The organism is Methylobacterium sp. BI1, assembly GCF_056680125.1.
Genome location: NZ_CM155267.1, coordinates 2,802,435 through 2,855,000, shown reverse-complemented (window position 1 = coordinate 2,855,000; position 52,566 = coordinate 2,802,435). Strand labels below are relative to the sequence as shown.

The 52,566-nt window shown below is 72.0% G+C and carries 56 protein-coding genes (1 of these 56 cut by a window edge); 30 read left to right on the top strand and 26 right to left on the bottom strand.

The window, feature by feature from the left end:
• The 10 genes in view from AC1MGR_RS13455 to AC1MGR_RS13410 are tightly spaced (at most 11 nt apart) and all read left to right on the top strand, a layout consistent with a single transcriptional unit that may run on beyond the window.
• Nucleotides 1-352: the 3' portion of a cytochrome c3 family protein gene (locus tag AC1MGR_RS13455; protein ID WP_108040396.1), read on the top strand. It extends 308 nt beyond the left edge of the window; 352 of the gene's 660 nt are visible here — the last part of the coding sequence; the start codon falls outside the window, past its left edge; its stop codon occupies nt 350-352.
• Nucleotides 352-3,381 (top strand): TAT-variant-translocated molybdopterin oxidoreductase, encoded by a 3,030-nt coding sequence (locus AC1MGR_RS13450; protein ID WP_480231915.1) that lies wholly within the window; start codon nt 352-354, stop codon nt 3,379-3,381. Before AC1MGR_RS13455 ends, AC1MGR_RS13450 begins: the two co-directional genes overlap by 1 nt.
• Before the next feature lie 6 nt (nt 3,382-3,387).
• Nucleotides 3,388-5,394, top strand: coding sequence for a quinol:electron acceptor oxidoreductase subunit ActD (locus AC1MGR_RS13445; protein ID WP_480231914.1), 2,007 nt, complete (start codon nt 3,388-3,390; stop codon nt 5,392-5,394).
• Complete coding sequence (locus AC1MGR_RS13440) at nt 5,391-5,945, top strand: c-type cytochrome (RefSeq protein WP_108040390.1); 555 nt, start codon at nt 5,391-5,393, stop codon at nt 5,943-5,945. The genes AC1MGR_RS13445 and AC1MGR_RS13440 overlap by 4 nt, the downstream gene beginning before the upstream one ends.
• Nucleotides 5,942-6,949 (top strand): hypothetical protein, encoded by a 1,008-nt coding sequence (locus tag AC1MGR_RS13435; protein ID WP_480231913.1) that lies wholly within the window; start codon nt 5,942-5,944, stop codon nt 6,947-6,949. The genes AC1MGR_RS13440 and AC1MGR_RS13435 overlap by 4 nt, the downstream gene beginning before the upstream one ends.
• An 11-nt stretch (nt 6,950-6,960) precedes the next feature.
• Nucleotides 6,961-7,476 (top strand): hypothetical protein, encoded by a 516-nt coding sequence (locus AC1MGR_RS13430; RefSeq protein WP_480231912.1) that lies wholly within the window; start codon nt 6,961-6,963, stop codon nt 7,474-7,476.
• On the top strand, nt 7,473-8,435 hold the full coding sequence (coxB, locus tag AC1MGR_RS13425) for a cytochrome c oxidase subunit II (protein ID WP_480231911.1): 963 nt from the start codon (nt 7,473-7,475) through the stop codon (nt 8,433-8,435). The genes AC1MGR_RS13430 and coxB overlap by 4 nt, the downstream gene beginning before the upstream one ends.
• Nucleotides 8,432-10,111 carry a cbb3-type cytochrome c oxidase subunit I gene (locus AC1MGR_RS13420; protein WP_108040386.1) on the top strand — a complete coding sequence of 560 codons (1,680 nt, stop codon included), beginning with the start codon at nt 8,432-8,434 and terminating at the stop codon, nt 10,109-10,111. The genes coxB and AC1MGR_RS13420 overlap by 4 nt, the downstream gene beginning before the upstream one ends.
• The gene (locus tag AC1MGR_RS13415) at nt 10,108-10,785 is read left to right on the top strand and encodes a cytochrome c oxidase subunit 3 (protein ID WP_480231910.1); all 678 of its coding nucleotides are present in this window, start codon (nt 10,108-10,110) and stop codon (nt 10,783-10,785) included. Before AC1MGR_RS13420 ends, AC1MGR_RS13415 begins: the two co-directional genes overlap by 4 nt.
• Nucleotides 10,786-10,794: 9 nt before the next feature.
• Complete coding sequence (locus tag AC1MGR_RS13410; protein WP_108040382.1) at nt 10,795-11,106, top strand: cytochrome C oxidase subunit IV family protein; 312 nt, start codon at nt 10,795-10,797, stop codon at nt 11,104-11,106.
• 108 nt (nt 11,107-11,214) lie between these two features.
• Here the strand turns inward: AC1MGR_RS13410 and AC1MGR_RS13405 are convergent, their stop codons facing one another.
• The 4 genes from AC1MGR_RS13405 to madL all read right to left on the bottom strand — a co-directional run bounded on the left by AC1MGR_RS13405 (nt 11,215) and on the right by madL (nt 13,650).
• Nucleotides 11,215-11,481: a hypothetical protein gene (locus AC1MGR_RS13405; RefSeq protein WP_108040381.1), complete on the bottom strand. Its 267-nt coding sequence runs from the start codon at nt 11,479-11,481 to the stop codon at nt 11,215-11,217.
• Between the two features lie 198 nt (nt 11,482-11,679).
• The gene (locus tag AC1MGR_RS13400) at nt 11,680-12,363 is read right to left on the bottom strand and encodes a GntR family transcriptional regulator (RefSeq protein ID WP_480234794.1); all 684 of its coding nucleotides are present in this window, start codon (nt 12,361-12,363) and stop codon (nt 11,680-11,682) included.
• A 53-nt stretch (nt 12,364-12,416) separates the two neighbouring features.
• Nucleotides 12,417-13,181, bottom strand: a complete 765-nt coding sequence (gene madM, locus AC1MGR_RS13395) for a malonate transporter subunit MadM (protein ID WP_108040377.1) — start codon at nt 13,179-13,181, stop codon at nt 12,417-12,419.
• 4 nt (nt 13,182-13,185) lie between these two features.
• Nucleotides 13,186-13,650 (bottom strand): malonate transporter subunit MadL, encoded by a 465-nt coding sequence (gene madL / locus AC1MGR_RS13390; RefSeq protein ID WP_480231909.1) that lies wholly within the window; start codon nt 13,648-13,650, stop codon nt 13,186-13,188.
• Nucleotides 13,651-13,873: 223 nt separating this feature from the next.
• Between madL and mdcA the strand changes: the two genes are divergently transcribed.
• Genes mdcA through AC1MGR_RS13350 form a run of 8 tightly spaced genes read left to right on the top strand, consistent with a single transcriptional unit; the run spans nt 13,874 to nt 20,976 of the window.
• Entirely contained in the window at nt 13,874-15,520 is a 1,647-nt protein-coding gene (gene mdcA, locus AC1MGR_RS13385; protein WP_480231908.1) for a malonate decarboxylase subunit alpha, read from the top strand.
• 13 nt (nt 15,521-15,533) lie between these two features.
• On the top strand, nt 15,534-15,845 hold the full coding sequence (mdcC, locus tag AC1MGR_RS13380; protein ID WP_108040371.1) for a malonate decarboxylase acyl carrier protein: 312 nt from the start codon (nt 15,534-15,536) through the stop codon (nt 15,843-15,845).
• Nucleotides 15,845-16,777, top strand: a complete 933-nt coding sequence (locus tag AC1MGR_RS13375; protein WP_480231907.1) for a biotin-independent malonate decarboxylase subunit beta — start codon at nt 15,845-15,847, stop codon at nt 16,775-16,777. Before mdcC ends, AC1MGR_RS13375 begins: the two co-directional genes overlap by 1 nt.
• 1 nt (nt 16,778) lies before the next feature.
• The gene (gene mdcE / locus AC1MGR_RS13370; RefSeq protein WP_480234793.1) at nt 16,779-17,495 is read left to right on the top strand and encodes a biotin-independent malonate decarboxylase subunit gamma; all 717 of its coding nucleotides are present in this window, start codon (nt 16,779-16,781) and stop codon (nt 17,493-17,495) included.
• Nucleotides 17,488-18,144 (top strand): malonate decarboxylase holo-[acyl-carrier-protein] synthase, encoded by a 657-nt coding sequence (gene mdcG / locus AC1MGR_RS13365; RefSeq protein WP_480231906.1) that lies wholly within the window; start codon nt 17,488-17,490, stop codon nt 18,142-18,144. Before mdcE ends, mdcG begins: the two co-directional genes overlap by 8 nt.
• A gap of 27 nt (nt 18,145-18,171) precedes the next feature.
• Complete coding sequence (gene mdcB / locus AC1MGR_RS13360) at nt 18,172-19,026, top strand: triphosphoribosyl-dephospho-CoA synthase MdcB (protein ID WP_480234792.1); 855 nt, start codon at nt 18,172-18,174, stop codon at nt 19,024-19,026.
• Nucleotides 19,023-19,946, top strand: a complete 924-nt coding sequence (locus tag AC1MGR_RS13355) for an acyltransferase domain-containing protein (RefSeq protein WP_480231905.1) — start codon at nt 19,023-19,025, stop codon at nt 19,944-19,946. The genes mdcB and AC1MGR_RS13355 overlap by 4 nt, the downstream gene beginning before the upstream one ends.
• Before the next feature lie 25 nt (nt 19,947-19,971).
• Nucleotides 19,972-20,976, top strand: a complete 1,005-nt coding sequence (locus AC1MGR_RS13350) for an aldo/keto reductase (RefSeq protein WP_108040359.1) — start codon at nt 19,972-19,974, stop codon at nt 20,974-20,976.
• Nucleotides 20,977-21,159: 183 nt separating this feature from the next.
• On the opposite strand, the gene denD is transcribed toward AC1MGR_RS13350, so the two are convergent.
• From denD to AC1MGR_RS13325, 5 genes are all read right to left on the bottom strand, one after another.
• Nucleotides 21,160-22,119: a D-erythronate dehydrogenase gene (denD, locus tag AC1MGR_RS13345; protein WP_480231904.1), complete on the bottom strand. Its 960-nt coding sequence runs from the start codon at nt 22,117-22,119 to the stop codon at nt 21,160-21,162.
• 25 nt (nt 22,120-22,144) lie between these two features.
• A complete protein-coding gene (gene otnK, locus AC1MGR_RS13340) occupies nt 22,145-23,434 on the bottom strand; it encodes a 3-oxo-tetronate kinase (RefSeq protein WP_480231903.1) in 1,290 nt (429 codons plus the stop codon).
• Nucleotides 23,431-24,228 carry a 2-oxo-tetronate isomerase gene (gene otnI, locus AC1MGR_RS13335; RefSeq protein WP_480231902.1) on the bottom strand — a complete coding sequence of 266 codons (798 nt, stop codon included), beginning with the start codon at nt 24,226-24,228 and terminating at the stop codon, nt 23,431-23,433. Before otnI ends, otnK begins: the two co-directional genes overlap by 4 nt.
• A 15-nt stretch (nt 24,229-24,243) precedes the next feature.
• Nucleotides 24,244-25,161 (bottom strand): L-threonate dehydrogenase, encoded by a 918-nt coding sequence (ltnD, locus tag AC1MGR_RS13330; RefSeq protein ID WP_480231901.1) that lies wholly within the window; start codon nt 25,159-25,161, stop codon nt 24,244-24,246.
• A gap of 134 nt (nt 25,162-25,295) precedes the next feature.
• Entirely contained in the window at nt 25,296-26,612 is a 1,317-nt protein-coding gene (locus AC1MGR_RS13325) for an MFS transporter (RefSeq protein ID WP_480231900.1), read from the bottom strand.
• A 203-nt stretch (nt 26,613-26,815) separates the two neighbouring features.
• Here AC1MGR_RS13325 and AC1MGR_RS13320 point away from each other — a divergent pair, with 203 nt between their 5' ends.
• Nucleotides 26,816-27,826: a LacI family DNA-binding transcriptional regulator gene (locus AC1MGR_RS13320; protein ID WP_480234791.1), complete on the top strand. Its 1,011-nt coding sequence runs from the start codon at nt 26,816-26,818 to the stop codon at nt 27,824-27,826.
• Nucleotides 27,827-27,860: 34 nt separating this feature from the next.
• Nucleotides 27,861-28,550: a 3-oxo-tetronate 4-phosphate decarboxylase gene (gene otnC, locus AC1MGR_RS13315; RefSeq protein WP_480231899.1), complete on the top strand. Its 690-nt coding sequence runs from the start codon at nt 27,861-27,863 to the stop codon at nt 28,548-28,550.
• Nucleotides 28,551-28,592: 42 nt separating this feature from the next.
• Here otnC and AC1MGR_RS13310 read toward each other — a convergent pair whose 3' ends face one another.
• Nucleotides 28,593-29,687, bottom strand: coding sequence for an apurinic/apyrimidinic endonuclease family protein (locus AC1MGR_RS13310; protein WP_108040343.1), 1,095 nt, complete (start codon nt 29,685-29,687; stop codon nt 28,593-28,595).
• A gap of 104 nt (nt 29,688-29,791) precedes the next feature.
• On the opposite strand from AC1MGR_RS13310, the gene AC1MGR_RS13305 reads away from it, so the two are divergent.
• The 4 genes from AC1MGR_RS13305 to AC1MGR_RS13290 all read left to right on the top strand — a co-directional run bounded on the left by AC1MGR_RS13305 (nt 29,792) and on the right by AC1MGR_RS13290 (nt 31,993).
• Nucleotides 29,792-30,226 (top strand): hypothetical protein, encoded by a 435-nt coding sequence (locus tag AC1MGR_RS13305; protein WP_480231898.1) that lies wholly within the window; start codon nt 29,792-29,794, stop codon nt 30,224-30,226.
• Between the two features lie 124 nt (nt 30,227-30,350).
• Nucleotides 30,351-30,482, top strand: coding sequence for a hypothetical protein (locus tag AC1MGR_RS13300; RefSeq protein ID WP_480231897.1), 132 nt, complete (start codon nt 30,351-30,353; stop codon nt 30,480-30,482).
• Nucleotides 30,482-30,694 carry a hypothetical protein gene (locus AC1MGR_RS13295; protein WP_108040341.1) on the top strand — a complete coding sequence of 71 codons (213 nt, stop codon included), beginning with the start codon at nt 30,482-30,484 and terminating at the stop codon, nt 30,692-30,694. The genes AC1MGR_RS13300 and AC1MGR_RS13295 overlap by 1 nt, the downstream gene beginning before the upstream one ends.
• A 105-nt stretch (nt 30,695-30,799) precedes the next feature.
• Nucleotides 30,800-31,993, top strand: coding sequence for an MFS transporter (locus tag AC1MGR_RS13290; RefSeq protein ID WP_480231896.1), 1,194 nt, complete (start codon nt 30,800-30,802; stop codon nt 31,991-31,993).
• Between the two features lie 7 nt (nt 31,994-32,000).
• Here the strand turns inward: AC1MGR_RS13290 and AC1MGR_RS13285 are convergent, their stop codons facing one another.
• Nucleotides 32,001-32,654, bottom strand: a complete 654-nt coding sequence (locus AC1MGR_RS13285) for a TetR/AcrR family transcriptional regulator (protein WP_480231895.1) — start codon at nt 32,652-32,654, stop codon at nt 32,001-32,003.
• Nucleotides 32,655-32,761: 107 nt separating this feature from the next.
• The gene (locus AC1MGR_RS13280) at nt 32,762-33,991 is read right to left on the bottom strand and encodes an acyl-CoA dehydrogenase (protein ID WP_108040335.1); all 1,230 of its coding nucleotides are present in this window, start codon (nt 33,989-33,991) and stop codon (nt 32,762-32,764) included.
• A gap of 177 nt (nt 33,992-34,168) precedes the next feature.
• Here AC1MGR_RS13280 and AC1MGR_RS13275 point away from each other — a divergent pair, with 177 nt between their 5' ends.
• On the top strand, nt 34,169-35,419 hold the full coding sequence (locus AC1MGR_RS13275) for a CaiB/BaiF CoA transferase family protein (RefSeq protein WP_480231894.1): 1,251 nt from the start codon (nt 34,169-34,171) through the stop codon (nt 35,417-35,419).
• On the opposite strand, the gene AC1MGR_RS13270 is transcribed toward AC1MGR_RS13275, so the two are convergent.
• Nucleotides 35,400-36,200, bottom strand: coding sequence for a 2-keto-4-pentenoate hydratase (locus AC1MGR_RS13270; protein ID WP_480231893.1), 801 nt, complete (start codon nt 36,198-36,200; stop codon nt 35,400-35,402). The two genes, AC1MGR_RS13275 and AC1MGR_RS13270, sit on opposite strands and share 20 nt — an antisense overlap.
• Nucleotides 36,201-36,631: 431 nt before the next feature.
• Here AC1MGR_RS13270 and AC1MGR_RS13265 point away from each other — a divergent pair, with 431 nt between their 5' ends.
• The gene (locus tag AC1MGR_RS13265; protein ID WP_108040328.1) at nt 36,632-37,030 is read left to right on the top strand and encodes an exopolysaccharide production protein YjbE; all 399 of its coding nucleotides are present in this window, start codon (nt 36,632-36,634) and stop codon (nt 37,028-37,030) included.
• A 108-nt stretch (nt 37,031-37,138) separates the two neighbouring features.
• Here the strand turns inward: AC1MGR_RS13265 and AC1MGR_RS13260 are convergent, their stop codons facing one another.
• Nucleotides 37,139-37,894, bottom strand: coding sequence for an AraC family transcriptional regulator (locus AC1MGR_RS13260; protein ID WP_108040402.1), 756 nt, complete (start codon nt 37,892-37,894; stop codon nt 37,139-37,141).
• Between the two features lie 149 nt (nt 37,895-38,043).
• Between AC1MGR_RS13260 and AC1MGR_RS13255 the strand changes: the two genes are divergently transcribed.
• Nucleotides 38,044-39,240: an MFS transporter gene (locus AC1MGR_RS13255; RefSeq protein ID WP_480231892.1), complete on the top strand. Its 1,197-nt coding sequence runs from the start codon at nt 38,044-38,046 to the stop codon at nt 39,238-39,240.
• A gap of 17 nt (nt 39,241-39,257) precedes the next feature.
• Here the strand turns inward: AC1MGR_RS13255 and AC1MGR_RS13250 are convergent, their stop codons facing one another.
• The 6 genes from AC1MGR_RS13250 to AC1MGR_RS13225 form a co-directional block, all read right to left on the bottom strand.
• Complete coding sequence (locus AC1MGR_RS13250) at nt 39,258-40,976, bottom strand: IlvD/Edd family dehydratase (protein ID WP_480231891.1); 1,719 nt, start codon at nt 40,974-40,976, stop codon at nt 39,258-39,260.
• A 22-nt stretch (nt 40,977-40,998) separates the two neighbouring features.
• Nucleotides 40,999-41,934, bottom strand: a complete 936-nt coding sequence (locus AC1MGR_RS13245) for a dihydrodipicolinate synthase family protein (protein ID WP_480231890.1) — start codon at nt 41,932-41,934, stop codon at nt 40,999-41,001.
• 59 nt (nt 41,935-41,993) lie between these two features.
• Nucleotides 41,994-42,779 (bottom strand): SDR family oxidoreductase, encoded by a 786-nt coding sequence (locus AC1MGR_RS13240; RefSeq protein WP_480231889.1) that lies wholly within the window; start codon nt 42,777-42,779, stop codon nt 41,994-41,996.
• A 196-nt stretch (nt 42,780-42,975) separates the two neighbouring features.
• A complete protein-coding gene (locus tag AC1MGR_RS13235; protein WP_480231888.1) occupies nt 42,976-43,110 on the bottom strand; it encodes a hypothetical protein in 135 nt (44 codons plus the stop codon).
• Between the two features lie 176 nt (nt 43,111-43,286).
• Nucleotides 43,287-44,282, bottom strand: coding sequence for an NAD(P)-dependent oxidoreductase (locus AC1MGR_RS13230; RefSeq protein WP_480231887.1), 996 nt, complete (start codon nt 44,280-44,282; stop codon nt 43,287-43,289).
• 61 nt (nt 44,283-44,343) lie between these two features.
• Nucleotides 44,344-45,282: a 3-hydroxyacyl-CoA dehydrogenase NAD-binding domain-containing protein gene (locus tag AC1MGR_RS13225; RefSeq protein ID WP_480231886.1), complete on the bottom strand. Its 939-nt coding sequence runs from the start codon at nt 45,280-45,282 to the stop codon at nt 44,344-44,346.
• Between the two features lie 114 nt (nt 45,283-45,396).
• Between AC1MGR_RS13225 and AC1MGR_RS13220 the strand changes: the two genes are divergently transcribed.
• Genes AC1MGR_RS13220 through AC1MGR_RS13210 form a run of 3 tightly spaced genes read left to right on the top strand, consistent with a single transcriptional unit; the run spans nt 45,397 to nt 48,012 of the window.
• Nucleotides 45,397-46,389: an ABC transporter substrate-binding protein gene (locus AC1MGR_RS13220; protein ID WP_108040312.1), complete on the top strand. Its 993-nt coding sequence runs from the start codon at nt 45,397-45,399 to the stop codon at nt 46,387-46,389.
• Nucleotides 46,390-46,397: 8 nt separating this feature from the next.
• Nucleotides 46,398-47,201: an ABC transporter permease gene (locus tag AC1MGR_RS13215; protein WP_108040310.1), complete on the top strand. Its 804-nt coding sequence runs from the start codon at nt 46,398-46,400 to the stop codon at nt 47,199-47,201.
• A 16-nt stretch (nt 47,202-47,217) separates the two neighbouring features.
• Nucleotides 47,218-48,012, top strand: coding sequence for an ABC transporter ATP-binding protein (locus AC1MGR_RS13210; protein WP_480231885.1), 795 nt, complete (start codon nt 47,218-47,220; stop codon nt 48,010-48,012).
• A gap of 197 nt (nt 48,013-48,209) precedes the next feature.
• Here the strand turns inward: AC1MGR_RS13210 and AC1MGR_RS13205 are convergent, their stop codons facing one another.
• From AC1MGR_RS13205 to AC1MGR_RS13180, 6 genes are all read right to left on the bottom strand, one after another.
• A complete protein-coding gene (locus AC1MGR_RS13205) occupies nt 48,210-48,494 on the bottom strand; it encodes a hypothetical protein (RefSeq protein WP_056349449.1) in 285 nt (94 codons plus the stop codon).
• 78 nt (nt 48,495-48,572) lie between these two features.
• Complete coding sequence (locus AC1MGR_RS13200) at nt 48,573-48,806, bottom strand: DUF2171 domain-containing protein (protein WP_480234790.1); 234 nt, start codon at nt 48,804-48,806, stop codon at nt 48,573-48,575.
• Between the two features lie 55 nt (nt 48,807-48,861).
• Entirely contained in the window at nt 48,862-49,146 is a 285-nt protein-coding gene (locus tag AC1MGR_RS13195) for a hypothetical protein (RefSeq protein WP_108040304.1), read from the bottom strand.
• Between the two features lie 103 nt (nt 49,147-49,249).
• Nucleotides 49,250-49,492, bottom strand: a complete 243-nt coding sequence (locus AC1MGR_RS13190) for a helix-turn-helix domain-containing protein (RefSeq protein WP_480231884.1) — start codon at nt 49,490-49,492, stop codon at nt 49,250-49,252.
• Nucleotides 49,493-50,240: 748 nt separating this feature from the next.
• Nucleotides 50,241-50,537 (bottom strand): hypothetical protein, encoded by a 297-nt coding sequence (locus tag AC1MGR_RS13185; RefSeq protein WP_108040300.1) that lies wholly within the window; start codon nt 50,535-50,537, stop codon nt 50,241-50,243.
• 188 nt (nt 50,538-50,725) lie between these two features.
• Nucleotides 50,726-51,406, bottom strand: a complete 681-nt coding sequence (locus AC1MGR_RS13180; protein ID WP_480231883.1) for a sugar transferase — start codon at nt 51,404-51,406, stop codon at nt 50,726-50,728.
• Between the last annotated feature and the right edge of the window lie 1,160 nt (nt 51,407-52,566).

Genomic DNA, 52,566 nt, shown 5'->3' with positions numbered 1-52,566 from the left:
CGTGCGCGACAGCTACGCCAGCGGCGAGCCCCTGCGCTGGGTTCGCCTGAACAAGCTGCCGCAATACGTCTACTACAACCACTCCGTTCACGTGACGAAGGGGATCGGCTGCTCCACCTGCCACGGGGACGTCACCACCATGCAGATGACCTACCGGGCCAACGCCTTCGAGATGCAGTTCTGCCTCGACTGCCACCAGGCGCCCGAGCGCTGGGTGCGCACGCCGGACCAGGTCTGGAACATGAACTGGAGCCCGCCGGCCGACCAGGCGACCCTCGGGCCGCAGCTCGTGGCCAAGAACCACATCCACGGGGGCGACCGGCTCCTCGAATGCGGGATCTGCCACCGCTGATGGATCAGGACCTCGATCTCGCGCAGCTGCGCCGGCGCCTCGCCTCCGGCGATGGCCCTGCCTTCTGGCGCAGCCTCGACGCGCTGGCCGGGACGGCGGCGTTCCAGGCCTATCTGCGGTCCGAGTTTCCCGGGGCGCTGCCCCTGGCGCAGGGGGCGGAGCGGCGCGGCTTCCTCAAGCTGATGGCGGCCTCCTTCGCGCTGGCCGGCCTCTCGGCCTGCGATGCCTTCGACGGGCGCGGGCGCGAGGTGCCCTACGTGGTGCAGCCCGAGCGCATCGTGGCCGGCGCCCCCCTCGCCTACGCCACCTCGACCCTCTTCGACGGCTTCGCCAACGGCATCCTGGTCACCACGCGCAACGGCCGTCCCCTGAAGATCGAGGGCAACCCGGAGCATCCCTGGAGCCGGGGCGGCACCGACGTCCTGGGCCAGGCCTCGGTGCTCGGGCTCTACGACCCCTTCCGCAGCCAGGCGGTGCAGCATCTCGGGCGACCCGCCGCCTGGTCGGCCTTCCGCGGGGCTCTGCCGGGGCGCCTCGCGGCCCTGCGCGAGACGGGCGGCGCGGGCTTCCACCTCCTCACCGGGCCGGTCACGTCGCCGTCGCTCGCCGCCGAGATCGACCGGTTGCGGGCGGTCTATCCCGGCCTGCGCTGGCACGTCTCGGAGACGGTGCCGCGGGAGGGGCTCTATGACGGCGCGCGGCAGGCCTATGGCCGGCCCCTGGAGACGCAGGTCCGGTTCGCGGCCGCCCGCACCCTCGTCAGCCTCGACGGCGACTTCCTCGATGTCGGGCCGGGCCAGGTCGGGCTGTCGCGTCGCTGGATCGACGCGCGCCGGGCCGCGCAGGCGGAAGGCCGCCTCCTTACCCTGCACGCGGCGTCGCCGACCCCGGGGCTGACCAGCGTCAAGGCCGACCACACCGTGGCGGCCGGCTCGGACGATCTGGCGCGCCTGGCCGCGGATCTCCTGCGGATCGCCGAGGGCGGGCAGCCCGAGATCCCGGACGGGCCGATGGCGGCCTGGCTCCGGCGGGCCGGCGCGGCGCTCCTGGCCGACAGGGGGCGGAGCCTCGTCACCGCCGGCATCGGCCAGCCGGCAGCGGTGCAGGCCCTCGTCCACCGCATCAACGGCGCATTGGGAAACACCGGCATCACCGTGGTCCATACGGCTCCGGTCCCGGTGCTCGGCGCCGAGAGCCTGTCCGCCCTCACCGAGGCGATGGCCGGCGGGCGCGTCGGCACCCTGCTGATGCTCGGGGTCAACCCGGTCTACGAGGGCTCGGGCGAACTCGCCTTCGCCGAGCACCTGGCGCGGGTGCCGTTCAAGATCCACGCGGGCACGTATTTCGACGAGACCGCCGCCCATGCCGACTGGCACCTGCCGCTGGCGCACCCGCTGGAGAGCTGGGGCGATGCCCGCTCCCTCGACGGCACCGTGGGGCTGATCCAGCCGACCGTCGCCCCCCTCTATGGCGGGCGCTCGGCCCAGGAGATCCTGACCCTGTTCGGAGCCGAGATCCCCGTGCAGGAGGGGCCCGAGCAGGGCCTCGCCCTGCTGAAGCGCCAGTGGCGCGGCCCCGGCGAGGATGCCGCCGCCTTCGAGGCCCGGTTCGCCGAGGCCCTGCGCCTCGGCTTCCTGCCCGACACCGCCCTGCCGGTGGAGACCGTGGCGCCGGGCGGCCAAGTCGCCACCTCTTCCTCGGCGCCTTCGCCGACCCCCGCGACGGAGGACCGGATCGAGGCGGTGTTCCGGCCCGACCCCTGCGTCTGGGACGGGGCCTCGGCCGATCTCGGCTGGCTGCAGGAACTGCCCAAGCCCCTGACCAAAGTGGTCTGGGAGAACGTCGTCGCGGTGAGCCCGCGGCTGGCCGAGCGCCTGCATCTCGCCACCGGCGACGTCGTGGCGGTTGAGGCGAACGGCCGGCGGCTCGAGGGCGCGGCCTGGATCCTGCCCGGCCAGGCCGAGCGCACCGTGACCCTCACCCTCGGCTACGGCCGCCGGGTGCCGGACCACCTCGCGCAGGGGCTCGGCTACGACGCCCAGGCCCTGCGCCCCGCCGGCACGCCCTATCGCCTCCCCGACGTCACCCTGACGAAGACCGGACGGCACGCCGAACCGGTGACGACCCAGGACTTCGGCACGCTGCAAACCCTCGGCACGACGCAAGGGCACGACTTCGTTCGCGTCCAGGCCCTGGGGGCTCCGAGCGTCGGCGACCCGCCGGGCGCGACGGTGCCGTCGTTCTATCCCGAGCCGCCCTCGGCGGGGCGGGGGGCGGACTCCGCGGGCGCCGGCGCGGGCGCGGGCGCCGGTCGGGCCTGGGGCATGGTCATCGACCTCGACGCCTGCATCGGCTGCAATGCCTGCCTCACCGCCTGCCAGTCCGAGAACAACATCCCGGTGGTGGGGCGCGCGGAGGTGGAGCGCGGACGCTGGATGAACTGGCTGCGGGTGGACCGCTACTATGCCGGCGACCTCGACGCGCCGGAGACGCATTTCCAGCCCGTGCCCTGCATGCATTGCGAGGCGGCCCCCTGCGAGCTCGGCTGCCCCGTGGAGGCGACCGTGCACGACAGCGAGGGCCTGAACCTGCAGGTCTACAACCGCTGCATCGGCACCCGCACCTGCCAGAGCTACTGCCCCTACAAGGTCCGGCGCTTCAACTACCTCGACTACACCGGCGGCCTGACACCCGTGGCGCAGCAGCAGCGCAACCCCGACGTCACCGTGCGGGCGCGCGGCGTGATGGAGAAGTGCACCTACTGCCTCCAGCGCATCGCCGGCGCGCGCATCGACGCGGCCAAGGACGCCCATGCGCCGATCCCGGACGGGACGGTGGAGACCGCCTGCCAGGGAGCCTGCCCGACCCGCGCCATCGTGTTCGGCGACCTCTCGGATCCGGGCAGCAAGGTCGCGGCGGCGCGCCGCGACCCGCGCAACTACGCCCTGCTCGGCGAACTCAACACCCGGCCGCGCACCACCTACCTCGCGAGCCTGGCGCCCGGCGCCGGGCCGGGCCGGGAGGGCTGACGCGCCATGGCCGGAGCCGTGCTCACCCCCGACCTTCCGACCCGCCCCGGCGGCCTCGGGCGCGCCGTCGCCGACGCGGCCCTGCACGACCCCCTGGGCCGGCGCTGGTGGATCGCCTTCGCGGCGGCCTCCGGCCTGCTCGCCCTGTTCTTCGGGGTGATCCTGTACCTGCTCGTCACCGGCGTCGGCATCTGGAACAACAACAACGCCGTCGTCTGGGCCCTCGACATCGCCTCCTACGACTGGTGGATCGGCATCGCCTGCGGCAGCCTCGCCCTGGCCGGCATCCTGCGCCTCACGGGCGCCTCGTCGGGGGGCGCGCTCGGGCGCGGGGCGATCGGCCGTCTCGCCGAAGCCAATGCCCTCCTGTGCACGATCGCGGCCGGGCTCTACCCGATCATCCATCTCGGGCGGCCGTGGTTCTTCTACTGGAACCTGCCCTACCCCAACACCCTCGGCCTGTGGCCGCAGTTCCGCTCGCCCCTGGTCTGGGACGCCATCGACATCGTCAGCTTCCTCGTGGTCACGGTGAGCCTCTGGTACATCGGCCTCCTGCCCGACCTCGCCACCCTGCGCGACCGGGCCTTCGCGGAGGCGCAGGCGGCATCCGAGCGCGCCGGGCGGCCGCAGCGCCGGCCGATGCTCAAGGCGCAGGCCTACGGCGTCGCCGCCGCCGGCTGGCGCGGCTCCGCCTCGCACTGGCAGCTCTGGGCGCAGGCCTACCGCATCATCGCCCTGCTCGGCATCCTGCTCGTGGTCTCGCTCCAGACCGGGGCCTCGGTGATGCTGGCGGGCTCCGTGCTGCCGGGCTGGCACGACACCATCCTGCCCGTCTCCTTCCTGGTGAACGCGGTGTTCTCCGGGGTCGCCGTCACCGCCGCCCTGGCGATGCTGGTCCGCACCGTCTACCGCCTCGAGGCGGTCGTCACCCTGCGCCATGCCGAGATCCTGGCCCGGCTCCTCCTCGGCCTCGGGCTCGCCAGCCTCTACGGCTACGGGGCCGAGCTGCTCTCGGGCTTCCTGCACGGGGACGCCTACGCGCGCGCCACCCTGGTGCGCCGGTTCACCGGCCCCCATGCCTGGGCGGCCTGGACCGTGCTGACCTGCGCCCTGCTGCCCGTCCACCTGTTCTGGTGGGCGCGGCTCCGGCGCGCGCCCCTGGTGCTGGCCCTCGTCGGTGGCCTCGTGGCGGTGGGCGCCTATGCCGACCACGTCATGGTGCTGGTGGTGACGCTGTCCCACGACTTCCTGCCCTCCTCCGCCCTCGACTACCGGGTCGGGCTCTGGGGCATCGCCACCTTCGCCGGCTCGGTGGGGATGTTCCTCGTCCTGCTGCTCCTGTTCCTGCGCGTGCTGCCGGTGGCCTCGCTCAGCGACCTGCGCCGAGAGGCAGGACCCGGCGACGGTCCGGCTCGGGCCCAGGACAGGGCGGACGCCCCCCCGCCCGATGCCGGCACGCCGGTCTGGGCGGTCAGCGCGGAATTCACGACGCAGGACCAGCTCGCCGCCGCGATGCGGGCCCTGGCCCGGCGCCATCCCCGCCACGGCGGGATCGTCCGTCTCGACGCCTTCGGCCCGGTGCCGATGCCCGATGCCTTGAAGGCCCTCGGCCGCCACGACCGCTCGATCCTGCCCTACGCCCTCGGCGCGGCCCTCGCCGGCGGGGCCGCCTTCTACGGGATGTGCGTCTACGCCACCGCTTACGGCTACGTCTTCGACGTCGGTGGACGCCCGCGCTTCTCCTGGCCCTCCTTCGTGGTGCCGAGCGTCTCCGTCGCGATGATGAGCGGGACGCTCGCCGTGCACGCGGTGCTCCTGTTCGTGAACCGCCTGCCGCGCCTCAATCATCCGGCCTTCAACATCCCGGGATTCGGGCGTGCGACGCAGGACCGCTACTTCCTCGCTGCCGAAGCGCGTGGCCCGGGTTTCGACGCCGAGCGGCTCGCGCGCCAGCTCGCCGCCCTGCCCGAGGGCGCCGGCCGGCCCCTCGCCATCGCGCGGGTGCCGCGATGAGAGGCCGACCCGGACTCGGCCTGGCTCTGGCCGTCGCCTCCGCCCTCGCCGGCTGCGGCGAGGCGAACATGCGCGACCAGGCCAAGGCCAAGAGCTGGGACGCCAACCGCTTCTTCCCCCAGGGCATGACCATGCGCCCGCCCGTGGCCGGCACCGTGCCCCGCACCGACCCGGCGCGCGTCGTGCCCCGCCCGGCCGTCATCGACGCGTCCCTGCTGGACCGGGGCCGGGAGCGCTACGGTATCGCCTGCACGCCCTGCCACGGGCGCAGCGGCGACGGCCGGGGCATGATCGTGGCGCGCGGCTTTCCCGCCGCGCCGTCCTTCGCGAGCGCGCGCCTGGTATCCGCGAGCTCGGACCGGCTCTACGCGGCGATCACCGAAGGCCACGGGGCGATGTTGCCCATGGGCGCCCAGGTGGCGCCGGCCGACCGCTGGGCCATCGTCGCCTATCTGCGCGCCCTGCAGCTGAGCCAGGGCGCCGACGTGGCGAGCCTGCCGGCGGAGGATCGGGCCCGGCTCGAGGGCCGTGCGATGCGAGCGGCCCGATGAGCGCCCCACGCCCCCCGCTCCTGCGCGCCGCCGGTCTTGCGATCGGTCTTGCCACCCTCGGCCTCGCGGTCCTCCTCGGCGATTGGCAGGCCGGCTACCTCGCCGCCTGGCTCGCGCTCCTGGCCCTGCCCCTCGGCGCCCTTCCGCTGGTCGTCGGGCTCGACGCCCTGGCGCCGGAGCGGTTCGCAACCCTGCGCCCGGCCCTCGTCGGCGGCCTGCGCCTGATGCCGGTGGCGGCCCTCCTGGCCCTGCCCCTGGTGGCGGTGGTGCCGGCCCTCGATCCCTTCGCGCGGGGGACGCCCGCCGCGACCCCGCTGGCGGCGATCTGGTCGACGCTGCCGTTCCTCGCCGGCCGCCTCGTGGCGGCCCTCGCCCTCTGGCTCTGGCTTTGCCGCCGGGTCGCGGCGGGCCGCGGACCCGCTGTCCTCGCCCTCGGACTCCACGCGGTGCTGGCGACGCTGGTGAGCTTCGATCTGATCACCGCCCTCGACCCGCGCCTCGGCTCCAGCCTGATCGGGCTCCTGATGATGGCGGCCTGGAGCGGCGCGGCCCTCGCCGCCGCGCTCCTCGTGACGCGCCGGCCGGAATCGGGGCTGCTGCCGCTGGCCCTGCTGACGGCCGCCTGGGCCTTCCTGCACTTCGTGCAGTTCCTCGTGGTCTGGTCGGCCAACCTGCCCGCCGAGGTCTCGTGGTACCTCGCCCGCGGCGGCCTGCTCGGGCGGGGCTTGAGTCTCGCGGGCGGGGTGGCCGCCCTGCTCGCCGCCGCCCTCACCCTGCGCCCCGGCCCCTGGACGACGTTGGTCGCGGCGGCCCTGGTCCTGGCGGTCCACGCCGCCGAGATGGCCTGGTTCGTGACGCCGGCCGGGCGCGGCGCCTTCGTGGTCACGGGGCCGGACGTCCTGGCCGGGCTCGGCGTCGCCGCCCTCGCCGCTGGCCTCGCGTCGATCCTGGCGCCGCTGCTGGCGCGTGGCGCCTCGATCCCGGACGCGAGGGTCGCCGCATGATGGATCGCCGCATGAGCCCGCCCGATGCCCCGCGCCGCTCCAGCCTCGCCCTCGTCCCGGCGATCCTGGCCGGCCTGATCCTGCGCCGAACGGGCGCGGTGCCGCCGTCCGCCGAGGCCTCGCCGCGGGATCCGCACGGGGACGCCTGGGATTACGAGCGCAGCGACGCCGAGGCCGGCAAGACCGCCTGGGTGATGCTCGGGCTCGCCGGGGCGGTGATCGTCACCATCGGGGCGGTGCTCGCCCTCAACCACGTGGTGCTCGGGCGCCAGCGCGCCGCCCTGCCGCCCCTGACCGCCCAGCAGACCGCCGCGATTCGGCCGCCGCCGCCGAACCTGCAGGCGGACCCCTACGCGGATATCGACGCCAAGCAAGCCGACGAGGCCGGGCGCCTCTCCGGCTACGCCTATCTCGACCCGGACCGCACCCGGGCGCGCATCCCCATCGCGCGGGCCATGGCGCTCATGGCCGGCCGGCCCTTCGACCCGGAGCCGGCCCCGGAAGCCGGGAGGGCGACGGCCCCATGAAGGCCCAGTCCGCCCTCGCCCTGTGGCCGCCCGCGGCCTCCGCCACGGCCGTCGAGACCGACCACATCATCCTCGGCTTCACGGTGCTGACCCTGCTCCTCACGGTGCCGGTCTTCCTCGCCATCACCTACTTCGCCCTGCGCTACCGCCAGGGTGAGCAGGCCGACCGCAGCACCGACGAGCGCCGCAGCTTCCTCATCGAGATCAGCTGGATGCTGATCCCCTACGTGCTGACGCTGTTCTTCTTCGGCTGGGGCGCGAAGCTGTTCATCGCCTCCCGCCATCCGCCGCCGGACGCCATGGTGGTGGAGGCCGTGGGCCGGCAGTGGATGTGGAAGTTCCAGCACCCCACCGGACAGTCCGAGATCAACGACCTCCACCTGCCCATCGACCAGCCGGTCCGCATCCGCATCACCAGTCAGGACGTGATCCACGCCCTCTACCTGCCGGCCCTGCGCCTGCAGATCGCCGCCCTGCCCGACCGCACGACGGAGATCTGGTTCAAGGCCGACCGCACCGGGACCTACCGGCTCTACTGCTCGGAATATTGCGGCACCGACCACTCGGTCATGGACGGAAACCTCACCCTGATGACCCAGGCCGAGTACCAGGACTGGCTGACCCATGGGGGGGCACAGCAATCGAACGTGGCGGCGGGCCGGGTGATCTACGAATCCTACGGCTGCGCCGGCTGCCACGACGGCGCCGTCGCGGGCGTGAAGGCGCCCAGCCTCGCCGGCCTCTACGGCCGCGCGGTCCACCTCGCCGACGGCCGCACGATCACGGCGGACGCGGACTACATCCGCGCCAAGATCCTCAATCCCAACGAGAACCGGCTCGCCGGCGGCGGCAAGCAGGTGATGCCGAGCTTCCGCGGGGTGATCCCGGCCGACGACCTCGATCGCCTCGTCGGGTACCTCAAGGCCACCGACCGCGTCGCAGATGGAGCCCCCCGATGAGCAGCGCCGGCACCCTGCACGGCGACGCCGCCGCGCGCGACCCGCACACGCCGTCGCCGACCCTCGACCGGCCGGACGACTACCTGCATGCCCAGTCGACCCTGCGCTCGTGGTTCCTCACCACCGACCACAAACGCATCGCGCTCCTGTATCTGGCCAGCATCACCGCCTTCTTCGTGATCGGTGCGGTGGCGGCCGGCTTCGTGCGCCTCGCCCTCGTCGTGCCCGACGGCGCGATCATGACCAACGATACCTACAACAAGGCCTTCACCATCCACGGGGTGGTGATGGTGTGGTTCTTCCTCATCCCGTCGATCCCGGCGACCTTCGGCAACTTCCTGATCCCGCTGATGATCGGTGCCAAGGACCTCGCCTTCCCGAAGCTCAACCTGACGAGCTGGTACGTCTTCATGACGGGGGCGCTGTTCACCCTGGTGGCGGTGGTGCTGGGCGGCGTGGATACCGGCTGGACCTTCTACGCGCCCCTCTCCACCGCCTTCTCGAACACCTGGGTGCTGCCGGCGCTGATCGGCGTCACCATCGTGGGCTTCTCCTCGATCCTGACGGGGCTCAACTTCGTCGTCACCATCCACACGATGCGGGCGCCCGGCATGACCTGGTTCCGCCTGCCGATCTTCGTCTGGACGCACTACGCCACGAGCCTGATCTTCCTGCTCGCGACCCCCGTCATCACCCTCGCGCTGATCCTGCTCATCGCCGAGCGCGCCTTCCACGTCGGCGTGTTCGACCCGGCCTATGGGGGCGACCCGGTGCTGTTCCAGCACCTGTTCTGGTTCTACTCGCACCCGGCCGTCTACATCATGGTGCTGCCGGGCATGGGCGTGATCTCCGAGATCGTACCGGCCTTCGCCCAGAAGAAGCTCTTCGGCTACCGCTTCGTCGCCTACGCGGCCATCGGCCTAGCCTCCGTGACGTTCTTCGTCTGGGGCCACCACATGTTCGTCAACGGGCAGAGCGACCTGGCCTCCCTGGCCTTCTCGGCCCTCTCCTTCGCGGTGGCGGTGCCCTCGGCGGTGAAGGTCTACAACTGGACCGCCACCATCCATAAGGGCAGCCTGCGCCTCGACACCCCGATGCTCTACGCCATGGGCTATATCGGCCTGTTCGTGCTCGGCGGCCTCACCGGGCTCTACCTCGCGACGCTGGCCATCAACCAGCACATCCACGCCACCTACTTCGTCGTGGCGCATTTCCACTACATCATGGTCGGCGGCACGGTGCTGGCCTTCCTCGGCGGGCTGCACTTCTGGTGGCCGAAGATCACCGGGCGGATGTACAGCGAGCCCTGGGGCCGGATCTCGGCGCTGTTCATCTTCATCGGCTTCAACGTCACCTTCTTCCCGCAATTCATCCTCGGCTACCTCGGGATGCCGCGGCGCTACGCGACCTACCCGCCGGAATTCCAGCTCCTCAACGTGCTGTCCTCGGCGGGCTCGACGATCCTGGCGGCCGGCTACCTCTTCCCGATGGTCTATCTCGTCCATTCCCTCTGGTTCGGACGCCGCGCGCCCGGAAATCCCTGGAACGCCAAGGGCCTCGAATGGGAGACCGCTTCCCCGCCCCCGCCCCATAATTTCGCGGGCGTGCCGCGGGTGCCGGAGGTGCCCTACGACTACCCGATCCAGGCCCCCGAGACCGGGAGCCACCACACGTGAGCGCCGATGTCATCGGTGCGAACCCCGCCGCCGAAGCCGTCGGCGTAACCCGCGCCGAGCACTTCGCCACCGTCGGCCAGCAGCGCCACGCCGCGACGCTGGGGATGTGGGCCTGGCTGCTCACGGAACTGCTGCTCTTCGCCGGGCTGTTCCTCACGGCGCTGATCCTGCGCCTGCTCCATCCGGAGGCGGTGCAGGCGGCGGCCGGCCATCTCAAGTTCTGGATCGGAGCCGTCAACACCGTGGTGCTGCTCTGCTCCAGCCTGACCATGTCGGCGGCCATCGAGCTGTCGCGGCTGGGCTGGCAGCGGATGATGGTCGGCTGCCTGCTCGCCACCGCGAGCCTCGGGGCGCTGTTCCTGATGCTGAAGGGCTACGAGTACTACGCCGACTACGAGGAGCACATGATGCCCTTCCTCGCCCACCGGCCCTACGCCCTGGCCGAGCAGCCGGCGACGCGGCTCTTCGTCAACCTCTACTACGTGGCGACCGCGCTCCACGCCGTCCACCTGTTCACCGGCATCGCCATCCTGCTCGGGATCACCTGGAAGGCGTCGCGGCCGGGCTTCCTGCAGCGGCACCAGAACTGGATCGAGGTCTACGGCCTGTACTGGCACTTCATCGACCTGATCTGGATCATCGCCTTCCCGGTCCTCTACGTGGTCAACCGGTAAGGGCCGGCGATGCGCAATCCCCTTCACGCCCTCGGCCCCGAGGACCGGGCCCTGCTCTGGGGCCGGCTGCGGACGCCGGTGCGCACCTTCCTGGCACTCCTGGTGCTGCTCGCGGTGAACGTCGGGCTCGGGGCGACGCGGCCCTTCGAGCAGGTCTGGATCGTCGAGCTCGGGGTGGTCGGCGCCATGGCGGCGCTCATCGTCCTGGTGTCGATGGAGGTCCGCCACGAGCCGCCCCTGGTGCGGCTGTTCGCCGGGGTCGGGTTCTTCTGGGTCGCGATCCTGTTCGGGATGACCCTGACCGACTACCTCGCCCGCTGAACCTCGCGACGCACGAAAACGGCGGGGCTCGCGCCCCGCCGTTTTCGGCTCGGATGGGTCTCAGCCTCGGACCGGACCGCGCGGGGCGCGATCCTCCGAAGCGCGACCTCAGTAGGCCGGGCCGCCCGAGGTGGTGCCGTAATTGGCGGTGGGCTTGTTGTTCTGCTCGGCGTTGCCGGCCTTGGCCGAGTCGTCCGCGCGGCGGGTGATCGAGCCGGTGGTCACGTCGTCGAAGGCACCGACGACGCGGCTGCCGGGCGCGGTGACGGCGGGGATGCCGGCCGGGGCGTTGTAGCTCTGCGCGAGGGCGGACGAGACGGGGGCGCCGAGGGTCAGGGCCAGGGCAGCGGCGGCGAAAGCAAGACGAGTCTTCATGGTCGTGGTATCCAGATGTACAGGTCCGGTCTCCGTCAAACATTCGAGGATCATGTCCAGGATGTCCGGGGGCCGTTCTTCTTGGTACGATCTCGATATAGGACGGGACTTTCCGGGGCGGTGTGCGCTGCAACACCCGATACATGCGCTGATCGCATTTCTTGCGGCTTCAGTGCTCGCCGCCATGCGTGTGTTGCATCACACATCGGAATGGGCGTCGATGTAATGGCGCAGGGCGCTGGCGGCGTTGAGCATGTGGGCGCGCATGCGCCGGGCCGCCGCCTCGCCGTCGCCCTCGGCGATCGCCGCCAGGATCGCCCCGTGCTCCGCGCGCGAGCCCTGGATGCGGTCCCCGTGCCGCAGCTGCGTCCGCCGGAAGCTCGAGAGGCGGGTGCGCAGGGCCAGCGCCTGCTCCTTGAGGAAGCCGTTGTGGGTGGCGCCGTAGAGAGCCTCGTGGAAGCTGCGGTTGAGGGTGTCGTAGGCGTCGACGTCGCCGGCCGCGACCATGTCGCCGGAGCGCGCATGCAGGTCCATCAGGTGGCTGCGCTCCAGGGGCGTCATCCGGTAGGTGGCGAGCCGCACGCACATCGCCTCGAACTCGGCGGTGGTCTCGAACATGTCCATGATCCGCTCGGGCGTCATGCGCGTGACCACGACTCCCCGGCGCGGGCGCAGCTCCACCAGGCCGTTGAAGGCGAGCTGGCGCAGGGCCTCGCGGACGGGCGTGCGCGAGGCGCCGAAGCGGTCGGCGAGGTCTTGCTCGTCGAGGGCGGTGCCGGCGGCGAGGTGCCCGGCCGCGATCTCGTCCGTGAGCGCGTTGCGGATCTGATCCGACAGTAATCCGCGCTCCGCGGCCGGCTCGTCCCTCACGCCCTCGTCCATCATCCGCTCTCCGCCGCTTCGCACCTTGTCCGGGACGCGCGAGACCCCATCCGTCATCCCACGATGGCCCGAACCGTGAGGTAGAACAGCGACGGACCGACGAGACAGCCGATTCCGGTGTGGAAGGTCGCCGTCAGGGCGCCGTAGGGCACGAGCTTCGGATCGGTGGCGGCCAGGCCTCCGGCGACGCCGCTCACCGTGCCCATCAGGCCGCCGAAGGCCATGGCCGAGCGCGGATTGTCGAGGCCGATGAGCTTGGCCACCAGGGGCGTGCCGACCATGACCATCACGGCCTTGGTGACGCCGGTGGCGATGGAGAGCGCCATCACGGCCGAGTCGGCGCCGAGCGCCGCCCCCGTCACCGGCCCGACGATGTAGGTGACGGCCCCCGCCCCGATCGTCGTGATGCTGACGGCATCGGTGTAGCCGAAGGCCACCGCCGTCAGGGCGCCGACGATGAAGGGAATCACGGTCCCGAGTGCCAGGGCCAGTACGCCGAGGAGCCCGGCCCGGCGCGCCTCCACCACGTCGACCTCGAAGGCGGTGGCCACGATGGCGAAGTCGCGCAGCATCGCCCCGCCCATCAGGCCGATCCCGGCGAAGACCGGCAGGTCGGCGACCCCCTTCTTGCCGCCGGTGTAGAGGCCGGCGACGTAGGCGAGCACCAGCCCGAGGACGATGGCGATGGCCGAGCCGTGGACCCGGCCCGCGGTGAGATGACGGCTGGCGAAGTTGGAGACCAGCATCAGGGCGCCGACCACCGCGAAGGCGGCCACCAGACCCTGCTCGACGAAGACGTGTTCGATCATGGACAGCATGGGATCACGCCTTCCGGACGGAGGGGGTCGGCGCGGCGGGCGCCGGCGCGTCATCGTCGAGGTCGCCGCCGATCACCGCGCCGCCGTGCCGGACCTCGGCGTCCTCCGCCGGCTCCCGACGCCCGAAGCGCCCGAGCAGGGCGACACAGGCGAAGCAGAGCAGCAGCGAGACCGTGGCGGCGATGAGCACGATGGGGCCGCCGCGCACGGCCGCCACCACGTTCTGCTGGGCGGCCATCGCCACCACGATCGGGATGTACATGGTCGACCAGAACTCGACCCCGAGCTTGATCCCGCCGCCGAGCTTGCCCCGGGCGAGGAGCCAGGACCGGGCGGCGATAAGCAGGATCATGGCGAGGCCGACGCCGCCGACATTGGCCTTCACCCCGAGGGCGACGCCCAGGAGATCGCCGAGGAACACCCCGATCAGGGTGCAGAGCGCGAGGAGCGCGACGCCGAAGATGGTCATCGGGCAGCCTCGCGCGTTGTCGGGAACGGGCTTTGGACAGCACGGGGCATGGAACGTCCCTCCTGGGTATTCGGTGATTCGTTTTTGATTGCTCTCAGTATACAAGCGATTGACATGAACGCAATTTGGAATACTGAATGCGTGCCAGGGCAGCGATCCGCATTTCGACGGGCTGCGCCCGGACTGAGCGGTATATGCAGGCCGTGACGAGGGAGCGGATCGGATGATGGACTGGCGCCGGGAACGCACCGCCCGCGACGCGCGCCTCGCACGGGCGCGGCCGCATGCCGACGGCAAGGTCGTGCCGGCGGCCCGGGTCGTGGATCTGCTGGAGGCGATCCTCCAGCCCGGCGACCGCGTCTGCCTGGAGGGCGACAACCAGAAGCAGGCCGACTGCCTCGCCCGGGGCCTCTCGGCCTGCGACCCGGCCCGGGTCCACGACCTGCACATGGTGCAGTCGGGCATCGTGCTCCCCGAGCATCTCGACATCTTCGAGCAGGGCATCGCCAAGCGGCTCGACTACTCGTATTCCGGGCCCCAGGGCGGGCGCATCGCCAAGATGCTCTACGGCGGCCAGATCGAGCTCGGGGCGGTGCACACCTATCTCGAACTCTTCGCGCGCTACTTCATCGACCTGACGCCGAACGTGGCCCTGATCGCGGGCGTCTCGGCCGACCGGGACGGCAACCTCTATACGGGGCCCAACACCGAGGACACGCCCACCGTGGTGGAGGCGACCGCCTTCAAGAACGGCGTCGTGGTGGCGCAGGTGAACGAGATCGTCGACCGGGTGCCCCGCGTCGACATTCCGGGCGACCGGGTCGATTTCGTGGTCGAGGCCGACACGCCGTTCTACGTCGAGCCGCTCTTCACCCGCGACCCCGGCGCCGTGACCGAGACGCAGATCCTGATGGCCATGATGGCGATCAAGGGCATCTACGCCGAATACGGCATCCGCCGTCTCAACCACGGCATCGGCTTCGGCACGGCGGCGATCGAGCTGCTGCTCCCGACCTATGCCGAGCGCCTGGGCCTCAAGGGCCGGATCGCGACCCACTGGGCGCTCAACCCGCATCCGAGCCTGATCCCGGCCATCGAATCCGGCTGGGTGGAGCAGATCCACTGCTTCGGCTCCGAGGTCGGCATGGACAAGTACATCCGCGCCCGGCCGGACGTGTTCTTCACGGGCTCCGACGGGTCCCTGCGCTCGAACCGGGCCTTCTGCCAGACGGCGGGCCTCTATGCCTGCGACCTGTTCATCGGCTCGACCCTGCAGATCGACCTGCAGGGGCATTCCTCCACCGTCACGACGAACCGGGTCGCGGGCTTCGGCGGCGCGCCGAACATGGGCTCGGACCCGCACGGGCGACGCCACCCGTCCGATACCTGGATGAAGGCGGGGCAGGAGGCCGGCGGGACCGGCGACCCGGCCCTGCGGCGCGGGCGCAAGCTCGTGGTGCAACTCGTCGAGACCTTCGGCGACAAGCTGGTGCCGGCCTTCGTGGAGCGGCTCGACGCCCTCGAACTCGCCCGGAAGCTCAACCTCGAACTCGCCCCCGTGATGGTCTACGCCGACGACGTCACCCACATCGTCACCGAGGAGGGCATCGCCAACCTGCTGCTGTGCCGGACGCTCGACGAGCGGGAGCAGGCGATCCGCGGGGTGGCCGGCTACACCGAGGTGGGCCGGGGTCGCGACCACGCGATGGTCGAGCGCCTGCGTGCCCGCGGCATCATCCGCCGGCCGGAGGATCTCGGCATCGAGCCCCTCGACGCCGACCGCTCGCTGCTGGCGGCGCGCTCGATCAAGGACCTCGTGCACTGGTCGGGCGGTCTCTACGAGCCGCCGGCCAAGTTCCGGAACTGGTGAGGGATTTCGCGCCATGGAGAAGCTGAGCTTCCGCCACGTCACCCGCACGGCGTTGCCCGGCACGCGGGCCAGCGCGATCACCGGGGTCGTCGCCTCCGGCAACCTCGAGGTGCTGCTGGAGCGCAACCTGGCGCCCGACGCCTGCCTCGTGGAGATCGACACCGCCGTCCAGGGCTACGGCGAGGTCTGGGCCGCGGTGGTGGCGGATTTCGTGGCCCGGCGGCAGCCCGGCGGGCTGACCATCACCATCAACGATGGGGGTGCCCGCCCCGACACCGTGTCCCTGCGCCTCGCCCAGGGCGCCCGCCTGATGGAGCTGCCGTGATGGACTGGAAGCCGGTCGCCCTCTCCGCCGAGCCCCGCGACCAGAGCTGGTACGAGGCGAGCGCCCGCGCCCGCCTCGCCGGCCTCCTCGACGCGGACAGCTTCCAGGAATTCATCGGCCCCGAGCAGCGGATGATGAGCCCGCACCTGCCGCTCTTCGACCTGCCGCGCGCCTTCGACGACGGCATGATCGTCGGGCGCGGGCGCCTCGACGGCCGGGACGTGCTGGCCGCCGCCCAGGAGGGCCGCTTCATGGGCGGAGCCTTCGGCGAGATCCACGGGGCCAAGCTCGTCGGCCTGCTGCGGGCCGCCCTCGCGGTGAAGCCCGCCGCGGTGCTGATCCTGTTCGACACCGGGGGCGTGCGCCTGCAGGAGGCCAATGCCGGCGAGACCGCCATCGCCGAGATCATGCGGGCGATCACGCAGGTGCGCGCCGCCGGCATCCCCGTCGTCGGCCTCATCGGCGGCCGGGCCGGCTGCTACGGCGGCGGCGGCCTCATCGCCGGCACCTGCGCGCGCCTCGTCATCTCCGAGGGCGGGCGCCTCAGCGTCTCAGGCCCCGAGGTGATCGAGACCAACAAGGGCGCCGAGGAATTCGATTCCCGCGACCGGGCGCTGGTCTGGCGCACCATGGGCGGCAAGCACCGCCGCCTCCTCGGCGCGGCGGATGCCTTCGCGGCCGACACGATCGGGGCTTTCCGGTCCGCCGCCCGCGCGGCGATCACGACGGCGCCGGCCTTCGACCTCGCCACCCTGGAAGCCGAGCAGGCCCGGCTCGAGGCCCGCCTCGACCGCTTCGGCGACGCCCGGGACGCCACCGAGATCTGGGGCCGCCTCGGCGTCAACGATCCCGACGCCGTCCCGAGCCTGACCACCGAGGGCTTCGACGCCCTGCTCGACAGCCTGCCGGAGGGCTCGCACCATGCGCGATAAGATGCCCCTCGACGCCCTCCTCGCCTCGCTCTTCCCGGCGGGGCACGCCGTCACGGTGACGGACGGGCTGATCGCCGGCGAGGGCCCCCTGGATGGCGGTCGCCTCGCGGTGATCGGCATCGACGGCGACACGGCCCTCGGGATCGAGGGCGCCTGCCTTCTGGCCGGGCGCGTCCTCGACGTGGTGCGGACGGGCGGCGGCACGCCCATCCTCGTCCTCATCGATTCCGACAGCCAGCGCATGAGCCGGCGCGACGAACTCCTCGGCCTCAACGAGTACCTCGCCCACCTCGCCAAGGCGCTGCTGCTGGCCGACGCGCAGGGCCACCCGACCATCGGCCTGCTCTACGGCCACAGCGCCGCCGGCGCCTTCATCGCCACGGCCCTGGCCACCCGCGTGCTCGCGGCCCTGCCCGGCGCCCATCCGAGCGTGATGGACCTCCCCTCCGTGGCCCGCGTCACCAAGCTGCCCCTGGAGACGCTGCAGGACATGGCCCGCTCGACCTCGGTCTTCGCGCCGGGGCTCGACAACATGGTCCAGACCGGCGCCGTGCAGGCGACCCTCGACCTCGACACGCCCCTCGGCCCCCAGATCAGCGCCCTGATCGCGGACAGCCCGGCGGCCGATACCCGCGACGCCCTGGGCCGCGAACGCGGCGGGCGCCCGCTCGCCCACGACATCGCCGCCCGGGTGATCCGCGAGGCGCAGGGTGCGTGATCTCGCCCGCCACGATCTGCTCACGGTGGCGCCCGCCGCTTGGGACCTGCTGCTGGCAGAGCGGCCGGACCTCGACGGGATTCCCCATCTCGCCGACTGGGCCGCGCGCGGCTGGCCCGTGATCGTGCGCCGCCGGGTGCCCGGCGAGGAGGCCGGCCCGATTCCGGCCGGGCTGCCGCTGCCGCCGTCCCTCGGCAAGCGCCGCATCGGTCTCGCGCTCCCGCCCGATGCGGTGCAGGCGCGTCCCGGCCTGACCCTGTCCGAGGCGCGGGCCGCCGCACCGGCCGCCTGGCGGCCCGCCCTCGACGCCCTCCAGGCCCATGGGGCCGCCCATGGCCGCGTGCCCCGCGTGTTCGGCGGCCTGCTCTGGCAGGCCCTGACGGGCCTGCCCTATCTGTCGGCCACCTCCGATCTCGACCTGCTCTGGCCCGGCCCGGTCGACGCGGCGTTCCTCGCCGGCCTCGCCGGTATCGCGGCGCGGGCTCCCATGCGCCTCGACGGCGAGATCGGCCTGGCCGACGGCTTCGCGGTGAACTGGCGCGAGCTGCACGCGGCCGGACCCGGCGACACCGTCCTGGCCAAGGGCCTGGAGCAGCTGGAGCTTCGGCCGGTGCCGAGCCTCCTGGCCGCCCTGCCGCCGGCGGCCTGAACCCTGTCGATGCGCGCCCTCGCACCGATGTCCGCGGCTCCGTCGGAGGCCCGGTTCCCCGCTCCGAAGGCCGGAGGCCCGGAGGGCATCGCCCGTCTGGCCACGCAGTGTCTGCGCCTGGAACTCTCCACCTATCCCAAGCCCGGCCTCGTCAGCCACGTGGACAGCGGCAGCCACGGGGACATGGATGCGGAGACCTTCCGGGCGAGCGCCCGCGCCCTGGACCCGTATTTCGCGGAACTCGCCGCGGCCGGCGCCGCGGGCGCGGAGATGGCGCGCCTCCGCCGCATCGGTCTCGCGGCGGAAGCGGCGATGCGGGCGGCCACGGGGGGCGTGAACACCCACCGGGGCGCCATCTTCGGCCTCGGTCTCCTCAGTGCGGCGGCCGGTGCCCTCGGGCCTCGCCCCCCGGCCGGGAGTCTCGGCGCCCATGTCCGGGCCCGCTACGCCGACGCGATCCTGGACGGCCCCGAACTGCTGCACGCCCCGGGCGCACGGACACGGCGGCGACACGGCGTCGGGGGCGCACCCGCCGAGGCCGCGTCCGGCTTCCCGACCCTCTACGGCACCGGCCTGCCCGCCCTGCGCCGGGCCCGGTCCCTCCGTCCCGAAACGCCCGAGGCCGCACGGGTGGAAGCCTGCTGCGCCCTCGTCGCGGCCCTGGAGGACACCAATCTCCTGCATCGCGGCGGTCCGGAGGGGTTCGCTTTCGCCCGGGCGGAAGCCGCGCGCTTCCTCGCCGCGGGCGGCATCGCCCGGGACGATTGGGTCGTGCGGGCGGAAACCCTGCACCGGGCCTTCGTCGCCCGCCGCCTCAGCCCCGGCGGGGCGGCCGACCTCCTTGCCATGACGCTGTTCGTCGACGCCTGGGAGCGGTCATGACCCTCGCGGTCCTCCTCTCCGGCCAGGGCGGCCAGCATCCCGGGATGTTCGACCTCACGGCCGACCTTCCCGAGGCGCAGGGCGTCTTCGCGGCCGCGGCGCCCCTCCTCGGGCAGGATCCGCGCGACCTCGTGCGCTCCGGGGAGAACCTGCACGCCAACCGCACCGGGCAGATCCTCTGCTGCGTCGCCGGCTTGGCCGCCTGGACCCTGGTGCGGAGGGCGCAGCCCGCCCGCGTCGTGGCGGTCGGTTACAGCATCGGCGATCTCGCGGCCTTCGGCTGCGCCGGCCTGTTCGCGCCCGAGACGGTGCTGCAGCTCGCCGCCGCCCGCGCCGAGGCGATGGATGCGGCGGTCGGTCCCGGTTACGGCCTCGCGGGCCTGCGCGGCCTGCCCGCCGCGCGGGCCTTCGCCATGGCTGAGGCGCAGGGGTGCCATCCGGCGATCCGCAACGCCGCCGACAGCGTGGTGGTGGGCGGTGCCGTCGCGAGCCTGGACGCTCTCTGCGCGGAGGCCCTGGCGGCGGGCGCGGCGCGCGCCGTCCGCCTGCCCGTCCACATTCCCTCGCACACGCCGCTGCTCGCGCCGGCCGCGGAGGCCTTCCGCGAACGCCTCGGCGCGGCGCCCCTGGCGACTCCGCCGCGTCCGGCCCCGCGCCTCCTCAGCGGCCTCGACGGGGCGGCGGTGTTCCGGCCGGAGGCGGGCCTGCCCAAGCTCGCCGCGCAGGTGGCGCAGACCCTGGACTGGGCCGCCTGCCTGGAGGGCGTCGGCGAGTTCGGTGCGACGCGGGTGATCGAGCTCGGCCCCGGCCACGCCCTCGCCACCATGGCCCGCGCGGCCCTGCCCGAGGCGCAGGTTCATGCGCTGGAGGATTTTCGCCGGACCGACGGTGTGGTCCAATGGATCAGGGACGGGGCCTGAGCCCCAACGGAGTGAAACGCACACGATGCAGTACCGCAATCTCGGCCGCTCGGGCCTCAAGGTCTCGCCGCTCTGCCTCGGCACCATGATGTTCGGCGGCCCCACCGACGAGGCCACCGCCGGCCGCATCATCGACAGCGCCCGGGGCGCCGGCATCAACTTCCTCGATACCGCCGACGTCTACAACGAGGGCCGGTCCGAGGAGGTGGTGGGCCGGGCGCTTCGCCGCGACCGCGAGGCCTGGGTGCTCGCCACCAAGGTGGCCAACCCGATGGGGCCGGGCGTCAACGACCGGGGCCTGTCGCGCGCCCACGTGCTGCGCGCCGCCGAGGCCAGCCTCCGGCGGCTCGGCACCGACGTCATCGACATCTACTACCTTCACAAGGAGGACCACACCACGCCGCTGGCCGAGACCATCGGCGCCATCGCGCTCCTCGTGCGCCAGGGCAAGATCCGCTACTTCGGCGTCTCGAACTACCGGGCCTGGCGGGTCGCCGAGATCTGCCGCCTGTGCGACGACCTCGGCATCGACCGGCCCGTGGTCAGCCAGCCCTACTACAATGCCCTGAACCGGATGCCCGAGACCGAGCACCTGCCGGCCTGCGCCCATTACGGCCTCGGCGTGGTGCCCTACTCGCCGCTGGCCCGCGGCGTCCTCACCGCCAAGTACGATCCCGACGCCCCGCCCCCCGAGGGCACCCGGGCCGGCCGCCAGGACACCCGCATGATGCAGACGGAGTGGCGCCCGGAATCCCTGGTGATCGCCCGGACCTTCCAGGCCCATGCCGCCGCGCGCGGCCTGACGGCGGGGCAGTTCGCGGTGAACTGGGTGCTGGCCAACCGCACCGTCACCTCGGTCATCGCCGGACCGCGCACGGAGGCGCAGTGGGAGGAGTATCTTGGCGCGCTGGGCTACACCTTCACGGAAGAGGACGAGGCCCTCGTCGACGCCCACGTCGTCACCGGCCACCCCTCGACGCCGGGCTACAACGACCCGGCCTATCCGATCGAGGGCCGCGTGCGGGGCTGAATCGCCCACTTCGGGAGCGGGATCGGGCGACGCTTCGCCCACCGCCCGCCCCCTCGCGGGAGGGGACCGAGGGTGGGGGTGGCTCCCCGGGCCTCCGCAGGGGAGGGTCACGCAACTAGCCCCCACCCCTGCCCCCTTTCCGCATGGAAGGGAGGCGCGCCGTGGCCGACGAGCGTCGTCGGCTCAAGCGTGCGTCTCGGCCAGGTGCAGCTCCACCAGCGCGTCGAAGCTGGCATCGCCTTCGAAGCCGAGATCGAGGGCACGGCGGGTATCGAAGGCCTCCGGCCAGGTCTCGACGATGGCCTGGATCGCCGGGTTCGGCTCGCGCCGGATCAGCGCCACGGCCTCGTCGCCACCGACCCGGCGCAGCGCCTCGATCTCGTCGGCCACCGTCGCCGAGACACCCGGCATGGTCAGGCTGCGGCGCAGGCCCAGGGGGGCGAGGTCGATGCGGGCGGCGTGCAGCAGGTACGCTGTGGCCGAGCGCGGGCTGGCGAACCAGTGGCGCACCGTGTCGGGCACCGGCAGGATCGCCTCCTGGCCGGCCAGCGGCTCGCGGATGATGCCGGAGAAGAACCCGGACGCCGCCTTGTTGGGCTTGCCCGGGCGCACGCAGATGGTGGGCAGGCGCAGGCCGATGCCGTCGAGGAAGCCGCGCCGGCTGTAATCGGCCAGCAGCAGTTCGCCCATGGCCTTCTGGGTGCCGTAGGAGGTGGCCGGCGTCAGGATCATGTCATCCGGGATGACGCCCGGAAGCGGCGGCCCGAACACCGCCAGCGACGAGGTGAAGACCACCCGCGGGCGATAGCCCTCGGCGACATGGGCCTGCCGGATCGCGTCGAGGAGCAGCCGTGTGGCGTCGAGGTTGACCCGGTAGCCCTTCTCCAGGTCGGCCTCGGCCTCGCCCGAGACGATCGCCGCCAGGTGGAAGATCACGTCCGGCCGGCCGATCAGCGCGGCCTCCGCCGCCCCCGGGACCGAGAGGTCGGCGGCGGCCGTGACGACGGAGCCGGCGAAGCCCGCCGGCGCGGTCGGCTCGACCACGTCCACCAGGGTGAGGGCGCGGGCCTCGCCCGCGGCTGCGAGGGCGTCGGTGAGGCGCCGGCCGATCATGCCGGCGGCGCCGAGGATCAGTGCGTGCATGGGTCGTCTGTCTCCGGAAAAGGGGTCAGCGCATCAGGTCGAGGGCGCGCGGGAAGAAGTCGCGACCGCCGAAATTGCCCGATTTGAGGGCGAGCAGCATGGGATCGCCGAGGCCCGAGGCCCCTTGCCCCAGGGTGCGCAGCACCGGCACCCCGGCGGCGATCTCGGGCCCGAGCCGGAAGGCCTTCAGCCCGAGCCGGTCCACGACCGCCCCCGAGGTCTCGCCGCCCGCCACCACGAGGCGGCGCACGCCCCGCGCCACCAGGCCTTCCGCGATGCGGGCCAGGGCGTCCTCCAGGGCGTGGCCGACCCGGTCGCTGCCGTGGCGGGCCTGGAGCGCCCGCACGGTCTCGGGCTCGGCGCTGCTGGCGATGAGGACGGGACCGCTGGCGATATGCGCGTCGGCCCAGGCCAGGACGGCCTCGATCTCGGCCTCGCCCGCCAGCACCCGCTCGGGGTCGAGGCGGCGCACCGGCATCAGGGCCTCGGCCGCCGCGATCTGGCCGAGGGTCGCCTGCGAGCAACTGCCGGCGAGGCAGGCGGCGAGCCCCCCCACCGGCGCGCCGAGATCCGCCGCGCTGTCCGGCGCGGCGGCGCGCCCGGCCGCGACCAGGGCGCGGGCGAGGCCGAGGCCGAGGCCCGAGGCGCCCACCGAGACCCGGTGGCCGAGGGCCGCCGTGCCCAGGGTCTCGAGATCGGCCTCGACAACCGCATCCGCGATGGCCGCGCCCGCGCCCTCGGCGACGAGGGCGTCGAGGCGCGCCGCCACGGCCGCGGGGCCCCGCGCCACGGTGGCGAAATCGACCAGGCCTACGGGCGCCGCGCTCTGGCGGCCCAGCACCCGCACGAGGTTGGCGTCCCGCATCGGGTTGAGGGGATGGTCCTTGAGCGGGCTCTCGTTCAGGGGCACCGCGCCGACGAAGAGGTTGCCCTGGTAGACGGTGCGCCCCGTCTCCGGGAAGGCGGGGGTGACGAGGGCGATGGCCTCGCCGGCCGCGCCGCGCAGGGCGTCCATGACGGGGCCGATATTGCCCGCGTCGGTGGAATCGAAGGTCGAGCAGATCTTGAACAGGACGTGGGCGGCGCCCCGCCCGCGCAGCCAGGCCTCGGCCGCGCGGGAGCGTGCCACGGCCTCCGCCGCCGGGATGGAGCGGCTCTTGAGGGCCACCACCACGGCGTCGACACCGGCGAGATCCAGGTCGTCGGCGGGGATGCCGATGGTCTGCACCGTGCGCAGGCCCCCCTTGGTGAGCGTGTTGGCGAGGTCCGAGGCGCCGGTATAGTCGTCGGCCACCGATCCGAGGGCGAGGCTCATCGGCCGCCCTCCCGGGTCTGGGACGCGCGATAGGGCGCGAACCAGCCGAGCCCCGCCTCCGTGCCGGCGGCCGGGTTGTACTCGCAGCCGACGAAGCCCGCGTAGCCGAGGCGGTCGAGCTCGGCGAACAGGAAGGCGTCGTTCATCTCGCCGGTGCCGGGCTCGTGCCGGGCCGGGACGCTGGCGGTCTGGACGTGCCCGACCATCGGCATCAGGTCGCGCAGGCGGGTGGTCACGTCCCCGTGCAGGATCTGGCAGTGGTAGAGGTCGAACTGGAGCTTCAGGTTCGGCAGGCCGAGCTCCGTGATCAGGCGGGCGGCGGCCCCGAAATCATCGAGGAAGTAGCCCGGCATGTTGCGGCCGTTGATCGGCTCCAGCACGAGGTCGAGCCCCTCGCGTCCCACCCGCTCGGCGGTCCAGGCCACGGCCCGGCGATAGGCCGCCTGCGCCTGAGGATCGGCGGCATCGGCCATGCCGGCCATGAGGTGGACCCGGGCGACGCCCGTGGCCCTGGCGTAGGTCAACCCCGTCTCGACGCCCGCCTGCAGCTCCGCGAACCGGTCCGGCAGGGCGGCGAGGCCGCGCTCGCCCGCCGCCCAGTCGCCCGGCGGCAGGTTGAACAGGGCCTGGGTCAGCCCGAACTGCGCCAGGTGCTCGGCGATGGCCTCGGGCGGATGGTCGTAGGGGAACAGGAACTCCACCGCGGTGAAGCCCGCGGCGGCGGCGGCGGCGAAGCGGTCGAGGAACGGACGCTCCGTGAACATCAGCGTGAGATTGGCGGCGAAGCGCGGCATGGTCTCGGTCTCCCTTCAGGCCTTGGGCGACGGCAGGGTGACGCCGGCCACCTGCGCGTAGAGGCGGGCCACCGAGGCGTCGTCGTCCCGGCCCATGCCGGAGCCGGACGCCATCAGGAACATCTGCAGCGCGGCGGCGGCCACCGGCACGGGATACGTCTCGGCCCGCGCCATGTCCTGCACGATGCCGAGGTCCTTGACGAAGATGTCGACCGCGCTCTTCGGGCTGTAGTCGCCGTCGAGGACGTGCGGCATGCGGTTCTCGAACATCCAGGAATTGCCGGCGGAGGCCGTGATCACCTCGTAGACCTTGCGCAGATCGAGGCCCTGCTTGGCGGCGAAGCTCATGGCCTCGCTGGCGGCGGCGATGTGCACGCCGGCGAGCAGCTGGTTGATCATCTTGAAGGCCGCGCCCTGCCCGGCCGCGTCGCCGAGCTCGTAGAGCTTGCCGGCCATGGCCTCGAGGGCCGGGCGGGCCGCAGCGAAGGCCGCCTTCGTGCCGGAGGCCAGGAAGGTGAGTTCGCCCTCGGCGGCGCGGACGGCGCCCCCGCTCATCGGCGCGTCGAGGTAGTGGCGGCCGGTCTCCTCCAGGCGGGCCGCGAGGCGCCGGGCGACGGCCGGGTCCATGGTAGCGGAGGAGACGAACACCGCGCCCTTGCCCATGGTCGCGGCGGCGCCGCCCGGGCCGAACAGCACGGCCTCGGTCTGGGCGGCGTTGACCACGACGCAGACCACCACGTCGGCGCCCTCGGCCGCGGCGGCGGGGTTCGCCGCCGCCCGTCCGCCGGTCGCGGAGAAGCGCGCGACGGCGTCCGCGTTCACGTCGCAGGCCGAAACCGTGAATCCGGCCCGCAGGAGTGCGCCGGCCATGCCGGCGCCCATGGAGCCGAGGCCGATCACGGCGGCGCGCTGGGTCTGGGTGTTGCTGCTCATGGGGACCTGTCGAATGGGAGGTCGGAATCAGGGGTGGAGGACGGGAGACGGCGGTCTTGTGCGATCCGCCCCGTCACCCCGGGGCTCCGCTGCGCGGCCCCGGGATGACGGTGCGGGTTTCAGGACCGTCCGCCTCAGCGGTTGACCACGTGCTTCGGGGTGACGAACACGCAGACCGAGCCGATCACCAGCATGCCGGCCAGGGCGTACATGCCGGCGGCGGTGCTGCCGGTGGAATCGCGCAGGGCGCCGATGACGTAGGGGCTGGCAAAGCCCGCGAGGTTGCCGACCGAGTTGATCAGCGCGATGCCGGCGGCCGCCCCGGCGCCGCTGAGGAAGGCGGTGGGCAGGGACCAGAACAGGGGCGCGCAGGTGAGCACGCCGCCGGCGGCCACGGCCAGGGCCGCGATGGCCACGACGGTGCTCCCCGTGCCGGCGGCGACCACGAAGCCCACCGCGCCGCAGAGGGCCGGGACGATGAGGTGCCAGCGGCGCTCGCGCATCCGGTCGGCGCTGCGGCCGAGCAGGATCATCACGAAGACCGCGAACAGGAACGGGATCGCGCTGACGAGTCCGATGTTCAGGTTGCCCTGGATGCCCGAGGCCTTGACGATGGTCGGCATCCAGAAGGTCAGGCCGTACTGGCCCGTGACGAAGGCGAAGTAGATCAGGCTCATGAACCAGATCCGGCCGTTGCGGAACACGGTGGCGATGGAGTGGGGGCTCGACTCCTTGCCGGCGCCGTCGGCGGCGATGTCGCGCTCGATGACCTGCTGCTCGGCCGGATTCAGCCACTTCGCCTCGGAGGGGCGGTTGTCGAGGTAGAAGAACACCGCGAGACCCACCAGCACCGCCGGCACCGCCTCGATCACGAACATCCATTGCCAGCCGGACAGGCCGTAGGCGCCGTTGAAGGCGTCCATGATCCAGCCGGAGAGCGGGTTGCCGAAGATGCCCGAGACGGGGATCGCCGACATGAACACCGCGATCACCCGGGCGCGGCGATGGGCCGGGAACCAGGTCGTGGTGTAGAGGATCACGCCCGGGTAGAAGCCCGCCTCGGCGAGGCCGAGCAGGAAGCGCATGATGTAGAACGAGGTGGCGGAGTTCACGAACATGAACCCGGCGGAGATGATGCCCCAGGTGATCATGATGCGGGCGATCCAGACCCGGGCGCCGACCCGGTGCAGGATTACGTTCGAGGGCACCTCGAACAGGAAGTAGCCGATGAAGAACAGGCCGGCGCCGAGGCCGTAGACGGTCTCGCTGAAGCCCAGCTCCTGGGACATCTGCAGCTTGGCGAAGCCCACGTTCACGCGGTCGAGATAGGCGACCACGTAGCAGAGCATCAGGAACGGCACGAGCCGCCAGAAGACTTTGCGATAGGTCTGCTCGACGAAATCCGCTGCGGGCGCATCGACGCCCCGCGCGGTTGCGGCCTGCACGCTCATGTTTCCTCCTGCCGGCGCGCGTTGCGCGTCGCCGTTCTGGCGTTGCACCATCTTATCGCGGCACTACTCGTTTGGCAGCGCTTGCATCTTGCGTAACAGATGTTGGCAGCGCTGCCAATCTGATTGTTGCCGTCAACTAAGCTTGCTATGGGCTGTGCAGCCCGGGACCGGAGAGAAGGTCGACGATGAACGTCCAGAGGTCCCTGCAGGAGCCCGAGCGCCGACTCGTGACCCTGTCCGACGTGGCCCGCGAAGCCGGCGTCGGCGAGAGCACGGTCTCGCGCGTCCTGCGCAACCAGGGCTCGTTCTCGAAGCGCACGCAGGACCGGGTCGCGGAGGCGGTGGCCCGCCTGGGCTACGTGCCGAACCGCCTCGCCGGGAGGCTGGCGGGCTCCGGCTCCACGGCGGGAGCCAAGCTCGTGGGCATCGTGATTCCGTCGCTCACCAACATCGTGTTCCCCGACCTCCTGCGGGGCGCCACGGCGGTCCTCGACCGCGGCGGCTTCCAGAGCGTGATCGGGGTCTCGGACTACGACCCCGAGCGCGAGGAGGCGCTGATCGGCGCCCTCCTCTCCTGGCGTCCCGCCGGCCTCATCGTCACCGGCCTGGAGCACACGCCCGGCGCCCTGGCCCGCCTGCGGGCGAGCGGCATCCGCATCGTCGAGATGATCGACACCGACGGGGCCGGTCTCGACATCGTGGTCGGATTCTCGAACCGGGCGGTGGGCTGCGACAGCGCCCGTCACCTGCTGACGCGGGGCTACCGCCGCATCGGCTATGTCGGCCACGACATCGCGCAGGATCTCCGCGCCGCCAAGCGGCTCGCGGGGTTCTGCGAAACGCTCCGGGAGGCGGGCTGCCCCCTGGCGGAACGCGAGATCGCGTCCGGCCCGTCCTCGGCCGCGGCCGGGCGGGAGGCCCTGGCACGGCTGGTCGCCCGCCGGCCCGACCTCGACGCGGTCTACTTCTCCAACGACGACATGGCGCTGGGCGGCTACTTCCACTGCCTCGCGGACGGGATCCCGGTGCCGGGACGCCTCGCCCTGTTCGGCTTCAACGCCCTCGACATCGCCGCCGCCCTGCCGCAGCCGCTGACCACCATCCGCACGCCGCGCCTGGAGATCGGCGCTGCCGCCGCCGAGCGCCTCGCCGCCGACGGTCCGGCCGAGACCGTCGATCTCGGCTACGAACTGATCGCGGGCGCCACCGCCTGAGATCGCCCGCCCTCCGGTGACCTGAAGGAATCCCATGAGCGAATCGAAGCTTCGCGAGCAGATCTGCCGGTTCGGCCGCTCGCTGTTCGAGCGCGGCCTGACGCCGGGCTCGTCGGGCAACATTTCCCTGCGCCTCGACGACGGCGGCTGGCTGGTGACGCCGACCAACGCGTCGCTGGGCTTCCTCGACCCGGCGACGATCACGCGCCTCGACGCCGGCGGCACCCTGGTCTCGGGCCACGCGCCGACGAAGGAGATCCCGCTGCACGCGGCGCTCTACGACAGCCGGACGGAGGCCCGCGCCATCGTCCACCTGCACTCGACCCATGCGGTGGCGGTGTCGATGCTGCCCGAGATCGACCCGAAGGCGGTGCTGCCGCCCCTGACGCCCTATTACCTGATGCGGGCGGGGGCCACGGCCCTGGTGCCGTACTATCGGCCCGGCGACCCGGCGGTGGCGGATGCGATCCGGGGCCTTGCCGGCCGCTACGCCTCGGTGCTGCTGGCCAATCACGGCCCGGTGGTGGCGGGCACCACCCTGGAGAACGCGGTCTTCGCCACGGAGGAGCTGGAGGAGACCGCCAAGCTCTACCTCCTCCTGCGCAACCTCAACCCGCGCCATCTCAGCCCGGGGCAGGTGCAGGACCTCGTCAGCCATTTCGGCCTGACCCTGCCGGAGCCTGACGGCCACGGCCAAGACCACGACCACGACCACGGGCACTGAGCGGCGCGCCGAGACGCCCGTGAGCGGCCGAGGTCCCCGTCCTCAGGCCGCCACCTCGATCTGCGCCGTGGGCAGGGTCCCGGCGATCTCGGCGGCGATGCCGGACGAGGCGATGTTCTTGGACTTGGCCTCGATCTCGAAGTCCGCCCAGGCCATGTGGCGGGCCACCAGGGCGTTGACGGCCCGGTTCCACATCATGTCCGAATGGGCGGCGAGATCGCGCCAGTTGTGACCGGCCCCGGTCAGGGCGGCGAAATCGGGCAGGGCGTCGGGGGCGTGCCCGTCCAGCAGGCCCTCGCGCGAGACGCTGATATGGGCCACGGGGCGCACGCCCCGCCAGGACGCGCGCACCCGGGCGATGCGGGGATCGTCGGGCTCGATATACGCGCCCCGGCTCTCGACCCAGTGATGGTGCAGGTCGAGCACCACCGGCACCACGTCGGCGAGGCCCAGTACGGTATCCAATCCGAAGACGTTCTCGTCGTTCTCCACGGTCAGGAGATCGCGGGCGGTCCGGGAGAGCTTCGGCAGGCTCGCGCGGAACCCTTCGATGCCGGGGTCGCGGGCGCCGACATGGATGTTGATGTGGGCCCCGTGCGGGTGCCAGCCCTGGCCGTAGCCGAGCATCGCCATGAGCTCGGCATGGTGCTCGAGCTCCTCGATGCCGTTGCGCTGGGCGGCCGGGTTCTGCGAGGCGATGACGCAGAACGGGCCGGGATGGAAGCTCAGGCGCACCGCCCCGTCCCGGGCGATCGTGCCGATCCGGGCGAGGCCGTCCTCGACGAGGCGGCGCATCTCGGGCTCGGCATAGATGTCCTGCGCGACCGCATGGGTGTAGCCGGGCAGGACGTTGCTGGCGATCCGCAGCAGGCGCTCGATCACCGGGCGGTCGGCGACCCAGGTCACCTGGCGCTCCAGGGCGCCGAGGTTGTGGCGCACGAGGCCTTCCAGCTTGTCCCGGCGCGCGGCGGGCGCAAGAGATTTCAAATGCGCCATGGTGGCGTGGGTGAGGTTCATCTGCAGGGTCGCCTCGCGGGCGGCCTTCAGGGTCTTGAAGGGCTCGGAGGGCGGTTCGAGAATGAACTTGCAGCAGAAGCCGAGGCGGGGTGCGGAATCGGTCGGGGCTGGATCGGTCATGGGGCGATAACGCGGTGGAGCGGCATTGGTGCACGGCCGGAACCGGGGACCGGATGCGGTGCGTTGCCCCCGCGTCGACGGTCCCGTCGGCGCCGGAGAGCTCCATGGACGGCCCGTTCAAAGAGTCCAAGGTTTCGGAGGCCAAATCCTCGGAAGCCAAATCCTCGGAGGCCAAGCTCGCGGATCAGGTCCGGCGTGCGGCCGACGTCGCCCGTCGCCTGACCCTGGCCTATCCGCGGGGTTCGCGCCGCGACGACTTCCCCTTCGCCGTGGTGGCGGCCTTCGACGCCGAGATCCGGGGCCGCGTCGAGCGCGACCGCCGGATCGAGGACGAGCGCGACCGGGTGCTCATCGCCGCCGTCAACTTCGCCGAGACGCCACCCGACGACGAGCCCGAGGCCGTGGAGCCGGCGCGGCGCGCCCTCATCGCGGCCATCGACTACCTCGAGGAGGCGACCCTGCGCTTCGGGATCGTCAACCGCGAGGGGGCGCGGCTCGGCTACGGCGAAGCCGGCCAGCGGGTCACGATCCCGGCCTGACGGGCACTCCGTCCAGCGCCGAATTTGTGATGCCGTGCCCTGCGACCCCGGGCCTGGCCCGCGCGTTATCCGCATCCGCCGGCGCGAGTCCGGCGGTTCGTCCTACCAGCGTGGTTTTCTCTCGATGCGTCGCCTGTTCCCCGTCTTCATCGCCGCCGTCGCTCTCCTGGCGGGGGTGATCCTGTTCACCTTCATCAAGCACGGCGACACCGCGCATACCCAGCCGGTGCCGGAAGCCGGCGCGAGCGCCCGCTGATGCCGCGCTGGCTGCCACTGGCGGGCGCCGCCCTCCTCGCCATCCTGGTGGTGATCGGCCTCGGGCTGTGGAAGTACGACCGCCTTCAGGAGGCGCGCATCGAGAACGGCGGACGTCCGGCCATTCCGGCCTGCGCGCCCGACCGCGTCGGCGAGACGGGGCTCGCCGCCAACTGCCCCGGCACCGCCTTCCCGCCCGCCAAGGCGCCTTGAGCGATGAGGGCGCCTTGAGGGATGAGGGCGCCCTGAGAGACTGAGGCGCGCCGAGGACCCGACGCGGTGGCCGGGGCCCGGAGCGGAGACAGGGAGGCTCGACGGATGCGTACGCCCCCGGCCCGGTCCGGTCTCGGCTCCTTCCCGGCCTTCGTGCTCCTGCAAGGCGGCCTCTACGCGGCCTACGGGATGGTCTCGCCGTTCCTCCCGAGCTTCCTCGGCGCGCGCGGGCTCGACCCCTCCGAGATCGGCATCGTGCTCGCGGCCGGGACGCTGATGCGGCTCGTGGCCGGACCGGTGGCGGGGCGGATCGCGGATCGCTTCGATGCCACCCGGGCTGTCCTGGCCGCCGGAGCCGCCGCCGCCGGGCTCCTGGCCTTCGCCACCCTCCTCGGGCACGGCTTCCCGGCGCTCCTCATCCTCGGCCTCGCGCAGGCCGTCGCCCTCGCGGCCCTCGCGCCGCTCGCCGATGCCCTCACCCTCGCGGCGATCGAGCGGGAGAGGACCTTCGCGTATGGCTGGGTCCGGGGCGCCGGCTCGGCCGCCTTCATCCTGGCGACCCTGGTCTCCGGGCAGGCCGTCGCCTGGGCCGGACTGCCCAGCGTCCTGGTCTCGAGCGGGCTGCTGTTCCTGCTCACCGCCCTGGCCGTCCGCCGGGTGCCCGCCGCCCCACGGGCCGGGCCCCCGCCCTCCCCGGCCGCGGCAGCGCCTCCCGGCAACGCCCTGCGCGCCCTGCTCGCGGTGCCGCTCTTCCGGCGGATACTCCTGGTGGCGGCCCTGGTGATCGGCAGCCACGCCCTGCACGAGGCCTTCGCGGTGATCCGCTGGCGGGCGGCGGGCCTCGGCCCCGGCACCGTAAGCCTGCTCTGGTCCCTGGCCGTGCTCTCGGAGGTCGTGGTGTTCGTCCTGTGCGGCTCCTGGCTGCTGGAGCGCCTCGGCACCGCCGGGGCGGCGATGCTGGCGGCCGGCGCCGGGATCCTGCGCTGGGCGATCATGGCGACGACGGTGGCCCTGCCGATGCTGGCGATCGGCCAGGCCCTGCACGGCTTCACCTTCGCGCTGCTGCATCTGGCCAACATGCGCCTCCTCGCCGATCTCGTGCCCGCCCGCGGTGCCGCCACGGCCCAGACCCTCTACGCGACCCTCGGCCTCGGGCTCGCCAACACCGTCCTGACGGGCCTGTCCGGGTGGCTCTACGGGCGGTTCGGCGCGGACGCGTTCTGGAGCATGGCGGCGCTCTGCGCCGTGGCGCTGCCCCTGGCGGGCGGCCTCCGGCGCCCCGCTCCGGCGGCTGCCTGAACCCGGATCAGGGCCGGCACGCCCGCAGGAAGAAATCGAGCGAGCGCTTCAACGTGGCGCGCTTGACGTGGGTCATGCCCGGCCGCTCCAGGCCGAGCTCCGTCCGGTCGACGAACCCCCGGATGGTCAGGCCCAGGAAGGCATCGGCCGCGTGCCGGACATCGTCCACCGCGATCGCACCGGAGCGCACGCCGTCCTCCAGGCAGCGTTCCACCAGGGGCACCACCCGCGCCAGTCCGAAATCGTGGAGGGCCCGGGCGAATTCCGGGAAGCGTCCGGCCTCGGCCACCATCACCCGCCGGAACGCGATGCAGTCCGGCGTCACCACGGTCTCGAGGATCGCCAGGGCGATGCGGTGGAGGCGCTCCTCCACCGATCCGGGTTCCGCCGCCACCTTCTCGATGGAGGGCACGTTCTCCTCGATGAAGCGCACGCACACCGCCTCGAACAGATCGACCTTCGAGGCGAAGCGCGCGTAGATCGTCTTCTTCGAGAGGCCGGCCGAGCCCGCGATGGCGTCGATGCTCGCCGCCTCGAAGCCCTCGGTGAGGAACACGACGCGGGCGGCGTCGAGGACGCGCAGCAGCACGTCGCCCTCGGTCCCGCGGGGCGGGCGACCGAGGCGCCGGGATGGCGCCGGCATCACATCCCTCTGAGCCACGGCGCGGTGTCCTCCCCCCGGGAAACGATGCCAGTCCTCTCCGGGGAAGGCCAGGGACGCGGCGTGACGCGGGTGTGGACCCCGCGACGTCCCGACTCCCCCTTTCGTCAGAAGAACGCCTGCAGCCCCGTCTGCGCCCGGCCGAGGATCAGCGCGTGGACGTCGTGCGTACCCTCGTAGGTGTTTACCGTCTCGAGGTTCTGGGCGTGACGCATCACGTGGTACGCGCCCATGATGCCGTTGCCGCCGTGCATGTCGCGGGCGACCCGGGCGATGTCGAGCGCCTTGCCGCAATTGTTGCGCTTGATCAGCGAGATCATCTCGGGCGCCATCCGGCCCTCGTCGAACAGGCGCCCGACCCGCAGGGCGGCCTGGAACCCGAGGGCGATCTCGGTCTGCATGTCCGCGAGCTTCTTCTGCACCAGCTGGGTCTGGGCCAGGGGCCGGCCGAACTGCTTGCGCTCCAGGGTGTAGGACCGGGCCCGGTGCCAGCAATCCTCCGCCGCGCCCATGGCCCCCCAGGCGATGCCGTAGCGGGCCCGGTTGAGGCAGCCGAACGGCCCCTTCAGGCCCGAGACGTTGGGCAGGAGCGCGTCCTCGCCGACCTCGACATCCTCCATCACGATCTCGCCCGTGGTGGAGGCGCGTAAGGAGAGCTTGCCCGTCAGGGTCGGCGCGGAGAGGCCCGGCATACCCTTCTCCAGGATGAAGCCCCGGATCGCGCCCTCGTGGGCGTCGGACTTGGCCCAGACCACGAAGACGTCGGCGAAGGGCGCGTTCGAGATCCACATCTTGGCCCCCGACAGGCGGTAGCCCCCGTCGGTCTTCACGGCCTTCGTCTTCATGCCGGCAGGATCCGAGCCGGCATCGGGCTCGGTCAGGCCGAAGCAGCCGATCCACGCCCCCGAGGCGAGCTTGGGCAGGAATTTCCGGCGCTGCGCCTCCGAGCCGTAGGCGTGGATCGGGTACATCACGAGGGAGGATTGCACGCTCATCATCGAGCGGTAGCCGGAATCCACCGCCTCGACGGCACGGGCCACGAGGCCGTAGGCGACGTAGGAGGCGCCGGCGCCGCCGTATTCCTCGGGCAGCGTGACGCCGAGGAGCCCGCGCTCGCCCATCTTCCGGAACAGCTCCGGGTTGCTGGTCTCGTGCGCGTAGGCCTCGACGATGCCGGGGAGCAGTTCCTCCTGGGCGAAGGCCCGGGCGGCCTCGTGGATCGCGCGCTCGTCCTCGCTGAGCTGGTCGTCGAGGAGGAAGGGGTCCTCCCAGGCGAAGCTCGCCGAGGCGGGAGCGGTGGGCGCGGCGGAGCCGGGCGGGCGCGTCGGGGCGTTCATGGGCGGTTCCTCGGGTTTCTGTGTTTGCGCGATCCTATCAGGCCTCGTCGGAGAGGCCACCTGTCCGCCCCGGAAACGGCTCCGGGGTGGGGACCAAAACCTGATAGACAGGCGCGGCTCGAAGCGGCGCCCCCGATGCGGGAACGGATGCCGCACGCACCAGAGGGAGAACCGACCATGGCCGAGACGACGGCGCGCGACGACGGCCCCCAGGCGCCCGCGCGGCCCCTGCCGCTCGACGGCATCCGCGTGCTCGACCTCTCGCGCGTGCTCGCCGGACCCTGGAGCGCCATGTGCCTCGGCGACCTGGGCGCCGAGGTGATCAAGGTCGAGCATCCGGAGCGCGGCGACGACACCCGCGACTGGGGCCTGCGCACGGGCCCCACCAACACCTCGTACTTCGACGCCGCCAACCGCAACAAGCGCTCGATCACCCTCGACCTCGCCACCCCGGAGGGCCTCGCCGTGGCGCGCGACCTCGCCCGCACCTGCGACGTGGTGGTGCAGAACTTCAAGACCGGGGGCGCCGACCGCCTCGGCCTCGGCTACGCGACCCTGAGCGCCGAGAATCCGCGCCTGATCTACTGCTCGATTTCCGGCTACGCCTCGGACGGGCCGGAGGCGACCCGCCCGGGCTACGACATCGTGGTCCAGGGCGAAGCCGGCCTGATGGCACTCAACGGCGAGGCCGAGCGGCCGCCCCTCAAGTTCGGCCTCGCGGCGGTCGACCTCTTCACCGGCCAATACGCGGCCCAAGGGGTGCTCGCCGCCCTGTTCGAGCGCGAGCGCACCGGCCGCGGGCGTCACATCGAGCTCGCCCTGTTCGATTGCGGCCTGGCGCTCACCGCCTATTGCGGCCTGGAGGCGATGGTGCGCGGACACGACCCCGTCCGCGCCGGCAACGCCCATCCGTCCATCGCCCCCTACGGTGTGTTCGAGGCCGGCGACGGGCCCATCGTGCTGGCGGTGGGCAACAACGGGCAGTACCGCCGGCTCTGCGAGGTGGTCCTGGAGCAGCCGGACCTCGCCGCCGACCCGCGCTTCGCCACCAACCTGGAGCGCTCGCGCAATCGCGCGGCGTTCCTGCCGGCGATCGAGGCCGAGCTGGCCCGCTGGACCCGCGCAGACCTCATCGCCCGGCTGGACGCGGCCGGCATTCCCTGCGGCGAGGTGCTGGGCCTGCACGAGGCCCTGACCTCCGACCGGGCCCGGGCCAGCGGCCTCGTGCTGCCCCAGGGCGGCGACGCCGATCCTGCCGCTCACGTCCTCGCCCCGCCCTACCGCCTCGACGGGGAGCGCCTGCCGGTCCGCCGCATGCCGCCGGCCCTCGGGGCCTCGAGCGCCGAGATCCGGGCGGATTGCGCGGCACGGCGCACGGCGGAGGCCGAGCGCCCCTCGGGCGATCCCGTCAAACCGGCAGGAGCGTGAATCCGAGGCTCTGGCCGAGGAACCGGGCCGTGATCCGGCCCGGGCCGGTCAGGTCGAAGGGCACCGAGAGCGTGCCGGTGGAGACGAGGCTGCCGGCCGGGATCGTCAGGCCGCGCTCGCGCGCCACGGCCATCAGGTCGGTGAGCGCGGCCAGAGGATCGGTCTCGTCCTCCCCCGTCACGGCCCGCACCCGCTCCATGCCGTCGACCTCGACCACGAGGCTGCGCGCCACGTCGGCGAGGTCTGCCGTAGCCAGCACGGGGCCGAGCACCAGGGCCTGGAAGGCCGAATTGTCGGCGGCGAAGCTCGGCCAGCCGACGGCCCGCCGGTCGACGTAGCGGGACAGCACGAGCTCGAACGCCGCCCGGGTCTCGCCCACGACCTCGGCCGCCGGAACCACGGGGGCGTCCGGGGCGATGTCCCGGGCGATCCGGTAGGCGATCTCGAACTCGATCGTCACCGCCCCGGCATGCGGCATCCGGAGTTCGGCCCCGTCGCCGTGGAGCCGGTCCCGCAGAACCCGGCCGGCGATCGAGCGGCCGACCCCCGAGCCGCGCTTGCCCTTGTGGCTGCCGATGGCGAGCTTCCAGCCGGCCGTTTCGGCGCCGAGGGCCGCCACGAGCCGGTCCTGGACGTCGTAGCCTTCGGGCATCGTCCGCGGGCGCACGGCCTCGGGCAGTTCGATGAATTGCCGCCCCTCGCGATAGGCGGCTAGCAGCAGGTCCGCGGCGGGCTGGGGATCGAAGGGTTCGGACACGACTTCGGGCAGGATGGCGGACATGGCGGACCTCTTCGCGGCATCGGGCCGGACGCCCAGCCTCTAGCGGATTTTTGCAATGGCCGGTGGGCGATTCCGTCGAACGGGCGCGCCGCGGCTCCGGTCCGGTTCCGCGAGCTGGATCGATCGGTGGCGCCAGAACAGAGGGGCGGCCCCGCAAGTTTCCATCGGCAGGCGCAACGGGCGGGCCGACGTGCGAAGGATTTTGCCGGCAACCTCATGACCTTGCCCGTGATCTTGTCCGCGACCTTGGCTGTAAGAATACGCGGAGTCGCCGGCGTGATCTTTGGCAATGCGCGCCGCTTGAACGCGCTCTCGCCCGTGCGGGCAAAGATATGTTGGCAATTTCTCTTGCCGAACGATCCGTCCTGTCGGGGAACCGATCCCCGGGCGCAGAATTATACTTCCCGATATCATCTCTGGAGGAACGCCACGTGAAATTCTCGACGATTGCCGGCGCCGCTGCCATTTTCGCGATCACGGCCGGGACCGCGCTCGCCGCGCCCTGCAACACCGGTTCGACGAAGGGCACCAGCCCGGGCCAGCAGACCATGAACGACAAGAGCTCGGCCGCCGACCAGGGCAGCAAGAACCTCGCCGGCGGCCAGCAGCCCGCCTCCCCCGGAACGGTCGGCGCGATGAACAACGTGGGCGCCAACCAGATGGTCGGTGACAAGCCGGGTTCGGAAGCCAAGAACGATCAGGGCGGCGGTGTCGGCACCTCGAGCAAGAACCTCGCGGGTGGCCAGCAGCCGGCCTCGCCCGGGACCGTGGGCGCCATGAACAATGCCGGCGCCAATCAGGAGCTCGGCAAGAAGGGCGACGATTGCTGATCGCCTGACGCCGACGGCACTTTCAGGACGCCCGCCCGGTCTCGCCCGGGCGGGCGTTTTCATGCGCTGGACCGGCGGCACGGGATGCCGCCTCCGGGACGAGTCCGGTCAGGTTTCCCCCGTGCCGCCGACCAGGGCCGCCGTCCGGCCCCGCAAGGCCTGGAGGCTACGGTAGCCGACCGAGGCTGCGACCTGGCGCGGCGCGCGCCCATCGGCCGCCAGGGCCAGGGCCCGAACGACCCGGGCCCTGGCCCGCCATTGCCCGAAGGTGAGACCCGTCTCCCGGCGGAATCCCCGGGTCAGGGTCCGGCGGCTCAAGCCCGCCCGCTCGGCCCAGGCATCGAGATCGAGGGCTCCGGCCGGGTCGTCGATCAGCCCGAGGCAGACCCGCCGGAGCCGGGCATCGCGCGGCAGGGGCAGGGTCAGGCGCGTCTCCGGGGCGCGTCCGATCTCGTCGAGGATGAGGGCTTCCAGGTGCCCGCCCCGGCCGGCCTCGTCGTAGAGCACCGGCTCGTTCGTGAGGGCGACCAACGCCGCGGCGAGGAGGCCCGAGACCTCGATGACCCGGGCCCGGCTCGGAAAGCCGGCGATCGCCGCCTGCGCGAGGTAGGCCGAGCACATCGCCACCGCCCCGTGCATGACGACGGCGTGCGGCAGGCCGGGTGGAATCCACAGGGCATGGCCTTCCGGCACGACCCAGGTCCCGTCCTCGGCCGTCGCCATCATCAGGCCGGCGGTGGCGTAGAGCAACTGGGCCCGCGGATGGTGGTGCCGCTCCGTGCTGCTGCCGGCCGCGAAGGTCTTGGGCATCACCGCGACCGCACGCGGGACGGCCTGGTAATCCTCCGCCCGGATCGAACGCATCGGCATCTCCCTGGCCCGATCGCGTACATCTTCGGCCCGACGCCATTCAACGGGTCAGGTAAACGAGAGGCAAGTCCCACGGAAGGCTGCCGGTGTCCGAGCGCGAGACGCGGCCCGAGAGGATGTTTGCCGGAGGAGAGGCCCGACCGATGGACGCCGAGACCCTGTCCCGCCGGACCCTGCGCTTCGTCAACGTGGCGCATGCCCTCGACCACTTCGTCCTGCTGATCTACCCCACCGCGGTGATCGCGATCGCGGCGCAGACGGGCCTGAGCTACGGCGAACTCATCCAACTCGCCACCGGCGCCTTCGTGGCCTTCGGGCTCTGCGCCCTGCCGATGGGTTGGCTCGCCGACCGGTTCGGGCGCCGCACCCTGCTGGCGATCTTCTTCTTCGGCTACGGCCTGTCCTGCCTCGGCGTGGCGAGCGCGGGCAGTCCGACGGCGTTCATGGTGTGGCTCTGCGTGCTCGGCCTCGCCTCGGCTATCTATCACCCCGTCGGCTCGACCATGCTGGTGAGCCACGCCCGGCGCCTGGGGCGCGACCTCGGCGTCAATGGCGTCTGGGGCAATCTCGGCGCCGCCACCGCCTCGGGCGTGACGGCGCTCCTCGCCACGGCGTTCGGCTGGCAGGCGGCCTTCGTGGTGCCGGGCCTGTTCTGCCTCGCCTGCGGGACGGCCTTCCTGGCCCTCGTGCCGGGCGATGGCGTCGGATCGCAGGGCCGGGCCGGGGCAAAGCCCGTCATCCCGGTGGCGCGCCCGCTCCCGCTCCTCTGCGTGTTCGCCTGCGCGATCGTGGCGGGCGGGATGACCTTCAACATCACCACGATCGCCCTGCCCAAGGTGGTCGACGAGCGCGTCGGCGACGGGCTGCCCCTGCTGCTGATCGGCTCGGTGGCCACCCTCGTCTTCGTCTTCGGTGCCCTGACGCAGCTTCTGATGGGTCGCCTGATCGACCGCTACAGCCTGCCGGTCCTCTTCCTCGGCCTGTCCGTCCTGCAGCCCCTCGGCCTCGGCCTCGCGGCGGCGAGCACGGGCGTGCCGCTCCTGGCCGGCCTCGTGCTGACGATGGCGGCGCTCTACGGACAGGTCGTGATCAACGACGCGATGGTGGCCCGCTACGTGCCCCCGCTCTATCGCGCCCGGGCCTACAGCGTGCGCTACTTCCTCGGCTTCACCGTCAGCGGATTCGTGGTGCCGCTGATCGCCCTTCTGCACGACCGGGGCGGCTTCGGTCTCGTGCTGGGGATCGCGGCGGCGTTCGGCGCCGTCATCGTCGCCGCCGCCCTCGGCTTCTTCATCCTCACGCGGCAGCCGGCATCCCCGGTGGTCGCCGCCGCGGAATAGCGGCGTCCCGTCGATTCCTAGCCCTCGCCCTCGCCGGACGGCGCGGCGCGCAGGAAGTCGAAGTCGCAGCCCTCGTCCGCCTGCAGCACCGACCCGTAGAACAGGTGCGCGTAGCCGCGCCGTGCCCAGTCCGGTCGCTGCACCGGGCCGAGGGCGGCGCGGCGGGCCTCCAGTTCCGCGTCGTCCACCAGGACGTCGATGCGCCGGCCGGCGGTGTCGAGGCGGATGCGGTCGCCGGTCCGGACGAGCCCGAGGGGACCGCCGACGGCCGATTCCGGGGTGATGTGCAGCACGATGGTGCCGAAGGCCGTCCCGCTCATGCGGGCGTCGGAGATGCGCACCATGTCCTTGATCCCGCGCGCCAGGATCTTCTTCGGGATCGGCAGGTAGCCCGCTTCCGGCATGCCGGGCGCGCCCTTCGGGCCGCCGTTCTGGAGCACGAGGACGTCGTCCGGCCCGACATCGAGGTCGGGGTCGTCGATCCGGGTGGTCATGTCGGCGATGGAGCTGAACACCACGGCCCGGCCGGTGTGCTGGAGCAGGGCCGGGCTCGCGGCGCTGTGCTTGATCAGGGCACCGCGCGGGGCGAGGTTGCCGCGCAGCACCGCCATGGCCCCCACGGGCTTGATCGGATCGTCGGCGGCGCGGATCACGGTCTGGCCCGGCACGTCCTCGGCCGCTGCCACCACGTCGCGCAGGGTCCCGCCCGCCACCGTGCCGGCGTCGAGGTCGATCAGCGATCCGAGGTTCCGGAGCAGGGCGGGCACGCCGCCGGCATGGTGGAAGTGCTCCATGTAATGCTGGCCGGAGGGCTTCAGGTCGACGAGCACCGGCACCGCGCGCCCAAGGGCGTCGAAGGCATCGAGGTCGATGCCGTGCGGGGTCCGGTTGGCGATGGCGGTGAGGTGGATCAGGCCGTTGGTCGAGCCGCCGATCGCCTGCAGCACGACCTCGGCGTTGCGGAAGGCGGCCGGGGTCAGGAGCGCGCTCGGGCGCGGGCCGCCCGACAGGGCCATCTCGGTGGCGCGGCGCCCGCTCAGCTCGGCGAGGCGGATGCGCTCGGCATGGGGGGCCGGCACCGTGGCGCTCATCGGCAGGGACAGGCCGAGCGCCTCCGTCACGCAGGCCATGGTGCTGGCGGTGCCCATCACCATGCAGGTGCCCACCGAGGGGGCGAGGCGGCCGTTGACGCGCTCGATCTCGTCCGCCTCGATCTCGCCGGCGCGGTGGGCGCTCCAGAGCCGGCGGCAATCGGTGCAGGCGCCCAGCACCTCGCCCTTGTGATGGCCGACCACCATGGGGCCGACGGGGATGACCACGGTGGGCAGGTCGACGCTCGCCGCCGCCATGATCTGCGCCGGCAGGGTCTTGTCGCAGCCGCCGATGACGATGACGGCGTCCATCGGCTGGGCCCGCAGCATCTCCTCGGTGTCCATCGCCATGAGGTTGCGCAGGAACATCGAGGTCGGGTGCGCGAAGCTCTCGTGGATCGAGATCGTCGGGAACACCATGGGCAGGCCGCCGGCCAGCATCACCCCGCGCTTGGCCGCCTCGATCAGGGCCGGGGCGTTGCCGTGGCACGGGTTGTAGTCGCTGGCCGTGTTGGTGATGCCCACGATGGGCCGGTCGAGGGCGTCGTCCGAGTAGCCGGCCGCCTTGATGAAGGCCTTGCGCAGGAACAGGGAGAAGCCCGCGTCGCCGTAGCTGGTGAGGCCCTTGCGCAGACCCTTGCTCATGATGCTCGTCCGGTTCCGGGTGTCAGGGGGCCACGCGGGCGCGCGGATCGACGCGGGCGATGCGCGACAGGAGGTAGTCGACCTCCGCCCGCCCTTGCGCCGACAGGCTCGCGGCCGGCTTGCGCTGGGCGTCCGAGGCGAAGATGCCGCGCTTCTGGAAGACGTACTTGCGCACGGCAAGGCCCAGGGGACCCTGCTGCTGCTCGTATCGCAGATACGGCAGGTGCGCGTCGAAGAGGTCGTGGGCCGCGTCGCGTTCGCCGGCCCGCGACAGGCGCACGACGTCGACGAGCATCTCCGGGAATGCGTAGCCGGTGTTGGCTCCGTCCGCGCCGCGTTCCATCTCGAAGTCGAGGAACAGCCCGCCATTGCCGGTGAGGATCGCGATGTGGCGCATCGAGCCGTCCTGCTCGAAGCCGCGCAGGGCGGTGATCTTGTCGAGGCCCGGCCAGTCCTCGTGCTTGAGCATGACGCAGGACGGATTCTCGGTGACGATCCGGCGGATGACGGCGGGCGTCATCACCACCGAGAAGGTCAGCGGGTAGTCCTGGATCACGAAGGGCACGTCGGGGCCGATCGCCTCGGCGGCGTTGCGGTAATAGGCCACCACCTGGTCGTCGGTGCGCAGGGTGTTGGGCGGCCCGATCATGACGCCGGCGGCACCCAGGTCCATCACCTCCCGGGCGAGCGACCGCATGGCCGCGAAGCCCGGGGCCGAGACGCCCACGAGGACGGGCACGTCCATGCGCCCGATCACCCGGCGGGCGATGGCCACCGCCTCGGCATGGTCGAGCTTCGGCGCCTCCCCGAGCTGGCCCAGGATGGTCAGGCCGTCGATGCCCGCGCCGAGAAAGAACTCGGACATCCGGTCGAGGGAGGTCTCGTCGACCCGGCCGTCGGGATGGAAGGGCGTCGGGGCGATCGGGATCACGCCCTTGATCGCGCTGGTGAGAGCCATGGTGTCCTCCGGAAAAGCAGAATCGCCCGCGCGGCCGCGCCGCCCGGGACCTCGGCGCGTCAGACGCTGGGAATCATCCCGCCATCGACCCGGGTCACCGACCCGGTGACGTAGGAGGCTCGGGCGCTCGCCAGGAAGGCGACGACGTCGCCGTACTCGCGCGGATCGCCGTAGCGCCCGAGGGGGATCGCGGCCGTGCTCTCGGCCGTCACCGCCTCCGCGGCGCGGCCCTCGCGCTCGGCCTTGGCGTCGTCGAGGAACAGGATGCGCTGCGTCGCGATGCGGCCCGGCAGCACCACGTTGACCGTGACGCCGTCGGCGCCCACCTCCCGCGCCAGGGTCTTGGACCAGCCGACCAGGGAGAGCCGCAGGGCGTTCGAGATCGCGAGGTTCGGGATCGGCGCGACGATGCCGGAGGAGGTGCTGGTGATGACCCGGCCCCATTTCCGGGCCCGCATGCCCGGCAGGACCCGGTCGGTGATGGCGATCACCGAGACCACCATGGCCTGGAAGTGCTTGGCCCAGAATTCGGGCGCCTGGCCCGCGGCCGGCGTCGGCGGCGGCCCGCCGGTGTTGTTGACGAGGATGTCCACGGGTCCGAGCCGCGCCTCGATGGCGGCCACGTGCCCCTCGATCTGCGACAGGTCGGGGAGGTCCCAGGTCAGGGCCATGCCCTCCGACCCGGCGTCGGCGATGGCCGCGAGGGTGGGTTGCAGCGCCCCGGCGTCGATGTCGGCCGCCGCGACCCGGGCGCCCTCGGCCGCCAGCGCCGTGGCGATGGCCCGCCCGAGGCCGCCGCCCGCTCCGAGGACGAGGGCCGTCCTGCCGCGCAATCCCAGATCCATCGGCCTTGTCCTCCGCGCTGGTCGCTCCCGACGGGCGGTCGAGGCGTGTCCCGGGGGCGGTGTGCTCCTCCCTCCGGCGGAGGCCGTTCTACAGGCTTGCGGCGATGACGATAAGCGGGGGCGGCGAGGTTCCGCCGGTCCAGGAGGGAAAAACCCGCTGGGCCGGGATCGAGATCGGGTCTCCGAGGCCGGCCGCTCAGACCGGATGGGCGCCGGCGTCGATCAGGCGCTGGTAGTGGCCGAGCCAGGCCTGGATCATGCGGGCGAACAGGCCGTCGGCGGCCTGGCTGCACGAGGGGACGGACGACGAGACGGCGGGGGAAGCGGACATGGAGATCTCGCGCATGCGGGACGGGGGCGAGCGGGACGCTCGCGATGAGCCCGATGTGGACCCGATGGTGCGCTGCAGCAATCGCCTCGCCGACCGGACGATCATGCTCTGCATGCATGGCGAGGCAGGAATTTCTTAATCGCCCTGTGCGGGGCGCGGCCAGCCCTCGGCCGCGATCACTCCGTTCTCTGCAGGGCCTCCGGGTTGACCAGGTTCGGAGGCACCGCGCCGCGGAGGATGCACAGCATCGCCTCGGCGGCGCCGAGGCCCATCACCCGCAGGCTTTCGGCGCTGGTGCCGGCGACGTGCGGGGTCAGGAGCAGGTTCGGGCAGGCGAAGTAGGGATGGTCCTCGGGCAGCGGCTGGGTCGCGAACACGTCGAGGGCCGCCCCTCCGATTGCCCTCGCCCGCAGGGCCGCCGCGAGGGCGTCGTCCCGCACGATGGGGCCGCGCGCCACGTTGATCAGCACGGCGTCGGGCCGCATCCGGCCGATCAGGCCCGCATCGACGAGGCCGCGGGTCTCGGGCGTCAGCGGGCAGGCGACCACCACGGCGTCGCTGTCCGAGAACAGCGTCTCGCGGTCCACCGGCTCGATCAGCCCGCCGGCGGTGTCGGGGTTTCGCGAATGGCCGAGCACCCGCAGGCCGAAGCCGTGGCGGGCGATGGCGGCGACCCGGCGGCCGATCTCGCCGGTGCCGAGGATGCCGAGGGTCGTCCCGCCGATCTCGCCGAGATCGCTCGCCCGGGATTTCGCCGGGAGCCAGCCGGCCTCGCGCAGGGTCCGGTCCAGGGGGGCGAGCTGGCGGCGCAGGTGGAGCAGGGCCGCGAAGACGTACTCGGCCACCGCCTGGGTGTTGCTGCCGGGCAGGTTGGCCACCGGGATGCCGCGGGCCGTCGCCGCCTCCAGGGGCACGAAGTCGAGCCCGACCCCGTGGCGGACGATGCCGCGCAGGAGCGGTGCGTGGTCGAGGAGGTCGTCCGGCAATTGCGCCCGCACGATCAGGCCCGCCGCCGCGGTCGCCAGGGCCCGCAGGGTCTCGGGCCGGGTGTCCGCGGCGGTGACCACCCGGGCCGCGCCCGAGAGCCGGGCGACGGCCTCCGGGTGGATGGGGTTGGTCAGGACCACCAGGGGGCGGGGGTCTGGCGATCGGTCGGGTCGGGAGGCGCTCACGCTCTGTCTGCCTTCGGGAATGCGGGCGGGGCCGATCCGGGACCGGGCGGCGTGCGCTGGCTCAGGGGTCCTGTCCCGCGACCTCGGTGCGGGCCTTGAGGATCTCGATGAGGGCGCGGTCGCGCCGCTCGGCCAGGACTGCGAGCGAGCGGCCGGCGGCCTCCGCCGCGACCCCGGCCACGATCCGGTCCTTGACGTCCTCGGTCAGCTCCGGGGTCCCCAGGCTGGCCCAGCGCCGGACCTGGCTCGGCCCGAGATGGTCGAGATAGTGCCGGATGCCGCCCTCCCCGCCCCCGAGATGATAGGTCATGTGCGGGCCCATCGCGGCCCAGCGCAGGCCGGGGCCGTTGCACAGGGCGGCGTCGATGTCGGCGACGCTCGCCACCCCCTCGGCCACGAGGTTGACGGCTTCCCGGTAGAGGGCCGAGGCGAGGCGGTTGGCGATATGGCCCGGCATCTCGCGGGCGAGCACCACCGGCCGGCGCCCGAGCCGGGCGTAGAAAGCGGCGGCCCGGGCCGCCGTGGCGGGGTCGTTCGCCACGATCTCCACCAGGGGCACGAGGTGGGGCGGGTGGAACGGGTGCGCCACCACGATCCGCTCGGGCCGGGCGCAGTCGGCCACAAGGGCGCTGCGCAGCATCGCCGAGGTGCTCGACGCGACGAGGATCGACGGGGGCAGCCGGCGATCGACCTCCGCCAGCAGGGCGCGCTTGACCGCCTCGTTCTCCGGCGCGTTCTCCTGCACGAAACCCGTGCCCGCGAGCGCGTCCTCCAGACGGTCGTGGAAGCGCAGCGTCCCCCGCCCGTTCAGGCCGAGTTCGGCCAGTTGCGCCCGCGCCGCCTCGACCGCCTGGACGGCAGCGCCCGCCGAGCCGGGGGCCGGGTCGTAGGCCGCCACGTCGAGGCCGTGGGCGAGGAACAGGGCCGCCCAGCTGGCGCCCAGGGTGCCGCAGCCCAGCACGGTGACCCGTTCGATTTCATCCGTTTCAATGGCTGTCAAAACTCTCTCCCGGGCGGGTTTACTTTCGAATCCAGAATACGCTTATTCAACCCTGTCCCGACCGTTTTCGCGGCGGACGAAGTGGGCGACACGACCCGCGACCGGAGGAAGCCGATGTTCAAGCGCCACGCGACCGCGCGCGCAGCCCTGCTCGTTCTCGCGACCCTGGGGGCTCTCGGCAGTGCCCGGGCCGAGGACGTGGTGCGCCTCGGCAACCTGAAATTCGCCCATTACGGGGCCATCTCCTACATGAAGGAGATCGCTCCGAAATTCGGCCTGAAGATCGACGAGAAGGTCTTCGCCAAGGGAGCCGACATCTACCCCGCCATGGCGGTGGACCAGATCGACATCTCGGCCTCGGGCGCCGATGGCGCGGTGGCCGCGCGCGGCAACGGCGTGAAGCTCTACGTGGTGGCGGGCTTCGCCAACGGCGGCGTGCGCATCCTGCGCCGGCCGGACCTCGATACCGTCAAGACCCTGAAGGACGTGAAGGGCCTCAAGGTCGCCACGGTCCGCGGCGGCACCCAGGACCTGATGCTCCTGGCCGAGCTCGACAAGCACGGGATGACCTGGTCCGAGCGGGCCGGCAAGGACGTGCAGCTGATCTACTTCAACAACTACGCCGACCTGAACCAGGCTCTGGCGCAGAAATACGTCGACGTGATCTGCCAGAGCGAGCCGCAATCGACCCAGGCCATCAGCGCCGGCTACGCCACCGAGGTGGTCAAGCCCTACGACACCCCCATCGGCGTGCCGGTGCGTCCGCTGGTGATGACCGAGAAGATGTACAACGAGCGTCCCGAGGTCGCCGCCAAGGTCCTGAAGCTGTTCGTCGCCGCGACCAAGGCCTTCATCGACGACCCGGCGCTGGCCGAGAAATACGTCCGCGAGAGCGTGTTCAAGGGCCAGCTCTCGAGCCAGGATTTCCGCGACGGCATGGCCAACGCCAAGTACACCTACGACGTGCCGGCCGGCCACATGCAGACCACGACCGACTACATGGTCAAGTACGGTCTCGGTAAGATGGTGAACCCGCCGAAATCCGATGCCGAGTGGGTGAAGACCGATCTCCTCGACAAGGCCAAAGCCGAACTCAAGACGAACTGAGCGGACTCATGCATCGGCTCCGCGGCGCGATCGTCCCCCTCGTCCTCCTGATCCTCTGGGAGGTGCTGAGCCGGGCCGGCGTGTTCTCCCCCATCGTGCTGCCGCCGCCGAGCGCGGTGGCGGTGAAGTGGTACCAGGGCATCCTGCCCGGCCTGCCCTACGACCCGGCGACCGAGAGCTACTGGCACTGGATGTTCTCCGGCGAGATGCCGCACGACGCCATCGCCAGCCTCGCCCGGGTCCTCACCGGGTTCTGCCTCGGCGCCGGCCTCGCGGTGCCGATCGGGCTCCTCCTCGGGACCAGCGACCGGCTCTACGGGCTGTTCAGCCCGCTCCTGGAGATCCTGCGGCCGATCCCGCCCATCGCCTACATCCCCCTCGCCATCGTGTGGTTCGGCCTCGGCAACCCGCCGGCCCTGTTCCTGATCGCGCTCGGGACCTTCTTTCCCGTGCTGGTCAACACCATCGCGGGGGTGCGCCAGGTGGATTCGATCTACATCCGCGCGGCGCGCAACCTCGGGGCCAATTCCTGGACGATGTTCCGCCGGGTGATCCTGCCGGCGGCGAGCCCCTTCGTGCTCGCGGGCATGCGCATCGGCATCGGCACCGCCTTCATCGTGGTCATCGTCGCCGAGATGATCGCGGTCTCGGACGGGCTCGGCTACCGCATCCTGGAGGCCCGCGAGTACATGTGGTCCGACAAGATCATCGGCGGCATGCTGACCATCGGCGTCCTCGGCCTCATCATCGACGGGGCGATGTCGCGCCTCAACGACCACCTCCTGCGCTGGCATCGCGGCCTTGAACGCTGAACCGGGACGCCTGATCATGTCGGCGCAAATCGAGATCGCCCACGCCAGCAAGGTGTTCGGGACGGGCGCCGGCGCCGTGCCGGCCCTGGACGACATCACCGCCACGGTGCGGGAGGGGCAGTTCCTCTGCCTGCTCGGACCCTCCGGCTGCGGCAAGTCCACCCTGCTCAACGCCGTCGCGGGCTTCACGCCCCTGAGTGAAGGGCGCATCACCATGGGCGGACGCCCCGTCACCGCGCCGGGGCCCGACCGCGGCATGGTCTTCCAGGAATACGCGCTGTTCCCCTGGATGAACGTCGAGGACAACGTCCGCTTCGGTCTCGACATCCGGGGCGTGCCCCGCGCCGACGCCACCGTGACGGTGGACCGCATCGTCGCCACCCTCGGCCTCTCGGATTTCCGCAAGCGCTACCCTAAGGACCTCTCCGGCGGCATGCGCCAGCGCGTGGCCATCGCGCGCATCCTGGCGCTGGATCCGCCGGTGATGCTGATGGACGAGCCCTTCGGCGCCCTCGACGCCCTGACCCGACGGACCCTCCAGGACGAGCTCCTGAGGATCTGGGCCGAGTCTCGCAAGACGGTGATCTTCGTCACCCACTCCATCGAGGAGGCGATCTATCTCGCCGACCGCATCCTGGTGATGACCTACCGTCCGGGGCGCATCAAGCGCGACATCACGGTGGAGATCCCCCGGCCGCGCGACACCGCCTCGGGCGAGTTCAACGCCCTCAAGCGCGAGCTTGCCGGGCTGGTGATGGCCGAGCAGCAGCGCTTCACCAGCGCGGAGCTGCACGGCACGGCCGTGGATTGAGCGCAGCCGCGGCGACCGGACATTCGGCGGCCGGACAGAAGAACGCCCGCAGGCCGGTGGGCCGCGGGCGCTGAAGGTTGTTGCCAATCACCCGAGGACCAGCACGGGCAGCCCGCGGATGAAAGCGGTTCATGCGCCGGCTGGCAAGACGAAATGCGTCAAATGATCGGCGGACCCTGTTCAGAACGGCCGCTTTCTCAGAATGGCCCTTTGCGCAGGCCCTCGGACAACTGAAGCGCCTCGAGGACGGCCTTGCCGATGCGGTCCGCCTCGTCCTCGCCGGCGGCATTGGCGAGGACGACGGCCACGGGCCGGGGGACCGACAGCGCCTGCGCCCCGACCGTGACCTGGAGCTCGTCGCCGTGGGGCGCCTCGATGCGGCGCAGGCCGACGCGCAGGCCCGCCGCCTCGCCGAAGACGCGCTCCAGGCCCGCCAGGGCCTCCCGGCTCGTGCCGAAATCCCCCGTGATGACGTCAGCCATGCGTTCTCTTCCTTCGGGGCGGCGAGGCGGATGCGCGGGACCGGTCGCCCACGGACTCGGCGAAGGGGCGTCGGGCGATCAGGAGGTCGACCATTCCCGCTTGACCTCCTCGGCCGGCCGGTCGAGGCGCACGGTGTTGCCCTCGACGGACTGAACGAAGTCCACCGGGATGAAATGGTGGAGGCCACCCGCCTCCGAATCCTTCTTCGTCAGCTTGATCTCGCCCTTGTCGACATGATCGACGGTGCCGACATGGGCCCCGTCCGAGCCGACAACGTCGGCATGTTCCTTGATCTGCGTGGCATCGACCATCGGCATCACTCCCTGTTCCCACGTCAACGGGAGCGGCGGGGCGGTGTTCCGGCCGTCAGGAGGAGGGGCAGGACGGTGCGCAGGCCCGGTCCCGCCGCGCGGCGCGCGCCATGTTGATGAGCTCGCGGGCGGTGAGGCCGCGTGCCGGGATCTTGGAGGCCTCCGGCGCTGCGGAGGCGGCCTTCGCAGTCAGGACCGGTCGGCCGAGGGCGAGGCCGCTGGCCTGCAGCGTGGTGTCGTGGCTGCGCCAGAGCCGCCGGAGCCGCAGCGCCCGCGCCTTGTCGGCCCGGGCTTCCTCCGTCCGGGCGCCCTGCCCCCGCGTGTCGATCTCTGCCGTCATTCGTCCCCGTCCCGTTCCTGTGGATGGGCGAATAGCAAAGCTTGTCTGTGGGCGACATTCTTGAAGTCGTGGCTGCCCGCTCTAGCGCGGTCGGGCGCCGGGCCTATCCGCCCGGCGCTGCCAGCAGGTCGTCGGGGGTCACGCCGAGGGCCCAGGCCAGTCGGCCGAGCGTGGCGAGATCGATCGCGTCGCCCTCGCCCCGTTCCAAGGCCTGGATCACCGGCACATCGACCTCCGCCAGGAAGGCCAGGTCCTCGAGGGGAAGACCCAGGCGCAGCCGAGCGGCGCGCAGGTTCCGGGCGAGGGTCATCAGGAAGGCGCGCGTTTCGGCGTACCGGTCGGACATGCCTCCATATGGGGCGCGGGGCCGAGCGGCGGTCAGGCCTTGCGGCGTTTGGCGCCGGATCGGACGGCGGCTCCGGGCCCGCAATTCCGGGCGCGTTACGCCGGGCTCTTCATCGATCCTTAACCATGCCGCGCCAGGATGTGCGCAAGCCGGTGGCGCCCTCGGGTTGCCGGACCGGCGACGGCCATGCCGCCGGATCGGGTGACGCCGGATGTACGCGCACCGGGTCCTGGCGGGCATGCCCGTCGGACACGCGCGCGTTCGCGCCAATCGCGAAACCCTATCCCCGGGTCCGGCGTTGATGCTGGTCCCTCGGGCAGGGTCTCGCCTCGGGCGCTCCGCGTGTCCGGACAGCCTGCCTCAACCCGACGCATCCGGACGGTGACGCATGGCCCTCCTCTTCGCCCTCCTCCTCATCGGCATCCCCATGGCGCTGGCCGCGATGGAGCTGGCCCGCATGCGCGCCTCGCGCCCTCTCTGAGGATATGAGTTACTTCAGGGGTCGGGGGTTCGTCCGCGGGCGGCATCCCGGGCTGCCCTTCCCCAAGGGGGTGGCCCCACCCGCGGTCTATTGGGGGGAGCGCGGAAGCGGGGCCACACTGGCCATCGGGGGGACGCGGCCAGCCCGTCGACGATGACCCGCGCGCCGGGCGACGGCATTCACCCACGTTACCTCCACCCGTCTTACGTCCCATGCCGGGAAGGATTCGGAGGCGGGCGGAGCTTCGCGCGAACCGTCCGCTTCGGTTCAGCGCATCAGCCGTTCCTGCAGGAAGCGGTCCTTGCGGCGCTTCGAGACATAGGACCGGGCGGCGTAGCCGAGGGCGAAGCCCAGGGCGATCATGACCAAGACGGCCAGGACTTGGAGCAGGAACGAGATCAGGACGCCGAGTGCGATGCCGAGGGCGAAGAGCGCGTAGCCGGTGCCGCGGGTGCGCGGCTTGCTTATTTCCACGGCGGCGGCCAGGCGGACCCCATGGATGTTGCGCTGGATCGAGCCCCGGAGGGATTCGATCCTGGCGCCGAGGGTGTTGGAAGCGTGCATCGGACGTCGCTCTGCGTGAAGGCGGGCGGTGAATCGGCCACCCACCAGCTTATCGCAAGCGCATCGACTTGGTGAAGGGTGGCCCGGAGAGGGCGCTTCGGCTGTCCCGTCGACGCTGGTTCGGCTCAGGCGAGGCCCCGTCGGGCCCTGCGCGGGGTCGAGTGCGCGGTTCTACCGAGCGGCTCTGCTCAGAAGGCGTTGGTGCGGCGGGTGATTTCGGCCAGGACGGTGCGCACGAGGATCTGGAGGTCGAGGCGCAGGCTCTGGTTCTCGATGTACCAGAGGTCGAGGGCGGCACGGCGCTGCATGTCGGCCAGGGTGGGGGTGGGACCGCGCGAGCCGTTGATCTGGGCCCAGCCGGTGATGCCGGGCCGGACGGCGAAGCGGTGGCGGTAGGTCGGGATCTCGGCGCCGTAGTAAAGGTCGTGGGCCAGGGCATGGGGGCGCGGCCCGACCAGGGCCATGTCGCCCTGCAGCACGTTGAGGAGCTGGGGCAGCTCGTCGATGCTGGTCCGGCGCAGCAGGGCGCCGACGCGGGTCACGCGGGCATCGCCACGGGTGGCCTGGTGCACCACCGCCCCGTCGTCCAGCACGCGCATGGTGCGGAACTTGTAGATCTGGAACGGATGCCCGTCCTTGCCGGTGCGGGTCTGGCGGAAGAGCACGGGGCCCTTGCTGTCGAGGCGTACCAGGAGGGCGACCAGGACCAGGAGGGGGGCGACCAGGAACAGGGCCAGGGCGGCCAGGGTCTGGTCCAGGGCGGGGCGCAGGGCCGTCAGGCTGAGGCGGGCCAGGCCGGGACGGGATGGGGTCAGCGCGGTCGAGGTAGCGCCGACGGCAAGGCCCTTCCGAGCAGAAGTGGTGTCCATCGTGACAGTGCCCTCAGGATAAGCAGACATCGATTCCCATCAGCCCGTGGCGCTGAAGCGAAACGAGACAAGTCCGTCCCATTTCGCTCCGGTGCCCGTCTATCTCTCCTAATGAAGCAGAAACCAAGCCAATTATTCGCGAGTCGGAAAATCGACGTTCTCTGCGCGGTGACCGACGTTGCTCGCTCTGCCGCATTGCGGTTTGCGCGACAATTAACGGTTGTCTCAGGGTGGAAAAATTAAGTTAGCTAACTATAGGATCACGCGTTAGGCTCAATTCGACGGTTGCTTGATAGAAGATAGCAACAGGTTCTTGGATCTCGATATAGTCGTTTTGTTGCGATGCGATATAAACCGCGCGACAGGGGAGAGGCAAGGGTTGGATCCGCAACCCCCACCTGTCGCCAGGACAGGTGGATGGCCGCCGAACATTGGTGGAGTCGCGTTGTGAGCGTGCGCTGACGCGCCATCCTGACCCTTCCGCAGGGGTTGGATGATTCCACTGACCGTCGGACCGCGCGACGGCTCATGCCCGCGTTCCGTCGCCTCCGGCCGACGGCGCGCTCACTGATTCGGCAGGATGGGCACGTCTGAGGCTGGGCTCTGGATGCAGGGCGCCGAGCCGTGTCACGCGCTCCGCGATCCCCGCGAACCGATCCGGACGCGCGAGGCGAAGGGCGTCCGGGACGGCAGCGCTGTCAGGTCTCGCGCGGCCTGCCATGGGACGTCGTCTCCCCCAGCGTGTTCGCCCGCATGCACGACCGGACCCGCCTCGACCCGCGATGGTCCGACCGCCTCGCCCATCGGACGCGCCCGCTCGGCCTCGGACGTGCCCGCGGCCACCGATCCGGCGAGACCAACGAGCTTCGGCATCGAGGTGTCGGCATGGCTGTGCCCAGCGTCGGGCGCCACGCGGCAGGGATGCCGCGTCCGTGGTTGGTCGTGGGATGGTCATAGGATGACGCGGCCGTCATCCTCGCTGCGGGCCACCGAGGGGAGACCCGATCGAGGATCGTCTCGCGGATGAGCGGTCCCACCCGCTGCAGGCCGTGGGGTCGGGCCACCCGCCGGATCAGCAGGTCCTTGCGATCGGTGCCCCGCCACGGTGAGGACGTGCGCCACCTGGGGCGCCAGGGCCGGTGGTGCTCGCCGTTGAAGGA

What these genes read in the sequence shown, in the direction of transcription:
- AC1MGR_RS13450 (WP_480231915.1), top strand. Translation starts at nt 352, where the DNA reads ATGGATCAGGACCTCGATCTCGCGCAGCTGCGCCGGCGCCTCGCCTCC.
- AC1MGR_RS13445 (WP_480231914.1), top strand. Translation starts at nt 3,388, where the DNA reads ATGGCCGGAGCCGTGCTCACCCCCGACCTTCCGACCCGCCCCGGCGGC.
- AC1MGR_RS13440 (WP_108040390.1), top strand. Translation starts at nt 5,391, where the DNA reads ATGAGAGGCCGACCCGGACTCGGCCTGGCTCTGGCCGTCGCCTCCGCC.
- AC1MGR_RS13435 (WP_480231913.1), top strand. Translation starts at nt 5,942, where the DNA reads ATGAGCGCCCCACGCCCCCCGCTCCTGCGCGCCGCCGGTCTTGCGATC.
- AC1MGR_RS13430 (WP_480231912.1), top strand. Translation starts at nt 6,961, where the DNA reads ATGAGCCCGCCCGATGCCCCGCGCCGCTCCAGCCTCGCCCTCGTCCCG.
- coxB (WP_480231911.1), top strand. Translation starts at nt 7,473, where the DNA reads ATGAAGGCCCAGTCCGCCCTCGCCCTGTGGCCGCCCGCGGCCTCCGCC.
- AC1MGR_RS13420 (WP_108040386.1), top strand. Translation starts at nt 8,432, where the DNA reads ATGAGCAGCGCCGGCACCCTGCACGGCGACGCCGCCGCGCGCGACCCG.
- AC1MGR_RS13410 (WP_108040382.1), top strand. Translation starts at nt 10,795, where the DNA reads ATGCGCAATCCCCTTCACGCCCTCGGCCCCGAGGACCGGGCCCTGCTC.
- AC1MGR_RS13405 (WP_108040381.1), bottom strand. Translation starts at nt 11,481, where the DNA reads ATGAAGACTCGTCTTGCTTTCGCCGCCGCTGCCCTGGCCCTGACCCTC.
- AC1MGR_RS13400 (WP_480234794.1), bottom strand. Translation starts at nt 12,363, where the DNA reads ATGGACGAGGGCGTGAGGGACGAGCCGGCCGCGGAGCGCGGATTACTG.
- madM (WP_108040377.1), bottom strand. Translation starts at nt 13,181, where the DNA reads ATGCTGTCCATGATCGAACACGTCTTCGTCGAGCAGGGTCTGGTGGCC.
- madL (WP_480231909.1), bottom strand. Translation starts at nt 13,650, where the DNA reads ATGACCATCTTCGGCGTCGCGCTCCTCGCGCTCTGCACCCTGATCGGG.
- mdcA (WP_480231908.1), top strand. Translation starts at nt 13,874, where the DNA reads ATGATGGACTGGCGCCGGGAACGCACCGCCCGCGACGCGCGCCTCGCA.
- mdcC (WP_108040371.1), top strand. Translation starts at nt 15,534, where the DNA reads ATGGAGAAGCTGAGCTTCCGCCACGTCACCCGCACGGCGTTGCCCGGC.
- AC1MGR_RS13375 (WP_480231907.1), top strand. Translation starts at nt 15,845, where the DNA reads ATGGACTGGAAGCCGGTCGCCCTCTCCGCCGAGCCCCGCGACCAGAGC.
- mdcE (WP_480234793.1), top strand. Translation starts at nt 16,779, where the DNA reads ATGCCCCTCGACGCCCTCCTCGCCTCGCTCTTCCCGGCGGGGCACGCC.
- mdcB (WP_480234792.1), top strand. Translation starts at nt 18,172, where the DNA reads ATGTCCGCGGCTCCGTCGGAGGCCCGGTTCCCCGCTCCGAAGGCCGGA.
- AC1MGR_RS13355 (WP_480231905.1), top strand. Translation starts at nt 19,023, where the DNA reads ATGACCCTCGCGGTCCTCCTCTCCGGCCAGGGCGGCCAGCATCCCGGG.
- AC1MGR_RS13350 (WP_108040359.1), top strand. Translation starts at nt 19,972, where the DNA reads ATGCAGTACCGCAATCTCGGCCGCTCGGGCCTCAAGGTCTCGCCGCTC.
- denD (WP_480231904.1), bottom strand. Translation starts at nt 22,119, where the DNA reads ATGCACGCACTGATCCTCGGCGCCGCCGGCATGATCGGCCGGCGCCTC.
- otnK (WP_480231903.1), bottom strand. Translation starts at nt 23,434, where the DNA reads ATGAGCCTCGCCCTCGGATCGGTGGCCGACGACTATACCGGCGCCTCG.
- otnI (WP_480231902.1), bottom strand. Translation starts at nt 24,228, where the DNA reads ATGCCGCGCTTCGCCGCCAATCTCACGCTGATGTTCACGGAGCGTCCG.
- ltnD (WP_480231901.1), bottom strand. Translation starts at nt 25,161, where the DNA reads ATGAGCAGCAACACCCAGACCCAGCGCGCCGCCGTGATCGGCCTCGGC.
- AC1MGR_RS13325 (WP_480231900.1), bottom strand. Translation starts at nt 26,612, where the DNA reads ATGAGCGTGCAGGCCGCAACCGCGCGGGGCGTCGATGCGCCCGCAGCG.
- otnC (WP_480231899.1), top strand. Translation starts at nt 27,861, where the DNA reads ATGAGCGAATCGAAGCTTCGCGAGCAGATCTGCCGGTTCGGCCGCTCG.
- AC1MGR_RS13310 (WP_108040343.1), bottom strand. Translation starts at nt 29,687, where the DNA reads ATGACCGATCCAGCCCCGACCGATTCCGCACCCCGCCTCGGCTTCTGC.
- AC1MGR_RS13305 (WP_480231898.1), top strand. Translation starts at nt 29,792, where the DNA reads ATGGACGGCCCGTTCAAAGAGTCCAAGGTTTCGGAGGCCAAATCCTCG.
- AC1MGR_RS13300 (WP_480231897.1), top strand. Translation starts at nt 30,351, where the DNA reads ATGCGTCGCCTGTTCCCCGTCTTCATCGCCGCCGTCGCTCTCCTGGCG.
- AC1MGR_RS13295 (WP_108040341.1), top strand. Translation starts at nt 30,482, where the DNA reads ATGCCGCGCTGGCTGCCACTGGCGGGCGCCGCCCTCCTCGCCATCCTG.
- AC1MGR_RS13290 (WP_480231896.1), top strand. Translation starts at nt 30,800, where the DNA reads ATGCGTACGCCCCCGGCCCGGTCCGGTCTCGGCTCCTTCCCGGCCTTC.
- AC1MGR_RS13280 (WP_108040335.1), bottom strand. Translation starts at nt 33,991, where the DNA reads ATGAACGCCCCGACGCGCCCGCCCGGCTCCGCCGCGCCCACCGCTCCC.
- AC1MGR_RS13275 (WP_480231894.1), top strand. Translation starts at nt 34,169, where the DNA reads ATGGCCGAGACGACGGCGCGCGACGACGGCCCCCAGGCGCCCGCGCGG.
- AC1MGR_RS13270 (WP_480231893.1), bottom strand. Translation starts at nt 36,200, where the DNA reads ATGTCCGCCATCCTGCCCGAAGTCGTGTCCGAACCCTTCGATCCCCAG.
- AC1MGR_RS13260 (WP_108040402.1), bottom strand. Translation starts at nt 37,894, where the DNA reads ATGCGTTCGATCCGGGCGGAGGATTACCAGGCCGTCCCGCGTGCGGTC.
- AC1MGR_RS13255 (WP_480231892.1), top strand. Translation starts at nt 38,044, where the DNA reads ATGGACGCCGAGACCCTGTCCCGCCGGACCCTGCGCTTCGTCAACGTG.
- AC1MGR_RS13250 (WP_480231891.1), bottom strand. Translation starts at nt 40,976, where the DNA reads ATGAGCAAGGGTCTGCGCAAGGGCCTCACCAGCTACGGCGACGCGGGC.
- AC1MGR_RS13245 (WP_480231890.1), bottom strand. Translation starts at nt 41,934, where the DNA reads ATGGCTCTCACCAGCGCGATCAAGGGCGTGATCCCGATCGCCCCGACG.
- AC1MGR_RS13240 (WP_480231889.1), bottom strand. Translation starts at nt 42,779, where the DNA reads ATGGATCTGGGATTGCGCGGCAGGACGGCCCTCGTCCTCGGAGCGGGC.
- AC1MGR_RS13235 (WP_480231888.1), bottom strand. Translation starts at nt 43,110, where the DNA reads ATGTCCGCTTCCCCCGCCGTCTCGTCGTCCGTCCCCTCGTGCAGCCAG.
- AC1MGR_RS13220 (WP_108040312.1), top strand. Translation starts at nt 45,397, where the DNA reads ATGTTCAAGCGCCACGCGACCGCGCGCGCAGCCCTGCTCGTTCTCGCG.
- AC1MGR_RS13215 (WP_108040310.1), top strand. Translation starts at nt 46,398, where the DNA reads ATGCATCGGCTCCGCGGCGCGATCGTCCCCCTCGTCCTCCTGATCCTC.
- AC1MGR_RS13210 (WP_480231885.1), top strand. Translation starts at nt 47,218, where the DNA reads ATGTCGGCGCAAATCGAGATCGCCCACGCCAGCAAGGTGTTCGGGACG.
- AC1MGR_RS13205 (WP_056349449.1), bottom strand. Translation starts at nt 48,494, where the DNA reads ATGGCTGACGTCATCACGGGGGATTTCGGCACGAGCCGGGAGGCCCTG.
- AC1MGR_RS13200 (WP_480234790.1), bottom strand. Translation starts at nt 48,806, where the DNA reads ATGGTCGATGCCACGCAGATCAAGGAACATGCCGACGTTGTCGGCTCG.
- AC1MGR_RS13195 (WP_108040304.1), bottom strand. Translation starts at nt 49,146, where the DNA reads ATGACGGCAGAGATCGACACGCGGGGGCAGGGCGCCCGGACGGAGGAA.
- AC1MGR_RS13190 (WP_480231884.1), bottom strand. Translation starts at nt 49,492, where the DNA reads ATGTCCGACCGGTACGCCGAAACGCGCGCCTTCCTGATGACCCTCGCC.
- AC1MGR_RS13185 (WP_108040300.1), bottom strand. Translation starts at nt 50,537, where the DNA reads ATGCACGCTTCCAACACCCTCGGCGCCAGGATCGAATCCCTCCGGGGC.
- AC1MGR_RS13180 (WP_480231883.1), bottom strand. Translation starts at nt 51,406, where the DNA reads ATGGACACCACTTCTGCTCGGAAGGGCCTTGCCGTCGGCGCTACCTCG.